The sequence below is a fragment of the Parajatrophihabitans canadensis genome, from assembly GCF_053764775.1.
In genome coordinates this window covers 4,288,636-4,345,025 of sequence record NZ_CM132445.1, presented here as the reverse complement: position 1 = coordinate 4,345,025, position 56,390 = coordinate 4,288,636, and the positions used below count along the sequence as shown (strand labels likewise).

Annotated in this window: 56 protein-coding genes, 1 tRNA gene and 1 pseudogene (2 of these 58 only partly in view); 37 read left to right on the top strand and 21 right to left on the bottom strand. The window is 63.4% G+C overall.

Translation table 11 applies throughout. The annotated features are described in order from the left end of the window. Positions 1–8: the 3' portion of an amidohydrolase family protein gene (locus tag ACSMXN_RS20915; protein WP_022915563.1), read on the top strand. Its footprint begins 1,288 nt before the window's first position; the window shows 8 of its 1,296 coding nt (coding positions 1,289–1,296); its start codon lies beyond the left edge, outside the window; its stop codon occupies positions 6–8. A 31-nt stretch (positions 9–39) separates the two neighbouring features. Here the strand turns inward: ACSMXN_RS20915 and ACSMXN_RS20910 are convergent, their stop codons facing one another. Both ACSMXN_RS20910 and ACSMXN_RS20905 read right to left on the bottom strand, forming a co-directional pair. Beyond that, on the bottom strand, positions 40–540 hold the full coding sequence (locus ACSMXN_RS20910; protein ID WP_022915562.1) for an SRPBCC family protein: 501 nt from the start codon (positions 538–540) through the stop codon (positions 40–42). A gap of 82 nt (positions 541–622) precedes the next feature. Then, entirely contained in the window at positions 623–1,045 is a 423-nt protein-coding gene (locus ACSMXN_RS20905) for a TIGR03668 family PPOX class F420-dependent oxidoreductase (protein ID WP_022915561.1), read from the bottom strand. 133 nt (positions 1,046–1,178) lie between these two features. Between ACSMXN_RS20905 and ACSMXN_RS20900 the strand changes: the two genes are divergently transcribed. Continuing rightward, positions 1,179–1,254: transfer RNA gene (locus ACSMXN_RS20900), tRNA-Thr, on the top strand. 215 nt (positions 1,255–1,469) lie between these two features. On the opposite strand, the pseudogene ACSMXN_RS20895 reads toward ACSMXN_RS20900, so the two are convergent. Together ACSMXN_RS20895 and ACSMXN_RS20890 are read right to left on the bottom strand one after the other, a co-directional pair. Further along, positions 1,470–2,585: pseudogene (locus tag ACSMXN_RS20895) on the bottom strand (site-specific integrase); the annotation flags it as partial. Next, complete coding sequence (locus ACSMXN_RS20890) at positions 2,582–3,034, bottom strand: hypothetical protein (protein ID WP_155958564.1); 453 nt, start codon at positions 3,032–3,034, stop codon at positions 2,582–2,584. The pseudogene ACSMXN_RS20895 and the gene ACSMXN_RS20890, both read right to left, overlap by 4 nt. Before the next feature lie 136 nt (positions 3,035–3,170). Here ACSMXN_RS20890 and ACSMXN_RS20885 point away from each other — a divergent pair, with 136 nt between their 5' ends. From ACSMXN_RS20885 to ACSMXN_RS20830, 12 genes are all read left to right on the top strand, one after another. After that, a complete protein-coding gene (locus ACSMXN_RS20885) occupies positions 3,171–3,401 on the top strand; it encodes a helix-turn-helix domain-containing protein (RefSeq protein ID WP_196811453.1) in 231 nt (76 codons plus the stop codon). Further along, positions 3,398–3,673 carry a helix-turn-helix domain-containing protein gene (locus ACSMXN_RS20880; protein WP_022915558.1) on the top strand — a complete coding sequence of 92 codons (276 nt, stop codon included), beginning with the start codon at positions 3,398–3,400 and terminating at the stop codon, positions 3,671–3,673. The genes ACSMXN_RS20885 and ACSMXN_RS20880 overlap by 4 nt, the downstream gene beginning before the upstream one ends. Continuing rightward, entirely contained in the window at positions 3,673–4,512 is an 840-nt protein-coding gene (locus ACSMXN_RS20875; protein ID WP_155958563.1) for a hypothetical protein, read from the top strand. The genes ACSMXN_RS20880 and ACSMXN_RS20875 overlap by 1 nt, the downstream gene beginning before the upstream one ends. Beyond that, on the top strand, positions 4,509–6,074 hold the full coding sequence (locus tag ACSMXN_RS20870; protein WP_022915556.1) for a phage/plasmid primase, P4 family: 1,566 nt from the start codon (positions 4,509–4,511) through the stop codon (positions 6,072–6,074). The genes ACSMXN_RS20875 and ACSMXN_RS20870 overlap by 4 nt, the downstream gene beginning before the upstream one ends. Before the next feature lie 433 nt (positions 6,075–6,507). Next, positions 6,508–6,798, top strand: coding sequence for a WhiB family transcriptional regulator (locus ACSMXN_RS20865; protein ID WP_022915555.1), 291 nt, complete (start codon positions 6,508–6,510; stop codon positions 6,796–6,798). Continuing rightward, positions 6,788–7,060, top strand: coding sequence for a hypothetical protein (locus ACSMXN_RS20860; RefSeq protein WP_022915554.1), 273 nt, complete (start codon positions 6,788–6,790; stop codon positions 7,058–7,060). The genes ACSMXN_RS20865 and ACSMXN_RS20860 overlap by 11 nt, the downstream gene beginning before the upstream one ends. After that, positions 7,057–7,767, top strand: a complete 711-nt coding sequence (locus ACSMXN_RS20855; RefSeq protein ID WP_022915553.1) for a hypothetical protein — start codon at positions 7,057–7,059, stop codon at positions 7,765–7,767. Before ACSMXN_RS20860 ends, ACSMXN_RS20855 begins: the two co-directional genes overlap by 4 nt. Then, complete coding sequence (locus ACSMXN_RS20850) at positions 7,767–8,183, top strand: helix-turn-helix domain-containing protein (protein ID WP_455407786.1); 417 nt, start codon at positions 7,767–7,769, stop codon at positions 8,181–8,183. Before ACSMXN_RS20855 ends, ACSMXN_RS20850 begins: the two co-directional genes overlap by 1 nt. Continuing rightward, positions 8,183–9,466: an E3 binding domain-containing protein gene (locus ACSMXN_RS20845; RefSeq protein ID WP_022915551.1), complete on the top strand. Its 1,284-nt coding sequence runs from the start codon at positions 8,183–8,185 to the stop codon at positions 9,464–9,466. Before ACSMXN_RS20850 ends, ACSMXN_RS20845 begins: the two co-directional genes overlap by 1 nt. Before the next feature lie 2 nt (positions 9,467–9,468). Next, positions 9,469–9,735: a hypothetical protein gene (locus ACSMXN_RS20840; RefSeq protein WP_022915550.1), complete on the top strand. Its 267-nt coding sequence runs from the start codon at positions 9,469–9,471 to the stop codon at positions 9,733–9,735. Between the two features lie 12 nt (positions 9,736–9,747). Then, complete coding sequence (locus tag ACSMXN_RS20835) at positions 9,748–10,134, top strand: hypothetical protein (RefSeq protein ID WP_022915549.1); 387 nt, start codon at positions 9,748–9,750, stop codon at positions 10,132–10,134. Next, entirely contained in the window at positions 10,134–12,254 is a 2,121-nt protein-coding gene (locus ACSMXN_RS20830) for a hypothetical protein (RefSeq protein ID WP_022915548.1), read from the top strand. Before ACSMXN_RS20835 ends, ACSMXN_RS20830 begins: the two co-directional genes overlap by 1 nt. Before the next feature lie 3 nt (positions 12,255–12,257). Here the strand turns inward: ACSMXN_RS20830 and ACSMXN_RS20825 are convergent, their stop codons facing one another. Together ACSMXN_RS20825 and ACSMXN_RS20820 are read right to left on the bottom strand one after the other, a co-directional pair. Then, positions 12,258–12,797 (bottom strand): hypothetical protein, encoded by a 540-nt coding sequence (locus tag ACSMXN_RS20825; protein ID WP_022915547.1) that lies wholly within the window; start codon positions 12,795–12,797, stop codon positions 12,258–12,260. 205 nt (positions 12,798–13,002) lie between these two features. Continuing rightward, positions 13,003–13,179, bottom strand: a complete 177-nt coding sequence (locus ACSMXN_RS20820) for a hypothetical protein (protein ID WP_196811452.1) — start codon at positions 13,177–13,179, stop codon at positions 13,003–13,005. Between the two features lie 709 nt (positions 13,180–13,888). Between ACSMXN_RS20820 and ACSMXN_RS20815 the strand changes: the two genes are divergently transcribed. Next, positions 13,889–14,098, top strand: coding sequence for a hypothetical protein (locus tag ACSMXN_RS20815; RefSeq protein WP_155958562.1), 210 nt, complete (start codon positions 13,889–13,891; stop codon positions 14,096–14,098). Here the strand turns inward: ACSMXN_RS20815 and ACSMXN_RS20810 are convergent. The 7 genes from ACSMXN_RS20810 to ACSMXN_RS20780 all read right to left on the bottom strand — a co-directional run bounded on the left by ACSMXN_RS20810 (position 14,095) and on the right by ACSMXN_RS20780 (position 19,937). After that, positions 14,095–15,036 (bottom strand): tyrosine-type recombinase/integrase, encoded by a 942-nt coding sequence (locus tag ACSMXN_RS20810; protein WP_455407785.1) that lies wholly within the window; start codon positions 15,034–15,036, stop codon positions 14,095–14,097. The two genes, ACSMXN_RS20815 and ACSMXN_RS20810, sit on opposite strands and share 4 nt — an antisense overlap. Positions 15,037–15,052: 16 nt before the next feature. Beyond that, positions 15,053–15,373: a hypothetical protein gene (locus ACSMXN_RS20805; protein WP_155958561.1), complete on the bottom strand. Its 321-nt coding sequence runs from the start codon at positions 15,371–15,373 to the stop codon at positions 15,053–15,055. A gap of 572 nt (positions 15,374–15,945) precedes the next feature. Then, entirely contained in the window at positions 15,946–17,889 is a 1,944-nt protein-coding gene (locus ACSMXN_RS20800) for a flippase-like domain-containing protein (RefSeq protein WP_051149079.1), read from the bottom strand. After that, the gene (locus ACSMXN_RS20795) at positions 17,886–18,239 is read right to left on the bottom strand and encodes an alcohol dehydrogenase catalytic domain-containing protein (RefSeq protein ID WP_027139995.1); all 354 of its coding nucleotides are present in this window, start codon (positions 18,237–18,239) and stop codon (positions 17,886–17,888) included. Before ACSMXN_RS20795 ends, ACSMXN_RS20800 begins: the two co-directional genes overlap by 4 nt. A gap of 115 nt (positions 18,240–18,354) precedes the next feature. Continuing rightward, entirely contained in the window at positions 18,355–18,606 is a 252-nt protein-coding gene (locus tag ACSMXN_RS20790; protein WP_022914557.1) for a hypothetical protein, read from the bottom strand. Positions 18,607–18,679: 73 nt separating this feature from the next. Beyond that, on the bottom strand, positions 18,680–19,363 hold the full coding sequence (locus tag ACSMXN_RS20785; RefSeq protein WP_022914558.1) for an NAD(P)-binding domain-containing protein: 684 nt from the start codon (positions 19,361–19,363) through the stop codon (positions 18,680–18,682). A 91-nt stretch (positions 19,364–19,454) separates the two neighbouring features. Next, a complete protein-coding gene (locus ACSMXN_RS20780) occupies positions 19,455–19,937 on the bottom strand; it encodes a nuclear transport factor 2 family protein (protein ID WP_022914559.1) in 483 nt (160 codons plus the stop codon). A 151-nt stretch (positions 19,938–20,088) separates the two neighbouring features. On the opposite strand from ACSMXN_RS20780, the gene ACSMXN_RS20775 reads away from it, so the two are divergent. Continuing rightward, entirely contained in the window at positions 20,089–20,565 is a 477-nt protein-coding gene (locus tag ACSMXN_RS20775; RefSeq protein WP_022916126.1) for an RrF2 family transcriptional regulator, read from the top strand. A 244-nt stretch (positions 20,566–20,809) separates the two neighbouring features. Here ACSMXN_RS20775 and ACSMXN_RS20770 read toward each other — a convergent pair whose 3' ends face one another. From ACSMXN_RS20770 to ACSMXN_RS20755, 4 genes are all read right to left on the bottom strand, one after another. Next, a complete protein-coding gene (locus ACSMXN_RS20770) occupies positions 20,810–21,652 on the bottom strand; it encodes a LysR family transcriptional regulator (protein WP_455407633.1) in 843 nt (280 codons plus the stop codon). A gap of 76 nt (positions 21,653–21,728) precedes the next feature. Further along, complete coding sequence (locus ACSMXN_RS20765) at positions 21,729–22,799, bottom strand: oxidoreductase (protein WP_022915872.1); 1,071 nt, start codon at positions 22,797–22,799, stop codon at positions 21,729–21,731. Positions 22,800–23,143: 344 nt separating this feature from the next. Continuing rightward, entirely contained in the window at positions 23,144–23,755 is a 612-nt protein-coding gene (locus ACSMXN_RS20760; protein WP_022915870.1) for a hypothetical protein, read from the bottom strand. An 83-nt stretch (positions 23,756–23,838) separates the two neighbouring features. Beyond that, positions 23,839–24,453 (bottom strand): TetR/AcrR family transcriptional regulator, encoded by a 615-nt coding sequence (locus ACSMXN_RS20755; protein WP_035944978.1) that lies wholly within the window; start codon positions 24,451–24,453, stop codon positions 23,839–23,841. 836 nt (positions 24,454–25,289) lie between these two features. On the opposite strand from ACSMXN_RS20755, the gene ACSMXN_RS20750 reads away from it, so the two are divergent. From ACSMXN_RS20750 to ACSMXN_RS20690, 13 genes are all read left to right on the top strand, one after another. Next, positions 25,290–26,777 carry an MFS transporter gene (locus ACSMXN_RS20750; protein ID WP_196811473.1) on the top strand — a complete coding sequence of 496 codons (1,488 nt, stop codon included), beginning with the start codon at positions 25,290–25,292 and terminating at the stop codon, positions 26,775–26,777. 32 nt (positions 26,778–26,809) lie between these two features. After that, positions 26,810–27,247: a nuclear transport factor 2 family protein gene (locus ACSMXN_RS20745; RefSeq protein WP_022915866.1), complete on the top strand. Its 438-nt coding sequence runs from the start codon at positions 26,810–26,812 to the stop codon at positions 27,245–27,247. Next, positions 27,240–27,713, top strand: coding sequence for a nuclear transport factor 2 family protein (locus ACSMXN_RS20740; RefSeq protein ID WP_022915865.1), 474 nt, complete (start codon positions 27,240–27,242; stop codon positions 27,711–27,713). Before ACSMXN_RS20745 ends, ACSMXN_RS20740 begins: the two co-directional genes overlap by 8 nt. Positions 27,714–27,738: 25 nt before the next feature. Then, positions 27,739–28,959, top strand: coding sequence for an epoxide hydrolase family protein (locus tag ACSMXN_RS20735; RefSeq protein ID WP_022915864.1), 1,221 nt, complete (start codon positions 27,739–27,741; stop codon positions 28,957–28,959). Between the two features lie 60 nt (positions 28,960–29,019). After that, on the top strand, positions 29,020–29,424 hold the full coding sequence (locus tag ACSMXN_RS20730; RefSeq protein ID WP_196811472.1) for an SDR family oxidoreductase: 405 nt from the start codon (positions 29,020–29,022) through the stop codon (positions 29,422–29,424). 204 nt (positions 29,425–29,628) lie between these two features. After that, on the top strand, positions 29,629–30,435 hold the full coding sequence (locus ACSMXN_RS20725; RefSeq protein ID WP_196811471.1) for an enoyl-CoA hydratase/isomerase family protein: 807 nt from the start codon (positions 29,629–29,631) through the stop codon (positions 30,433–30,435). Positions 30,436–30,476: 41 nt separating this feature from the next. Then, on the top strand, positions 30,477–30,728 hold the full coding sequence (locus ACSMXN_RS20720) for a hypothetical protein (protein ID WP_022915862.1): 252 nt from the start codon (positions 30,477–30,479) through the stop codon (positions 30,726–30,728). A gap of 30 nt (positions 30,729–30,758) precedes the next feature. Continuing rightward, positions 30,759–30,971, top strand: a complete 213-nt coding sequence (locus ACSMXN_RS20715; protein ID WP_155958594.1) for a hypothetical protein — start codon at positions 30,759–30,761, stop codon at positions 30,969–30,971. A 340-nt stretch (positions 30,972–31,311) separates the two neighbouring features. Continuing rightward, on the top strand, positions 31,312–32,859 hold the full coding sequence (locus ACSMXN_RS20710; RefSeq protein WP_022915861.1) for an FAD-dependent oxidoreductase: 1,548 nt from the start codon (positions 31,312–31,314) through the stop codon (positions 32,857–32,859). A gap of 750 nt (positions 32,860–33,609) precedes the next feature. Then, positions 33,610–34,395, top strand: coding sequence for an SDR family oxidoreductase (locus tag ACSMXN_RS20705; protein ID WP_022915858.1), 786 nt, complete (start codon positions 33,610–33,612; stop codon positions 34,393–34,395). A gap of 40 nt (positions 34,396–34,435) precedes the next feature. Next, the gene (locus tag ACSMXN_RS20700; RefSeq protein WP_027140058.1) at positions 34,436–35,326 is read left to right on the top strand and encodes an aldo/keto reductase; all 891 of its coding nucleotides are present in this window, start codon (positions 34,436–34,438) and stop codon (positions 35,324–35,326) included. A gap of 94 nt (positions 35,327–35,420) precedes the next feature. Next, a complete protein-coding gene (locus ACSMXN_RS20695; RefSeq protein WP_022915856.1) occupies positions 35,421–36,017 on the top strand; it encodes a TetR/AcrR family transcriptional regulator in 597 nt (198 codons plus the stop codon). 836 nt (positions 36,018–36,853) lie between these two features. After that, entirely contained in the window at positions 36,854–39,133 is a 2,280-nt protein-coding gene (locus ACSMXN_RS20690) for a LuxR C-terminal-related transcriptional regulator (protein ID WP_027140057.1), read from the top strand. A gap of 181 nt (positions 39,134–39,314) precedes the next feature. Here ACSMXN_RS20690 and ACSMXN_RS20685 read toward each other — a convergent pair whose 3' ends face one another. From ACSMXN_RS20685 to ACSMXN_RS20670, 4 genes are all read right to left on the bottom strand, one after another. Further along, positions 39,315–39,950 (bottom strand): Lsr2 family DNA-binding protein, encoded by a 636-nt coding sequence (locus ACSMXN_RS20685; RefSeq protein WP_155958592.1) that lies wholly within the window; start codon positions 39,948–39,950, stop codon positions 39,315–39,317. Between the two features lie 358 nt (positions 39,951–40,308). Continuing rightward, a complete protein-coding gene (locus ACSMXN_RS20680) occupies positions 40,309–40,506 on the bottom strand; it encodes a DUF5999 family protein (protein WP_022915853.1) in 198 nt (65 codons plus the stop codon). Between the two features lie 563 nt (positions 40,507–41,069). Continuing rightward, positions 41,070–43,256 (bottom strand): heterodisulfide reductase-related iron-sulfur binding cluster, encoded by a 2,187-nt coding sequence (locus ACSMXN_RS20675; RefSeq protein WP_455407632.1) that lies wholly within the window; start codon positions 43,254–43,256, stop codon positions 41,070–41,072. A 204-nt stretch (positions 43,257–43,460) separates the two neighbouring features. Next, positions 43,461–45,632: a malate synthase G gene (locus ACSMXN_RS20670; RefSeq protein WP_022915422.1), complete on the bottom strand. Its 2,172-nt coding sequence runs from the start codon at positions 45,630–45,632 to the stop codon at positions 43,461–43,463. Positions 45,633–45,721: 89 nt separating this feature from the next. Here ACSMXN_RS20670 and ACSMXN_RS20665 point away from each other — a divergent pair, with 89 nt between their 5' ends. From ACSMXN_RS20665 to ACSMXN_RS20630, 8 genes are all read left to right on the top strand, one after another. After that, entirely contained in the window at positions 45,722–46,462 is a 741-nt protein-coding gene (locus ACSMXN_RS20665; RefSeq protein ID WP_022915423.1) for an IclR family transcriptional regulator, read from the top strand. 870 nt (positions 46,463–47,332) lie between these two features. Then, the gene (locus ACSMXN_RS20660; protein ID WP_027139959.1) at positions 47,333–48,508 is read left to right on the top strand and encodes an amidohydrolase family protein; all 1,176 of its coding nucleotides are present in this window, start codon (positions 47,333–47,335) and stop codon (positions 48,506–48,508) included. A 913-nt stretch (positions 48,509–49,421) separates the two neighbouring features. Further along, on the top strand, positions 49,422–50,471 hold the full coding sequence (locus ACSMXN_RS20655; protein WP_027139960.1) for an aldo/keto reductase: 1,050 nt from the start codon (positions 49,422–49,424) through the stop codon (positions 50,469–50,471). A gap of 775 nt (positions 50,472–51,246) precedes the next feature. After that, a complete protein-coding gene (locus ACSMXN_RS20650; protein ID WP_022915428.1) occupies positions 51,247–52,248 on the top strand; it encodes a phosphotriesterase family protein in 1,002 nt (333 codons plus the stop codon). 61 nt (positions 52,249–52,309) lie between these two features. After that, positions 52,310–53,341 carry an alpha-hydroxy acid oxidase gene (locus tag ACSMXN_RS20645; RefSeq protein WP_022915429.1) on the top strand — a complete coding sequence of 344 codons (1,032 nt, stop codon included), beginning with the start codon at positions 52,310–52,312 and terminating at the stop codon, positions 53,339–53,341. A gap of 6 nt (positions 53,342–53,347) precedes the next feature. After that, the gene (locus ACSMXN_RS20640; RefSeq protein WP_022915430.1) at positions 53,348–55,039 is read left to right on the top strand and encodes a thiamine pyrophosphate-dependent enzyme; all 1,692 of its coding nucleotides are present in this window, start codon (positions 53,348–53,350) and stop codon (positions 55,037–55,039) included. Between the two features lie 46 nt (positions 55,040–55,085). Further along, entirely contained in the window at positions 55,086–55,820 is a 735-nt protein-coding gene (locus ACSMXN_RS20635) for an SDR family oxidoreductase (RefSeq protein ID WP_027139961.1), read from the top strand. Between the two features lie 20 nt (positions 55,821–55,840). Next, positions 55,841–56,390: the 5' portion of a CoA transferase gene (locus tag ACSMXN_RS20630; protein WP_196811442.1), read on the top strand. Its footprint extends 686 nt past the window's final position; only the first 550 of its 1,236 coding nucleotides appear in the window; its start codon is at positions 55,841–55,843; its stop codon lies off the right edge, out of view.

The window sequence follows — 56,390 nt, the reverse complement described above, 5'->3', positions numbered from 1 at the left end:
CCAGCTGATCCCGTAGGTCGCTATAGCTGGCTGGAGATACTAGCTCGGCGCGCTGTTGGCGCTCAGCTGTATCTCCAGCTTCGCTACGGCCTTTCGCATTGTTGATGCGCCGAGCTTGCCCATCAGCGCTGCCATCGGTTTGGCCGCCGGAGCCATGTCGAGCGCGACCGTCCACGTGAGGAGGGTGCCGCCTTCTTGTGGCTCGAGCCGGTAGTCCTCGGCCATTGCGCGGACGCCGGGCATCGTTGCCCGGCTGATGTAGAAGGCCCAATGGCTGGGTTCGTCCCAGGCGATCACGGTCTCGAGCAGGCTCATACCCCGCATCGTCATCTCGCGTTGCGAGCCGACCGAGTTCGGCGCCGGCGTGACGTAACGCCCGGTTTTGGAGAAACCGGGAAACCAGTTTCCCCAGCCGGCTGGGTCATCGGCGACGGCCGCGAAGACAGCCGCCGGTGGCTGTGAGATGGGAATCTGTACGACGTCCTTGTACTGCGCGGTCTCGAAGAAATCGAGGCCGACCTGCCTAAGGTTCTTTGCCATGGCAGCAACCTAGTGTGGCGACCCGCGGCTCACAAGACACTGGGCTGAGTGGATGCTTCAGGCCTGGTGAGGCTCGACTGCTTCAGAGTTCGTTTGCTGCCCATCCGGACCACCGAGAAACCTCGACGGCCAGGACGGGCCCGGGTGGGCGTTGTTCTCGATGCTGGGGATAGCGCTCGGCCAGACTGTCGATCGCCCGGGTCGCTTCGGCGGAGTCGGGCGGCAGCACCGTGCCGACGCCATCGGCGCGCGCCCACCACAGACGGCTCCAGTTGGCATCGTCGTAGTGGTCGGCGAGCAGGCATACCGCGGGGTTGATGCTCACGTTGGCCAGCCGGCGAAGTTCGGGGCTCCGCTTTGGCTTGGCGTCGACGGCGCTGTAGATGACCTCGCCTATGACGACGAAGACGATCGGAACGAGGTGCGGCACCCCGGAGGCGTCAACGGTGGCCAACCGGGCTACCCGGGCTTCGCTGAAGCGTTGCTTTGCGTCGGTTGGGCGCATCACGCAGCCGCTTCGACGTGTCGGACGAACGGGCAGACCACGCAGATACGGTATCTCGGTGGCAGGCAGCCCCGGATTTAACCGTTGTGTGTCCGACCCGCTAAACTTCCCGGGTCCGTAGCTTGCTGCGAACGCCGCCTTAGCTCAGTCGGCAGAGCGTCTCACTCGTAATGAGAAGGTCTAGGGTTCGATTCCCTAAGGCGGCTCCATCTAGGCCCCGAATGTCGGGGCTTCCGTCGTTTTCGGGGCCGTTTTCTTTATCAAGCTCGTCATTGATGGTCACCGATTGGTCACGCGTGCTGGTTGTCCGGTTGCGCGGCACCAGTGCGGTGGCCCGCTCGGCAGCGTCCTTGCCTACGCCCTCGAGCAGGTGCGAATAGGTGTCGACGGTGACGCCGATCGAGCTGTGACCGAGCAGCTTGGACACGAGTGCGATATCCGTGCCAGATGCCAGCAGCAACGACGCGCGGCTGTGCCGTAGGTCGTGGAGGCGCGCCTCGCGCACCCCGACGTCCTTCACCAAGCGCTTGAATTTGCGCGTCATGCTGTCTGGCGGGATCGGCGAGCCGTCCTCGCGGGCGAACACCAGATCATGATCTACATAGAGCTCGCCCCATTGAGCCTTTTCGAGATCCTGGCTGAGCTTGTGCGCCATCAGCACACCCACCAGGCCGGCGTCCAGGTCTACCCGTCGGTGCTCGCCGCTGCGCGTCTTGATCGGGCCGAATACCGCGCCGCTGTGTGCGCCTCCGCAGTATGGGCACGGCTGCCGGCCAGCTGCGTGTGAAACCTGCTCGCGCAGCACGGCGCGCGCCTTGTCGAAATCGACGTCGGCCCAGCGGAGTCCGAGAATCTCGCCGCGGCGGCCGGCGGTACCGGCAACCGTTTCGAAGTACGCGCCGAGCGTATCTTTCACCGCGGTGTCGAGGAAGGCGCCGAGGTCCTCGACCTCCCATGGCTGAACCTTCGGACGTCTGGCCGAGGGCAGCTCAACATCGACAGCGGGGTTGTACGCGATCAGCCTGCGTTTCTTAGCCGTGCCGAGTGCGCTGCGCAGGGTCGCGTGAATTCGGCGAACGGAAGCCGGCCCGACGCTACGCCGGCCCGCTCGGGGCTTGCTGATCTCGGCCAGCATGGCCTCGACGTGCGCAGGCCGTAGATCCTTGAGCCTGAGGTGCCCGATCGTCGGCACGAAATATTGCTCGATGTGCTGGCGATAGCTGGTGACCGTGGTCGAACGCAGGCCGTTGGCTTCCTTGTCGTCTATCCATTGCGCGAGAAACGTCTTGACGGTCTGTTTTTCGTCGTGCGTCGCCAGGCCTTTTGCCGCCTGATCGACGAGCTCGGCCAGCGCGTCTTCGGCGTCCTTCCTCGTGGCGAAGCCGCTGCGTTTGACCTGCCGGCGCTTGCCGGTGCTCGGATCGCGGCCGGCGTCGGCGACGAACGACCATGAGCCGTGGCGGAGTTTGCAAGCGAGCCTCTCGCCCTTTTGCGAGTAGATGGGTGCGCAGCTGCACCGCTTCACGACACTGCCTTTCATCCCTTGCCACCCTTCTGCCCAAACATGTCTCGCGCGGTGTCCCGCCAGCGGCGCATGGTCGCATCACCTATCGGGGGGTTCCACTGATTTCGCATCCATTTGATCTCGCGACCGGGCGACTCAACGAGGGCCCGCTGCCACAGCTCCCAAACGTGTCTGAAGTGCTCGGGTGAATGGCCCGCGGGGCCTGGTCGCGGTGGTCTTGGGGCCAGAGTGCGCGGATCAACATAACCTTGCAGCGATCGCGCCATATCGACCGCTTCGGACAGCAAGGGTCGGCGCAGATCTCTGGCCCGCAACTCGCCCCCGTCCCGGCGTATGACCTTGATGCCGCTAGCCCAAATGCGCTCGCCAGTTTGCTCGAGGCGCAGCGCCACCTCGAGTTCGGGCGCGTCGTCGATCTCCGCACGGGCCCACCATCCGCCGTCGTCTGAACTTTGCTTCGGCATGCCGTTACCGTAGCCGACCCATGAGCCAAATGCAAGGCCATGCGCACAACCGCGCTCATAACTCGCGCACTCGATCCATCGACACGAGTAATACCTGTCATGCATGCTCAAAACACAAACGATCGAGGAGGTGCACATGGGCGCTCTATTGGCCGAAGTTCGGGCCGCTCGGACTTTTCCAGGGCCGTCGATGGCAAGAGCTATTAGGCAGACAGCAGGCGTCAGTCGCAAGCGGCTCGCCGAGGAGCTGGGCGTACACGAGATGACGGTGGCGCGCTGGGAAACCGGGCAGCGTAGCCCTCGCGGCGAGCTCAAGGCTCGCTACGGCCAATTGTTGGCAGGTCTGCAGAAGGTGACCACGTCATGACTCGCGACGAGCTGCTGCAGCTACCCACCGTTGTCAGTGTGCCGGTCGCCGCGGATGCGTTCGGCATGGGCGTCAACAAGGCCTATGAGCTGATCCGGGACGGGACGTTTCCCGTGGCACCACTACGCGTGGGCCGGCTGATCAAGATCCCAACGGAATCATTGCGCGAGGCGTTGGGCATTAGCCCCAGACACAGCGAGAGCGCGACCACCACAGTCGCGCCCATCGCCACCACGACCTCGCCGGCCACCAAGTCGGAAGGATGCCCTTGATGGTAAGCGAACTTCTCACCTGCGGCACCAAACCGCCGAGACGCCCAAAGCCGATTGACTTATTCGCCAACGACTGGACGTGCCAGATAGTCCGTCAAGCCGTCGATGGCGACTGGGTTCCGTGGGCATCGTGGGTCGAGGCCGCTTTCACCCTGTTGCCGGGCCACCGTGCGCGCCGCGACACAACTGACGCGCTCGCTATGTGGCGGTCGGTTCGCGAGCAGGTACTGCTATCGCTCGACAAACTCGGTCTCGAATCGACCGTTGTGCGAACCGATGAGGCGCTGCCCGTTGCGCTGCAGGACCATTATGGTGATCGAGCCGGGCTCGTGCATGTTCACCGAAACCTTGATGAGAATTACCCCTACGTGCCCAGCATTCCCAGCGCTGTGCTGCTTGCGGACTCGAGGGCCTCACGCCATGAGCTGGCGATGCTCACGACCTATCGCCTTGTCCCCGCACAAGGTCGGATTCCGCTGCAGTTGCGGGAGTTTTGCGGGCAAACGGCCAGCTATCTGAGCGACCGCCTTGCCCACGTGGAGAGTTGGCGCGATCATTTGCGCGTCTGGAGCACCCTCGACGGCGCCCCCGTTCTCAGCGCCGAGCCCTACAACTACACCCGTGAGCCAGCGCGCCTGGTGGCCGACATCCGCGAGGCCGTCGCGGCCAACGCCCTGCCGCTTGCCGTGGATGGCCCTTATCCCGGCGTGTGGTCTGAGTCGGCCGTGCTGGCCTTCATTCACCATGACATCGACGGTCCGCCACTGCCCGCGGTCTATCCGGGCGCCGACACGCAGCTGGGCGCGTTTGGCCCCCTGGCGCTTGGCGGTCCCCGATGACCGCCGACACACATCCCGAATTCTTTACCCAACTCAATCTCGCCGCAGTGCTAGCGAATGATGAATTCCGAGGCCGGTACCGGTGGGCAAAGGGGCTCGCTTGGCTCGCCTGGGACGGCCGGCGCTGGGCAGAATGCCCCGAGGAGGCGGTGGTCGAGGTCGCGAGGATCTGGGCGCTGCGAAACGTCAGTAAGGCTGTCGGCGATCACCGCACGGGCCGGGCGCCAGATAGCGCGGCTGTGGGCCGGTGGCTCAAAACGGCACAGGCAGCGGGCAGCCTGCGCGCGATCGTCGGACTTGCCAAGGGTGTTGCCGGCATCATCACGCCGGCGTCCGCCTTCGATCGGTACCCCGATCTGCTCAACACCCCGACTGGCGTCGTGGACCTCCGCACGGGCACGCTGTCAAAGCACGATCCTGAGCTACTGCTGACAAAGATCACCCGCGCCGACTATGTGCCCCGCAAGGTGCATCCGGACTGGCTCGCCGCGCTGGAGGCAATTCCGCAGGATTGCCGCGCCTACGTACAGCTGCGCTACGGCCAAGCCATCACTGGGCACATGACGCCCGACGACAAGCTGCTGGTGCAGCAGGGCTCTGGCGAAAACGGCAAGACCACGGTCATGGGCGCCATTGCGGCGGCCTTGGGTGAGTACTACACGCATGTGTCCGACCGAGTGATTCTGGGTAATCCGAACGATCACCCAACCGAGATGATGGAATTGCGCGGCGCGCGGCTCGCCGGTGTCGAAGAGACACCCGAGACGAGGCAACTGTCCGTGGCTCGACTGAAAAAGCTCATTGGAACGCCCAAGATCACAGCCCGGCTGATTCGTCGGGACAGCGTGACGTTCGACGCCAGCCACACTCTGGTCGTATCGACGAACTACACGCCCTTGGTGCAGGAAACCGATCACGGAACCTGGCGCCGCCTCATGCTGCTGCGCTATCCATATCGCTTTCGCAAGGAGCAGGAGAAGCTCGAGCATTCGACTGACCGCCGAGGTGATCCAGGCCTGCGAGATCGCGTGTGCCGTGATGACGCCGCAAGCGCCGCCGTGTTGAAGTGGCTCGTTGACGGCGCGGTGGCCTGGTACGCGTTTGACCGAGTCATGCCGCCAGAGCCTGTCCGGATCAAGACCGACACCGACCTATGGCGGCGCGAGGCGGACCTGGTTCTCGCCTATATCGACGAGCGCATGGTCCTGGACCCAGCAGGGCATGTCATGGCCACGGAGCTGTTGGCCGATTTCAACGAATGGTTGCGTTCGCACGGCCATCGCGAATGGGGCGACAAGATGCTGGTTTCGCGGTTCACGGGGCACGACGCTCTCAGCGGGAATGTCGAGAAACAGAAGATCCGTCACCGGCCTGGACTGTCCAGGCCGACGGCCACCTGGAGCATGACGGCGCTTCCCGCTCCCGCGGTGTATGCCGCGTGGCTGGGCCTGCGTTTTGCAGAGGTCGAAGAGCCGCCGCTCGCCTCTCGCAGGCCCCAGAATCTCGAGCTTGTTCCAGCTGTTCCGGGTTCCACCCTTAACGCTATAGAAGGCCTCTCATGAGGGGTAACCGGGGGACCCGGAACATCCGGAACACGAGCACGTCAGGAGCCGGCGAACAACGAGCCGGGTTGCTAGCCCGCGGACCCATGGAGACCCCGATCTACGTCCGACCCATGGATGCCCCCGTGGACGTCCGACCCTGCGCGTCACCTGGCGCGAAACGGGCCCGGTTGCTAGCCGGCCGACCCGTCGGCACCCCTTCCGGCCTGGGACCTATCGGCACTCGGTTGGCTGGGTTCAAATCACTCCACGTTGCCCGCCTTGGCGATAAACCGCGTGACTCCGCCACCTATCGACAGCCGCGCCGGCGGGCAACCTATCGACAGACGCTCGGACCTCCCGCACGTGACCACCGTGTGACCAGGGCGGATGTCGCCCAGCAATTGCGGACGGTCGGTCCGGCACGCCTCATATCGAATGAGAAGGCCGCGACGTGAGGGCCGCTGAGCGCCTCCAGGGGGCGCTGCTCGAGCTGGCCGATACCGGCGGGACCACGCCGTGCCAGGCGGACCCTGAGGCTTGGTTCGAGGGCCATCCCGAACAGTTGGCCAGCGCAGCCGCGAGGTGCGCAGGCTGCCCGATCATGACTGATTGCGCCGCCGCCGCGGATGAGAACAACGAACGGATCGGCGTCTGGGGTGGCCAGGATCGCGCCGTGACCAAGCGGCGGGAAGTCACGGAGTACTACCGCGCCCGGCGCGAGGCGGTGGCCAATGGCAGCTAGTGACGACGGATTGCTGCCCTCGCTTGGGCCCATCGATGTGTCGCGGTTCGTCCTGGACCTTGCCGAGGCCCGCCTGCGAGGCGACCCCGAGCTGATCGCTCTGGTCGACGCGCTATCTCGGCTGGCGGCCTTGCTCATCGAAATGATGCTGCACGGGATCCAGCTCCAGGGTCTTGAAACCAGCTGGTTGATCGATCGCATCCGCGCCCATCAAGACACACGGGCGGATCTCGCCGCCCTCGACAGAGGAGAACGCCCATGACGATAAAGACGTTCGAGGGGCTGCACCAGGATCAGATCTACTCGATCCTGTTCATGCGTCACCTGGATCACGCGCCCGCTGAGATAGCAGCGATCACGCAGGCGAGCACCGCGCAGATTCGCAGGGTGATCGAGTCGTTCGAGTACGACCCGGCCACTAAAACGGCGACGCTGCGAACGACTGCGCAGAAGGCAACCGGCCGGCCGAGACTCTTGAGGCCAGATCAGATCGACACCGTGCTGGAGATGCGCGAGGGTGGCGAGTCGTTCCGTGCGATCGGCGCCGTGCTCGGCGTATCGGGCGACACGGTGCGAAATTCGCTCAAGCGCCTGGAGGATCACGCCGAGGACGAGCCCGAGACCGGGCCGGCGGCTGAAGTGGAGGTACCGGACCCTGTGACCTGGCCGCCGCCCGAGGGCGTCAACCCAGAGTGGCGGTCGGTGCGGGTGAGAGGCGAAGGCGGCGACCCCCGCGATACCGGCATGGTCAAGGTGCGGCCGGCGCGGTTGTGGGGCAAGACGGTCCTGATCACCGCCGAGGGCCGGGTCTATTGCGATTACTGCCATGAGCTGGTCACGCCGGCTGAGCTGGCGACAAAGGGCACACGGCACCGCTCGATCGCGCCGGCGTTCTCCGCGGTACAGCCGGGCGAATTGCTGCCGATGAGCGGCGATTCGCACGCACCTGCGCAGGTTCCGCCGTGGTGATGCTCGGCGACGGTGCGGTGGAGCTGCCCGGCGGCGTAATGGTGTTGTGGGGCCCCGGCGCGATGATCGCGGACCAGGCCATGCGGGCGGCGGTAGCGAGTCAACGACGCAACGGACTGCCGGTTAGGGCCCAGGTGCAGAGTGTCGCCGATCTCGCTTCCCGTTGCGCGCAAATGGCATCTGCTACTTCCGCCCACGGAAGTGCGGAAGTTCCGCACGTGCTCGATCTGCAAGAGTCCCTTTCAGACAACGCGATATCGACCGAGGAGGCCCGCAAGATGCTCGGATGTACGGAGCGAAACGTGCGGGATCTGTGCAAGCGCGGCGTATTGGAATCGGCCCGGTTGATCGATGGTCGCTGGCGGATAGACCGTGCCGAGGTCCACGGGCGCGCAAGAAAACAGGAGGCAGGCTGATGGCCACCCTGCTCGGCGTCGAGCTGGCCAAGGTCGGCACCTGGGACACGTCCACCGGCATCTGGTCACCAACGGCGTCGGACTTCGCCGCGGCCGTCGCCGCACAGCACGAGCCTGACGTACGCGCTCCAGTCGTGAAAATCGGCCACACCGATCCCCGTTTCGATGGTGAGCCGGCGTTGGGTTCGGTCCGCAACCTCCGCACCACCGAAGACGGACAGACGCTGATCGGCGACATACTCGGGATGCCGACGTGGCTGGCTGATTCGGTCCGCGACCGGTGGCCCTCTAGGTCGGTCGAATGTTCGCTGGAGGCCACGACCGCCAGCGGGAACACCTACGCGATGGTGCTCGACGCCGTAGCCCTGCTTGGCGTTACGGCCCCGGGTGTGACCGGCCTGGCGGACCTGCCGGCTCTGATCGCCGCAAGCAAAATGGCCGCGCGCCTGCCGGCCGAACGCAGGATCGCAGCCTCTATGGCTGCGCCAACACCACATTCGATTGCACAAGAAAGCAGGAACACCATGACAGATACCCGGACTTATACGCCGGCCGTGCTCAAGGTGGCGATGACCTACGGCGTTGACCTTGCGACCGTTCAGGCAACCGGTCCCGGCGGACGCGTGAGCCTGAGGGACGTCGAGGCTGCGGCAGCGCCAACGCGCGCTATCGTCGCCCAGAGCAAAACGCATACACGCGCTGAGGGCGTGGCCGCGGCGTCCGGCCAGACGGTCGAGGTGGTTTCGCGCTTCACAGGCAAACGCATCCAGCTCAACCCCCGTGCTGCCAACCCGTTGGTGGACGATCTGCGGATCTCGAGCCCGTCGAACTACGCCCTGGCAAAGACAGAAGCAACTATGCCGACGCTATTCGAAAGTGGCGACACACCGCCGTTCTGCGGGACGGACATTGACCCCAGGATGCTGCTGCAGCTGCCTTGGCAAGCGCGCCACCCGGCCGCTCGTGAGACCAACCGGGCGCGCGCGATGGAGATATTCGAGGCCTGCGCAGGCCCCTACGGCGACGCAGAAGCCGCCACGCGCTACGGCGCTGATCCAGACAACCAGGAATACTTTTCCCGGGTACGTCAATGGGCCTCTGGCCAACTGGCCGCGCGCGATACCTACACCGGCGAGCTAAAGGCCTCGGCAGGCTCATCCACCCGCGCATCGGCCGAGGATGACGCCTACCGGGCGCTTTACCCAGCGGCAGAGGAAGATGCGCGCTCGGCGGCGATCGCCCGCGCCAGTGCCGGGGCCACCGCGCCTGGTCTGAGGTTCTGAGAATGGCGCCGACGAGTAAGCAGCTGCTCGTACAGCTCTCTGGCACAGATACCCAGTTCACGCTGCTGCCCCTCGAGGGCGAGACGACCGATGAGATGGAGATCCGCATCCGCAAAGCGCTCGCAGCTGGCGAGCCGCTCGAATTCGCCGGGCAGTCCGACGAACGTGCGGCACGCGGCGGCCAGATCAAGACCCAGACAAGCTACCGCCACATCGTGCCCGCGGGCGCCGTCGTTGCATTACGCATCTCGACGACGGTCCAGGGCTGAAAGGCCGAACCGATGAGCGTCAACGTCACGCCGCCTGGTCCACGACAGCCAGACTGGCGATCCATGGTCGAGGAGGCGCTTACTCCTTCCCGCGTCAGTGATCCGGCCAGCGCTCCCGGCTCGGCAGCCACTTTGCGCGCGGTGATCGATCACAAATTGCGCGCAGACGGCACCTACGCCAACGGCTTGGAACTAGGTCTCGCCGAGAGTGTCGTGTTGCAGGCGGCGCTGGGTAACGCCGCTGCGCAGAACGCCGTGGTCGCCGCTGTTAAAAACGCACGGGTGCGATACACGCAAGCTAGGGGAATCGTTCGTGCCTTCGGCGGGCCAGTCGATCTTAACGAGGATGTTGCTGCCGCGACGGGGATACGCCCGATCGCCCCATCGGCAGGTGTCTGATGCCCGGCACACCGCTTGCAGCAGCGTTCATCGAGATTCGGCCGGACGTCTCGAGCACAAAGTCGGCAGTCGACGGCGAGTTCAAAAAGATCGACGCGACGCCCACGGGCAGGAAGATCGGCACCGACCTGACCAAGGGCGTCAAGGTCGGCAGCGCTGGCATGGGTGCCGCGGTAAAAACGGCCGTGGCCGGCGCTGCAGGCGCGGTAGCGGCCGCCGGCATATTCAACTTCGCCAAGGATTCCGTGGAGGGCTACCAGGACCACCTCAAGGTGCTGGCGCTCACTGCGCAGGTCGTGAAAACGACCGGCGGTGCCGCCAAGCTCACGACGCAGCAACTCAGCGATCTGTCCGACCAGGTCGAGAAAAACACCGGCGTGGACGGCGACCTGGTCCTGGGTGCCGAGAATCTTCTGTTGACCTTCACCAACGTGCGCAACGAGGTGGGCAAGGGCAACGACATCTTCACCCAGGCCACCGGGATCGTCACCGATATGTCGGTGGCGCTCGGGACTGACGCAAAAGGCTCGGCGATCCAGCTCGGCAAGGCCCTCAACGATCCGATCACGGGCGTTACGGCCCTGCAAAAAGTTGGTGTTTCGTTCACGGCGTCGCAAAAAGACCAGATCAAGACACTGGTCGACACCGGCAACGTGCTCGGCGCGCAAAAGGTAATCTTGGGCGAGCTCAGCAAGGAATTTGGCGGTGCGGCAGCCGCTGCCGAGACGCCCTCACAACGGCTCGAGGTGGCCTATCACGGACTGCAGGACCAAGTGGGCCAACAGCTGATCCCGGTGCTGACCAAGGGCGCCCAAGTGCTCACCGACGACGTGATCCCCGCAACCTCGAGCGCAATCAAATTCGTTACGGATCACGGCACCGCCGCCAAGGCAGCTGGCGTTGCGATCGTCACGCTGTACGGCGCGGTCAAGCTCGCCGAGGGCGCCCAGCGCATCTCGAATGCCACCACCGTAATTGCCACCGGCCTGCAAAAGGCCCTAGGAACGCAGGCGGCCGCGACGGCGGTCCAGACGGCCGTCGCCGGCGAGGCTGCAACAACCGCGGCCGCTGTCGAAACCACGGCGGCGCGTGGCGCAGGGCTGGCCTCGAGCATCGCCCTCGGCCCGGTCGGCATCGCTGTCGGCGCCGTTGGCTTGGGTTTGGCCGTAGCCACGAAAGGATTCGGTCTGTTCGGTGGAGCGGCGAAAAACCAGGTCCAGCCGGTCCAGGCGCTCACTGATGCGATCACGGCCGATGGCGACGCGGTTGGCAAGCTGACGACCGCGCAGCTCAACCAGACCCTGCAATCGAATGGCGCGTATGACGCCGGCTTGAAACTGGGCGTTGCCCAGAACGTCGTGCTGCAAGCGGCGCTGGGTAACGCTGATGCGCAAAGGCAAGTTGCAGCCGCGGTGGACAAGGCGCGCGGTGCATACGCCAATGCAACGACGACCTCGGCTGTGTTCGGAAGCTCAACCAGAGCGGGCGGCGTTGCCACGAAACAAGCGACGCAGGCCCAGCTTGACGCCAAGAATGCGGCCGACAAGTTGGCGGGCTCGACAGGTGCACTCAACGGCCAGCTGGGCGCATCGAAGCACGCCGCGGATAACGTTGCCGCGGCGCTGAGAGGCATACCAGTCAAGGTCAATACGAACGTGACCGTTGCGAGCAAGGCCGCTTTCGACGCGGTATCTGCCCTCAACTCTCAGCTGGATTCGGTCACGCGTGACCGCGTCGTGAACATCTCGATCGGCAACCTGACCGCGGCGAACAACGACAGCCGCCTGGCGGCGTTGATCGGTGCCAGGGCTGAAGGTGGCCCGGTCATCAAGGGCCAGCCATACGTCGTTGGCGAGAAACGTGCCGAGCTGTTCGTGCCGAACGTCAACGGCACGATCGTGCCCAAGGTGCCGGATCTGATCAACAACCGGACCACTTCTCAGCCAGCGGCCGCTGGCGGCGCCGATCTAGCTCCGCTACTGCAGAGCCTCGGCGATCAGATGCGGTCCGCCGTCGAGACCATGGCCGCGTTAGTCGAGCGCCCGGCCCGGGCGTACGTTGACCGCAACGACCTCGAGCGTGCCAATCAGATCAACGCCTTTAAGACTGGCCGGCGGTAGCGCCTACCCGATTCGCGCCCAGTCGCAACCGCCTGAGAACTTGACGGCCTTATCGGAGGGGTCAATCTGGATCGTTGTCGGGCCGTCGATGTTGTCATTGGCCACGATCGCGCCGATACCGCCGCTGAGGCTGTTGTCCCGCTCCCAGTAACAGCCCTCTGAGCCGTCCGTGTGCCACAGCCCGGGCACGATCTCAGTCCCCACCACGTACTGCCCGTCGCTGGTTTTGTTCAGCGGTGGCGGCGTGTAGGTGATCCGGACCTGCACCGTGTGCGTGGCGATCACCTTGGTGATCGTGGGCGTGGCGGTGACCATCTGGAATGACACCGTGGTGCTGACCTGGGTGACGGCCGGCAATGGCGCGGCCGCCTTGGCCTTGTTGCTGCCGGCGGACGCGGCACCGACTCCCAGGCCGACAACGAGCACCACAGCGCCGCCGATCCATAGGAACTTCTTTGACAGCTGCACTTTGTTGGCTGGCTGCTTTGGCGCCCCGGGCGGTATGACCGCCGGCGGCTGCCAGGGCGGGGTGGGTTGATTCATGGCGAGAGCATGGCAGATTTAACACCGGATTAACAGATGCTAGAGAGGTACGGTGCGCGGTCGCTGCCCTACTGTAAGACTCGATCGCCTTGCAATCGGTCCTTGAATTCGGCGAATCTGTTGGTTCACAAGGGTGTGTCTGTCCACACGATGTCAACAGGCGTCATGCACACTTGTGGACGTCGGTGACCGTAGGTGGCAGACATCAGATTGTGGCGATCTGATCGGAAATGAACAGAAACAGGCGGCCTCCCGTGGGGGCCGCCTGTTCGTTTTGCGGCGTGGCGAGCACATGTTGTGGGCCGCGCCTCGTATCTTTTAGTAGCCACAGTTTGAGTTTTGCCAACATACCTACGAACGAAGGAGTTTCTTCGTGAGTCATCGAGAGCCTGCAACGTGCCCCCACCCAATGGCGTACTAAGCCGGCACGTTCAATTCCTTGCCGCACTCTATGCAGTGCGGAGTTCCGCCGTAGCCGGTGATCCGGCCATCACGATCCATGCAGATCGCCGGATAGCTGTCCGGGTCCGTGGGTCGCCGCTCGAGGCGGAACCACGCGGACCCACATTCGCAGGTCGCGTAATCCGGAGTCGGGGACCCCCGATGAGCGTCGAGTTCAACTACGACATTCATTCGAATTCCTAACTCTAGGAGCACCACAATGAGCAATTCGCATCGGCCCAAAGGGCCAAACGGTAGTTGGAAAACCGGACAACGTGTGCCGAGGTCGGGTCAATGGGTTGATCAACTTGGTCAGCTCAACTGGTTTGACGCTGGGTCAACATTTCCGCCCGTAGTTGGGCGGAAGGGCGGCCCTGTCGCGTTTCGCACACTGTTCCAAGCCGTTGCCGCGGCTCAGTAACACCAACTGCATCGTATGAAGATAGGCCGGGAGGGCATCGATTTTGGTGCTCTCCCGGTTTTTCTTGTGCTGCGTGTTGGGCTGCCCCGCCGCTCAACCTCTGTTCCCAGTGGGTCCAGAGGGTCGACCCTACTACGACATTACTTCGTTGTGGAGTCTCCAGAATGATGTCGGCCATCACGTCTACGCCTCGCGCGGCGTTCGATGAAGCGGGTCTAGGGTGCGCAACGTGGCACAACTTGATGCATTGGCGGACTTCCTCGAGGCGCGGGCTTTTGATCGCGATGTCAGGGCCGTCGACCGTGAAAAGACCCTGGGTATTGTCGTTGCTTACCGTGCCGGAGTGACGCCTCCCGAGACGGAATCGGCCATGCGGTCCGTGGCGAACGCGTTCAACGATCATCCAGACTTTCGAGCCGAGTGGGCGCCGGGACTCTAGGCCGACACACGTCGTCGCCAATGCTCATCGCCAGCCATGCGCGGCGAGCCGGTTGTTGTACGCGCGGTGACCCCGGGCAGCGCGTTGAGTGCCTCGGAGAGCTGCGTTCCATCGACCTGGGTATAGAGCGCTGTTGTGGCTGGCGACGAGTGGCGCAAGAGCTCCTGGGCCACGCGCAGATTGCCCTTCGCCGAGCGGAGCGCCTGGGTGCCGTACCAATGGCGCAGCTGGTGACAGGTGGCCTGGACGCCGGCCTTTCGCATCGCTTGTGACACTGCCCGGCCGGCGCTGGAGCGCGTGATGGGCATGCCGGGATTGCTGGGCGACGGAAACCAGAAGCCGCGCTCGGGGTACTTGGCCGCCTCGGCCGCGATCACCGGGTGCAGCGGCAGCAGCGCGGGTTTGCTGCCCTTGCCGAACACATAGAGGGTGTCACCACGGATGTCCTCGCCTCGGATCTTGGCGATCTCGTGCGCCCTGAGGCCCTGGTACGCCGCGAGCAAGATCATGGTGCGCGTGCGGGCGTAGAACCTGCCGGCGTCAAGGATCGCCTGCAGCTCGTCCGTCGTGATTGGCCGCGGCACGGCCTTGTGGGTCTTGATGCGGCCCAGTTTTGCGGTGGGGTCATCGGTGCGGATGTCCATCGTCAGCAGCCAGCGATAGAACACCCTGAGGTGGGAGTACCAGCAATGGCGGGTCTTGGGCGTGTACCGCTCATTGGAGATGAACGCCGCCAGCGGCTCCCAGCTGCACGTGATCGGGTCGCAATTCTGCCGCATCGCCAGACGACGGATCAGCATCTGGCGTTCCTGGATTACCCGGCTGTTGAGATTCGCGGCTCTCATCCAACCGGCCCACATGTCGAGTGTCTGGTCCAGGCGGACGTTCTCACCGCGGGGCAGTGCGGTACAGCCCTTGGTGCCGAACTTCGGGTGCATCACCACGGCCGACGCCTCAGGCCTTATCGAGCTGATCGGCGGCCGCGGCGAGCTCCGTGGCGAGTGCACGAGCGTCGGTCGCTGTAAGTTTGTCGCCGCCGGTCGAGTAGAGCACCAGCGCCGGCGTCGAGAGATTGGCGGTGCCGTCCGCGAGCACGACGTTGGCGGCCTCCATCACGATGCTGATTCGGCCGAGCATAAACAGTGTGGCGCTGTGTTGAATGGCCACGCTGCCGTCGGCGTCGTGCATCGGCTGGTGGTCGATCGGGATCTGAGCGCACCACGGCGGGCAGATCGGAAGTGCTACAAGGGCTCGATTCGTAGAGTTACGGGTCATGGTCGGATTCCTATCTCAGGTAGGGGTTCGGTCTAGGCCTCGGCCTGGTGTTTGCGCGCCGGCCGGGGCCGCTTGATCTGGTCACGCGGTGGTCACACACGAGCCGGTGGGGCTCGTGATGAAGGGTGACGAGACGTTAGTTGCGGGCGCCGAATCCGCTGCGAGGTAAGGCCAACCGTGATCACTCAGGATCACCCGTGACGGAATCGTTGGAACTCGTAATGAGAAGGTCTAGGGTTCGATTCCCTAAGGCGGCTCCATCTAGGGCCGGCCTTACGAGGCTGTATGCCAAATTCTAGAGATTGAAGCCCGAGAGTGTCACGAGGGTGCAAATGCACTTCCGCCGGTCCGCCCAATAGCTAGCATTCCACCCTGCACTGCGGTGAGGCTTTGGCCGCCTGTAGTACGAGTCCGACCACCTCGCCGACGGTGTGCCTGGTGGCATTCAGGACCTGCGCGCTCCTTGGTGGAGGCCTGAGCGTGACCTGTCCAACGGAGGTACGGGGAGCAGCGCGCAGAGAACGCCAACGACTGGAACGAGGAAACCGATCTGGGTGGTCGGGCTAGTTCCGTTACGGGTATTCGTAGCCATGGTGAGGTCCTTGACTTGTGGGCCTAAACGGAGTTGGGGTTGAGAGGTAGGCGGGCAGAGAAGTCGCAAGGGCTGGTTTCCCCCTTGTGATGCGGACACCCTGAGTGCCGTTTGCCTGGGAGGGTTCGCGGTGGTCGTGCCGCCACGTGAGCAGCCATACGCCCCAGCCGATGGCGACGATGAAGGCGAGGCTGACGAGCCGGTATAGGAGCACGACGGCCGCCGCGGTCGCGACGGGTACGCCGCCACGGTCTAGGACGAGCACCATCGCGGCGTCGACCATTCCCAGGCCGGCGGGTACAAGTGAGAGTCCAGACACGCTCATCCCGGCGAGGTAACTGCTCACTATGAGAGCGGGCGTAACGCCAGTGAGACCGATGGCTTTCGCGCAGGCGACGAGGCAGAGCAGGTCGGTCGACCAGTTGGCGATGGCCAGGCCAAGTCCCAGCGCCCAGTCCCGCGTTCGCGGTCTGATCGCGGCAAGCTCGCCGACGAATTTGTAGATGCCCTCGATCCCGGTGGTGGCCGGCCTCTGCCGCAACCGATTCACCGCCGAGATCAGCCACGACCCAATCCGAACTGATGGTTCGGGTCGATGGCTCACCGCGTGCAGCGCAGTGAGGACAGCCGCCATGATGAGTACCGAGACGACCAACAGAGCGGGGCTGCCGTGGGCGGCACCGAATGTAAGCGCAGCGGCTAAGGCGATCAGCGCGAACGATGAGGTACTGAGGACTGCCGACGATATGAGCGTGAAGCTAGCCGAGGCCGTGCTCACCCCCCACGCGCGAAGCCTACGGAAGGTGTAACCGGAGGAGATCGCCGTGCCCGCGGGCAGCGACATGCTTACCGCATTGGCTGCGTAGGTCATCGCCGCGATCTTGCGCACCGAGATCCGGCCGCCCGAAGCGCGAAGCATCCGGTGCTGCATTTGCGCGAAGGTCGCCATGGATGCCAGTTCCACTGCGATTGCTGTGGCCAGCCACCAGAGATTCGGATGCCGGAGCCACCTGCCAGTACGGTCGACGTAGGGCTCGACGGCCACCAATTCGCTCACCAAGATGGCGGCGAGGGCCGCGAGGAACACGCGACGACGAATCCGATGCCCGGCGGGTCCTGCGGCCCGATGCTGCTGACGGGGGCGGTTGGGTCGGCTCGCGGCCGTGACGGTGAGCGTCGCGAGCGCGAGCACCGCGGCTGCCGCTATGACGTCGAGGAGGTAGTGATTGCCGGTGGCGATGACGACGAACGCGGTGAGCAGCGGGTAGCTGGCGCCAGCGATGCGGATCAGGCGATGGTGAGCGTGACGCATGATGAGCCAGCCGGCCCACAGTGCCCAGGCCACGTGCAGCGAGGGTATGGCGGCATACTCGTTGGCCAGACCGCCGAGACCGCGGGGCGCGCTGCTCGGGCCGGACCACCATCCCCATTGGTGGACGTCCGCCAGGGTGTTGCGGATTCCCGAGCCGGGTAGCAGGCGTGGCGGTGCGGTGGGGAACAACCAGAAGCCGACGAGGCAGGCCGCGGTGGCGAGCATCAGGACCCGGCGCGCCGGCCGGTAGGAGTTGGGGTGTTGGCGGTAGAGCCAGACGAGCACGCCGGGTGTGACGATGAAATGCAGCGTTGCGTAGAAGTAGGCCGAGGGCACGGCCAGCCCGGGCAGGTGCCACAGGAGTTGGTTGAGTCCATGCTCCGGCGCGACGTGCAGCTGCCGTTCGGCGTGCAGCAGCAACGAGCCGTGGTGGTTCGCCGTGCTGACGGTGCCGTGCCGCAAGGCGCGGGTCGCGTCATAGGCCGCGTAGAACAGTGCGACGAGGGGTAGCTCTGTCTGCCAGCGCGGGAGCCGGCGTGGATGAGGCGGAGGCGGCGCAGCGGCCGCCTCCGCCTCGATGAGCCCGTGGGGACGGGCAGGACAGAGCGTCATGAGCAAGACGGCGGTGGAACATCGGCGTTGCTGGGGACGATGGCGTATTCGCCCTGGGCTCGCACCACGCCGGTCGCGCCTTGCACGATCGCGACTACGGGGGTTCCGGGTTCCCACCCCGCATACGGCCCGACGGCGTCGACCGTGCCGGCGACGTCCCAGCCGAGCCCGAAATGAGTCCCTGGCGGGGGCGCCGGGAACAGGCCGCTCCACGCGGCCACATCGGCCGGGTTGAGGGTCGCGGCGTCGACCTTGATCCGGATCTCGAAGATTCCCGGCTCCGGTAATTCAACCTGGGCAACCTCGATGACCTCAGGGCCCCCGACAGACCTATACACAACTGCTCGCATGATTCGTTCTCTTCTCATTTCGCTGACGACATATAACGGGCGCTGACTGTCGTAAGGGCAGATCCTGTCGTGGTGTGAGGCGTCCTGCGTCTGCGCCGCAGTCACGCGTCCGCGGTTATCGGTGAGCCAGAACTCGCTTCTGGGATTGGGGGATCACACGTAGGACGATGCGGCCTTTTCCGTGGCGGGTGGCGGCGAGTTCGTGTGAGGCGTAGCGGGTGGCGTTGTCTCCGATGGCGGGGTTGACGGCCGCGGCGTGCACGCGGACGAGGACAGAGTCGACGTGCACCTTGGGCGGTGCCACCTCGGCGAGTTCGAGGATTCCCGGCTCCGGGCCGCGGTAGGGGTGGTAGACGACCGCTTTCATCGTGCTCCGCCGGGGGCGGACATCGCCTGTTTGAGGGCGATGTTGTGGTGTAGGTGGAAGACCATGGTGGGGCTCAGCGTCGGGCCGAGGCCAGTGCCGTGCGGACCTCGTCGGCGGAGGCGGGGGCGGCTGGCTGGCCTAGGTAGTGGTTGTCCTTGGTCACCGCGTATGGCGCGCAGAAGGCTGGAGTGCCGACCTGTGAGCGCCAGCTTTCGGTGAGCGGCCCCATGTCCAGGAAGTCGAACCCAAGCAGTGAGAGCAACTCGGCGGCGTGCTTGTTGGCGCCCGGGTCGTTGCCGGCGATCGGCAGGGTGGTGCGGTCGGCGGAGTCCACGGGCCGCGGCAGGGCCGCAAGGTGTTTGTGGTTGATGTTGTTGAACGCTTTCACGACGTGCGCCTGGGCCAGGTGGCGCTGGAGTATTTCGCTGTCGGTGAGCGTCTTCGCGTCGAGTTCCGGGATGGCGCCGTCACGCGGGGCCCAGTAGTTGCCGGTGTCGATGACTGTTTTGCCGACGAGGGGTTCCCGGGGCATTGCCCCGACAGCGCTGAGCGGGATCGTCACGACGACCCAGTCACCTGCGGCGGCTGCCTGCGCGGGAGTGCCAGCACGGGCCCGCGACCCCAGTTCGGCCGCGAGCCCGGACAGCGTCGCCGGTCCCCGGGAGTTGCTGAGCACGACGTCCAAGCCGGCGTCGACCGCCAGCCGAGCGAGGGCGCTGCCGATGTTTCCACTGCCGATCAGTCCAAGTGTTGCCATGCCTGCGATGACCTCCTGTTTGAGGGTTGGATGGCCTGAAGAACCGGGGCCCTCCACAGCCCGCCGTAGGGGCTGCGGAGGCCCCGGATGCTCAGAAGGCGTAGGGGATGTCGTGGATGACTTCCTGGTGGCGGATCTTCCACGTGCCGTCGGTCCGGCGGAGGTTAAAGCGGTAGTACCCGGACTCGATGGGCGTGATGCTGCCCTGGGCGCCGAAGGTACCGGCCGGCCACCCGCCCTCGGGCTTGGCGGCTCCGACGACGTTGTAGGTGATGAACTGGGTTTCGATGCTGGCCTCGTCGCCGTCGATGCTGACCAGGTGGTCGTAGGTGGTGTGGTGGCTCCAGCCCAGGGGCGGGTGCGGCGCCATGGCGTTGGTTACCGCCGCCTCGATCTGATCTGCTCCGGTGAGTTTCCCCAACGGTTGCCTATCGTCTGGTCCACCAGGTCCGTGAAGATAGATCTCGGAGACTCCGTCAGCCTCGAAGAGCGCGGCCATCGCCGCGCCGTCGCGCCGGTCCGCGGCCCGGGTGTAAAGGGACACGACCTGTTTGATCTCGTTCTCAATACTCATGATGTTCTCCGGTTCTCGTCGACGTGCCTGCTAAGCACCTAATCTGCACTAGTGAAAAGTACATATCCCTCGACGGAAATGCAACCGTAAAAGTTGCTATATTGGGTGACAGCAACCACCCAGCCACGCGCGAGAAGAGACGGGTACGAGCATGTTGGACGTGAGGTTCTCCAGCGCGCTGAAGGCGATGCTCCTGCTGGGCCACGCCGACGAAAAGGGCAGTCCCATCCTCAGCTCGACCCAGATCGCGAGGAGCCTGAACACGAACCCGAGCCTGGTACGCAAGCTGATGGTTCCGCTGGTGCAGGACGGTCTCGTGGCATCCGTCAAGGGCCGCAGTGGGGGTGTCCGCATAGGCCGGCCCGCCGACCAAATCGCCCTGCGAGAGATCTACCGCTCCGCCATCGGCGACAAGCCGCTATGGGCTCCACGCCCGGACGGGCCCCTGGAGTGCCTGGTCACGAACCACTCCGCGCAGTACTTCGCCAACCTCACCAACGAAACCGAAACCGCCGTCCTCGGCGTATTGGCCGGCCGCACCCTCGCCGACAGCCTCGACGAGTTGCGCGCCATCGACAGGGTAGGCAGCAATCCCGGTTCCGGGATCCCGGACTGGCAACCGGTCTGAGTTCGCCCGACGGAGCCCTCTGGGAAGTTCGCTCTCGGGGAAATCATCACCTGCTGTCCGCCTGGCCGGCTGCCTGCACACATAGCGCTCGCGGACCAGCGTCGCTGCTCTTTAGGTGTCCATCCGATCCGTCTTTAGCGTAACCAACCTGAACGACGACCTGCGGGGTAGAGCGATGACACGCGGCAGTCATCGTTACCCCGCGGGTATGGATCGCGTCGGGGTCGGTCAGTTTTTCGGCGGATCAGCCGGTGGCAGCGCGGGGCATCGCGAGGGACGACGCCGGAGCCGGGCCGACGCCGGGGCGGCGCGCCAGATCGAGCAGGTCGGCTATCCGCGGATCGTGGGAATCCACTGACCACGCCAGCAGGAGCTCCGACGGAGCAAGCCCTGTGACCGGAATCGCAGTGACCGCGGACCCCAACCGCTCGACGACACTGTCCCCGACCACCACCACGAGCTTGCCGAGCGCCACCCGCTCGACCAGCTCGTCCACCCCGACGCGCGGGCACTCCGCCCGGTAGGACGGATCGCGGCGGAGCAACTGAGGCGTGAGCCGGCCGCGTGTGGCCCACCGGTGCGACTCTGGGAGTAACGCGACGGGGTTCTCCACGCCGACGTCGGCCGAATCCAACCGGTCGATGTCCTCGCTCGCGCACAGCAGCGCGACATCGGCCTTGCCCTCCCGCACGGCCGCGGCCTGCCGACGGGTGAACACCACATCGATGCTCCCTGGGCCGTGACGTCCCTCGTAGCGACGATGCAGCTCGCGCAGCAGCCCGGACCCCGTGCCCGGGGCCGCCGCCACTCGCAAGACAGCTTGCGCTGCCCGCACCCGCTCCACCGCTCGGTCGACCGCTCGCAGCGCGGTGTAGGCATCCGGGAGAAACCGCGCGCCGGCGGCCGTGAGCTCGACCCGTCGGCTGGTGCGCTCGAAGAGCGTGACCCCCAGCTGCCGTTCCACCCGGCTGATGGCGCGCGACAGCGGGGGCGACGCGATGCCCAGACGCTCCGCCGCGCGAGCGAAGTGCAGCTCCTCCGCCACGGTCACCACGTACTCGAGCTGCCGAACCTCAAGCCGATCCATACCCACAGGGTAACGACGACGTGCCCGACTGCGTCAGGCCCCCTCCTGGCCCGTCGTCCCCGGCGCGCGGACTCGCTCAGGCCTCGGCCGCTTGTTCCCAGGTGGCCGGATAGTCGACGAGCCCGGCCGGCCCTGGACTGTAGAAGGTCTTCGGGTCGGCAACTGCCAAGGACCGCCCGGTGGCTAGTCGATGAGGAAGGTCGGGATTGGCTATGAACAGGCGTCCGAATGCCACGACGTCGGCATCCTCTCGTTCGATCAGCGCCTCGCCCTCTTCTGGAGTCAACTCACCGGTGACGATCAGGTTTCCGGCGTAGAGCTCTCGGAGTCGGGCGACACTCAGTCCGTCACCCGCGCCCTTGTCTCGATCAGGTTCAGTCACTCTCGTGACGTGCACGTAGGCCAGGGATCGGGCCGACAGCTGCCTCAGCAGGTGGGCGAACACGTCGTCACCGTTCGGGTCCGGAGCCCCGTTGACCGCTGCACTCGGCGACAGCCGAATTCCCACGTGTTCCGCACCGACCGCGGATACCACCGAATCGATGACCTCAAGGGTCAGACGAGCCCGATTCTCGACACCACCGCCATAGTGGTCGGTCCGCGCGTTGGCCTCGCTTCGCAAGAAGCGGTCCATCAGGAAGCCGTTTCCGTTGTGAATCTCGACGGCGTTGAAGCCGATCGCGCGGGCGGTGCGTGCGGCCGCCGTCAACGCCTCGATGAGTGCCTGAATGTCGTCCCCGCCGAGATCCGCGGGCTTCACCTCGGCGAGTGCCGCCCAGCCGGGTCGGTAGCTCTGCCCTTCGTGCTCGAAGCGCGGCCGACCGACGTGCCACAACTGCGCGACAATCTGGCCGCCTTCGCCGTGAACGGATTGGACGACACCGGTCCATGCTTCGATCTGTGGCTCGGTGAACATCCCCGGCAGGTTCGGGTATCCGTCGCCGTACGCCGCGGCAGCGATCGTCTCACTGATGATCAGGCCCGCACTCGCTCGCTGCCGGTAGTACTCCCCGACGATCTGCGGGACGACGCCAGCAGCGTCCGCCCTTAATCGCGACATCGGAGCCATCACGATCCGATTCCGGAGGCTGAGAGCTCCCATCTGTATCGGCGTGAAAAGTATCGACGCGGCTTTACTGATCGGCATGAGCGACCTCGCTTACAGGAGCACGACACCCATCGAACGTGGGCTTTGCCGGCGACAGAACCACTACTCGATCACGTGAGCCATGACGTCTTCGGTATCGATCGTTACCTTCACGGCAACGGATGACCGACGGGTCGCGTGTACCTGAGGCTGGCCGAGAGGATGGCGTCTCGCCGGTCCAGGAAGTCAGAATTCGCAGGGCATCCTCGGAAGCGGCGTGCGGTTCGGCGGCGCGGGTGCTGAGGATTTCTCGCCGCGCAGAAGTTGGGCCGCGTGAGTAAAGTCGGCGTCGTCGCGCCAGGCCGAGATCCGACCCTCGCGAAGGTCGTACAACGCCAGGTGCTTCACCGCCGCGACCGGGCCGCCGGGACGCTGAGCGGTTGTGTCGCGGTGGCTTCGTCACCTCTGGGGAGCATGCGAACGGGAATGATCGACAGGTACCGACGGGCTGCCCGTTCCGCGGCGGTGACACACGCGCTCCAAGCGCCACCCGCCCGCTGATGCCGGTCGGCGGCGCGCAGAATGACAAGTGCACCGAGTGTCAGGACGGGCGCCCGATCTGATCTGAGCAGCGAGTCAGACCTCTCTGGTACGAGGGGGGCGGCTTCGAACTCCGCGATTGTCATACCGAGGTAGTCGAGAGCCGAACGGAGAAGGTTGCCGGGCGCTGCGTCTTGTTGGGCGTCTCCCCACGGACCGTTGAAGCGGTCAGCGGTGCACCGATCAAGCGCGGTCAGTGCCTGCCCTGCGTCCACACGTTTGCTGCGGGGCGTGTGCACGCCCCGGTCGACAATGTGCTGCCGCGTCCAGTTGTCCGGCGTGATCATTTCTGGCTGTTCTCGGCTGTGCAGGTCGGATCGGATGTCCGATAGGTGGCTGACATGTCGAGCGTCGTCGGGTTGCGGAGCGGACGATCCGTCAATCGGGTGATGCGATGCCGAAGAAATGGATGTCATAGTCCAATTATGTTCAAGCAATATGGACTGTCAAGTTCATAACAGTAAGTGTGACCGGGCAGACCCGGCCAAGCCGGGTCGCGTTAGCGCCGGGCCTGACGAGCGGGTGGTTGCATCGGCCGCAAGGCAAGGTTCACGCCGGCGTCGAGGTAGTCGACCCGCCCGGTCGACTGGAGCATCACCACGCCGCCCTGGATGGCAGCGAGGATTCCTCGGGCGGTCTGGGTAGCGTTCACGTCTGGCGCGAGCTCGCCGCGGTCCGCCATAGCCTGCGCACCGGTCCTCAGCAGCGTCTCCCACTCCTCGTAGAGATTGGAGACAATTTCCCGAGTCTGCGGGGATGACTTGCCTAGCTGTGATGTGAGGGCGCCCAGGGGGCATCGGCTACCCAGCTCGGTGTAGTGAGCGATCACGGCCCGCCGCCAGGCCTGCCATTTGCGCCAGGAGGTGAGATCAGCCAGGAACGGCTGCTGCGCGGCGATGACTTGACCGGCCTCGTGCCGGGCGACCGCGCGGAACAGTTCGTCTCGGCCGTCCGGAAAATAGTGAAACAGCTGACTCTTGCTGGTCGACGTGGCCGCCATGATGTCGTCCAGACTCGTCGCCGTGGGCCCGCTTCCTCTGATTAGCGCCGCTGCGCCGTCCACGATCCGCTGGCGCGTCGCCGCGCCCTTCGCTGTCAGCCTGTGTTGCGTCATCCGTGTGCCTTCCTCGGCATAGCCCCTTCTCTCGTCCGTGTCACTCGCCCGGATCGGCCAGCAGGCCTCCACCGGATCTGGTGCAATCCTTCCGAGCCGTGCTCAAACCGTCTTGAGCTCGTGATGGATCCGCTCGGCCTTTACAACATTGCTCTCGACAACTTGATGAGCCGTCTCGACCCGCACCACCCCAAACCGGGCGAACGTCCAGCGCCCAACACGACGGGCGCGTCTCGACCAGTACCTCGTCGCCGCCGTCGTTCCGAATCGGAGGTCAACCTGGACTCGCAAGTACAAAATACCTGAAGTTGAGCCGCGGTGGCGATAGCCACACGGGCTGCGCGTTACGAAGCGAAATCCAAGCTTCCTGGGCCTGCGGAGCGGCGGAGTTCTACGAAGTGAGTGTCGCCTCGGGGCCACCCTGGATCACGCGGCGTTTGGTTCCGTCGCTCGAGTCGCAACGTATTGCGGTGCAGCGCTCGACGTCTTCGAGGAAGAGCCGCTCCCTGGGGGCACCTTCCTCGACTGCTTCCGAATGTCACGCTCTCTGCTCATCCGGTGGCGCTCACGGAAGGCCATGTATCTGCCTGGTTCGAGGATGTGGCATACCTCGCATCATGGCATTGTTGGCTCACGTATTCGCGTTTTGATCGCCTGATCATGGGCATCGAGTTTCGGTCGCGAGCCGTGGAAGCAGAACGTGCGGCGTTGTTCTGCCATGTCACTCTCATCGGCGGACTCCACGTGCCGTCGCGCGGGATGTCAGCTCTCGAAACGAGGCTTCGCTAATTGAAGATGGACTTGACAGTCCAATCTATCTAAGTCATTATTGGACTGTGACAACCAATCTGGTACTGGTCGGAGCCTCGAGCCCTCGTCCACCTAATCCCAAAGGTGTCGTAGGGATCGTCCTGGTGATGCTGTCGGTGACCTCGGCGTCGTACTCGTTGGTGCTGTCGCTGGTCAATCCAGCCCTGGAGACGTTGCGCTCGACGCTGCATACCAGTCAGCTGGGAGTCAGCTGGGTCCTTACGGCCTACTTGCTATCGAGCGCCTTGCTGACGCCCGTCCTCGGGAAGCTCGGTGATCAGCAAGGAAAGAAGAGGCTGCTACTCGTCGCGCTGGGGCTGCTCGTAGTGGGCAGCGTCGTCGCCGCGAGCACGTGGGCCCTGCCTGTCGTTATCGTCGGCCGTGTCCTGCAAGGGGCCGGCGGCGCGGTTCTGCCGCTGGCTTTCGGGCTGATTCGTGACTTGGCCCCGACTCATCGGGTGGGCTCAGCCGTGGGCATCGTCGCTGCAATGAGTTCTGTCGGTGGTGGGCTCGGAGTGCTGCTGGCCGGTCCCATCGTCGATAGTCTGGGTGTGCGGTGGCTGTTCTGGTTTCCCGCCATCGCCAATGGCGCCATCGCGCTCCTATTGGTCAAGACGATCCCACGTGATGGTCACCGATCACGTGCCGGCGTGAACTGGCGAGCGGCGCTGTTGCTGTCGGCTGCCCTGGTGTGCCTGTTGATACCGCTGTCGCTAGGACCAGAATCAGGCTGGTTGACCGTCAGCACGTTGTTGCTGCTCGTCAGTGCCGTTGTGTTCGCGATAGCTTGGGTCTGGGTGGAGTTGCGTGCTGAAACTCCCCTGATTGACATGACGGTGTTCCGCCTGAAGCCGGTGTGGACGGCCAATCTCGCGTCGCTGATGTTCGGTGTCGTCTTGTACTCGGCGATGGGGTATATCCCCTCGTTCCTGCAAGTTCCGACGAGCACCGGCTACGGCCTCGGTGCGTCCGTCACGGTCTCTGGGTTGTTGTTCGTGCCGATTACGATCGTCATGCTCATCGCCGGTCTCGCTGCCGGTCCCTTGACCCGGCTGCTGAATCCAAAGACGGTATTGATCCTTGGGGCTATCCCGCCGGTGGTGAGCTTCACACTTCTCGCGTTTATGCACGCCCGCGCATGGGAGGTCGTTCTCGCCACCGCCGTAGGCGGACTCGGGTTCGGGGTTGCGCTCTCGGCACTGTCGGGTGTGGTCGTGCACGCCGTGCCTGCAAACCAGACAGGTGCGGCCGCCGGCATGAACGCCAACATTCGAACCATCGGCGGCGCAGTTGGCGCCGCTGTGGTCTCCAGCATGCTCGGCAGCCACCTCGGCCGATTCGGCGTGCCGACCGAGGCCGGCTACCGACTCGTGTTCCTGACCCTTGCTGGTGCCGGCCTGCTGAGTCTCATCGCATGCCTACTCATCCCCGCTCCGGTCACTGACGCCGTTCCACAGCAGGAACCGCCGGATCAGTACGTGACCGAGTTGCTCGACCAACACAACTCCTTCTGACACCTCAATCAGCAACTACGAAGGGAAGCGCAATGACTGACTATCCAACCGAACGCGAGACGCTGAACGACAGCCTGGTTCGAGCCTTCGTCGACAGCTTCGCCAGCCGTGACGCAGAACTACTCGGGCCGTACTTCACCGACGATATCTCCTTCGAGAACTACGGCGACTCACCGGTCCACGGCCGTAGCGCAGTAGTGAACGTGTGGGCCGGGGTGTTCGCGACCTTTGCCGAGGTCCGTTTCGAAACCCTTAGCCAGGCCGTGAACGGCGACGTCGTGTTCGCCGAGCAGGTCCATGGGCTCGCCTTCTCCGGCGGTTCTCTCGCCCCGATCAAGAATATGGCCGTCTACGAGTTGCGCGATGGCCGCATCGCAGCCTGGCGCGACTACACCAATCCCAATCGCGCCAGGGCGCTGCTCAAGGCTGCGACCTCACCGACACCCGAACGGAGCAACGCAGATGTATGACCTGGCGATGTTGACCGCGATCGAAGACATCCGTCGTCTTGAGGCGCAGTATGCGCGCTTCGCGGATGAAAAGCGGTGGGACGACCTGGCGGGGCTGTTCACCGATGACGGCTGGTTCCGGCCTCAAGACGTTGACGGGAAGACGATCGCGAACATGGTCGGGCGCGAGGACATCAGCACATCGCTTGGTTCGCGCATGTCCGGCGATGTGCAACCGATCCACCAACTTTTCACCCACGAGATCACCGTCGAGTCGCCGACGAGTGCGTCCGCTGTCTGGGCCATGGCGGACCTGATCTTCCGCGGTGACAGCGCGATACCCGAACAGAAACCTGGCGACGTACTCCCACCGTTTCGCACTATGCGCGGTTGGGGCCATTACCACGTCACCTACCGCAAGGTCGACGGCCGCTGGCTGATCGCCAGCCGGCTGCAGACCCGCACCCGCCTCGACTTCACCTACTGATCCTGCGCACAAGGAGAACATCGTCATGACCGACTTCGAAGCGAACCGCTTCCACATCTCGATTCCTCAACAGCAGATCGACGACCTCAAGACCCGGCTGCGAGCCACGCGCTGGCCCGCCGACATCGAGGCTAACGACGATTACTACGGCACGAGCCTGAAGTACATGCAAGAACTCGTCGACTACTGGATCAACGACTTCGATTGGCGACAGGCCGAAGTAAAGCTGAACGAGGCCGACAACTACCGAGTCACGATCGACGGCACACCCATCCACTTTGTCCGCAAGGCAGGCGTCGGGCCCGCTCCGATTCCGCTCGTCATGACGCATGGCTGGCCGTGGAGCTACCGCGAATGGGGCAAGGTTATCGATCCGCTCACCGACCCCGCTGCACACGGCGGCGACGACGCCGACGCCTTCGACGTGCTCGTGCCGTCACTGGCCGGGTTCGCCTTCTCGACACCAACTGGCCGGCCCGACATGAACTTCTGGAAGATGGCCGAGCTGTGGCACAAGCTCATGACCGAATACTTCGGCTACGACAAGTACGCCGCCGCAGGATCGGACTACGGCGCGTTGGTCACCAGCCAGCTAGGTCACAAGTACGCGTCGTCGTTGTATGGAATCTGGCTCAGCCACCGGATCCACCTCGACATCTTCCAAGGCGACCGGCCCTGGGACATCACCGGGGGCGCTCAGATACCGGCCGGGTTGTCAGACTCGTTCCGAACTGAAATCCTCGGCATGCAACAGCGCTTCGCCTCACACGTGGCGGTGCACATGCTCGATAACCAGAACCTCGCGTACGGCCTGGCCGACTCGCCGGTAGGGATGCTGTCGTGGATTCTGCGGCGTTGGACCAAGTGGAGCGAGTCCCACGGGGACGTGGAGTCGGTCTTTCCCCGTGACCACCTCATCACGAACGCAACAATATGGTGGCTGACCAACTCGATCACGTCGTCGATCCGGTCCTACGTCAACGCCAACCGCTACCCTTGGACTCCCTCCCACGACCGCACCCCGATCATCGAGGCACCCACCGGCATCACCTTTCTCGGTTACGAGAACCCACCCGGGGTCAGCGCCGAGCAGCGCGTCCAACACTTCCGCGACGACCCACGCGAGAAGCCCTGGTACAACCCGATCTACCTCAAGGCTCACGAGCACGGTGGCCATTTCACCGCTTGGGAGAATCCCGGCGCCGTCATCGAAGACATCCGAGCCACCTTCCGGAACCTGCGTTGAACACACCGGAAACCGTTGTGGCAGCGACACCGGCCCGAGCATCAGAACGCAAGACCGCTCTTGTCACGGGCGGCCGAACTGGCATCGGACGGTCTGCCGCCCTCGCACTGGCCGCGGAGGGTTACGCGGCAAGCGTGGCGGGCCGCTGCCACGCTTGAGCAGACCGTCAAGCTCATCACACATGCTGGCGGCAGCGCGAAGTATGTCGTCGCCGACGTCCACGACGCGGACGCTGTCCGGCACGCCGTCGAGGTCGCGGGCGGCGACGCTGGACGGCTGGACGTTGCGGTGAATAGTGCTGGTGTTGACGGGGGCAACGACTCGCACCCGCTGATCGACTATCCGGTCGAGACCCTCGATTTGATGCTCGCCACCAACGTGCGCGGCATGTTCCTGTCCATGAAGTACGAACTGGAGATCATGGCGATGCTAATGGACCCACTGGTGCAACTGTGTGCGCAGTGACTGGACTATAAAGTCCAATTAACTCGCATTGGGCTCATGCAAGGAACGAACGCCAGATCGCCGTGCAAGGCCGAGATCCTCTGGATCGCGGCACCCGAAACAGCAGACGATGTAAGGGAAACGGGTTTGACCGTCGGATATGGCGCACGGTCGTCAGGGATGACGCCAGGCGGCATGTTCGCGGAACTACAGGAGAGGATCACCATGCCAGCTCTGCGTAACTATGAGGACAAGTACCCCTCGATCCGCTTTCAGCGGCGAGGAGGCGTATTGCAGATGACCCTGCACCATGACGGTGGCGAGTTCATCGTCAGCGAGTCAGCGCTGCGCGACCTGGGGCGGGCCTTCCGTGATGTCGGTGAGGACACTGAGAACAAGGTTGTCATCCTGACCGGCACGGGTGAGCGGTTCGCAACCCGGTTCGACTACGGCAGCTTCGCGGCCACCATGCGCCCGGACATCTTCGACTTCTGGCTCCGTACCCGGACCGACGGCGTCCGGCTGTTGCAGGCGTTCCTGGATATCGAGGTACCGGTTATCTCTGCGATCAACGGCCCCGTCGTCACCCACTCCGAGACACCGCTACTGGCCGACATCGTGCTGGCCACGGAGAACACTGTGTTCCAGGACGCCACGCACTTTCTCAATGGCCTGCCGCCCGCCGACGGCGTGCACACGATCTGGACCACCCTGCTTGGGCTCAACCGCGGGCGGCACTTCCTGCTCACCGGCCGAGTCCTCACCGCCCAGGAAGCCCTCGCTTACGGCGTAGTCGGCGAGGTGATCCCACAGGAGGAGCTGCTGCCGCGAGCGTGGGAACTGGCCACTGCATGGGCGAGCTTCTCCCCGGCGACACTGCGCGGCACCCGCACGGCTCTCACCTTCGAGTGGCGCCGGCTACTGCAAGAGCAGCTGCACACCGGACTGACCCACGAGGCATTCGCCGGCGCCTTCAACGGAGCCCTCGAGGGGCCCGAGGTCCCGGTCGTCGACCTCGATCCGCGGCGCTAAGGGCGGCCCTTATCACGTCCGACACCGCCAAGCGTGCGGCGATGCGGACTCGGATCAAGGGCACCGCGAGCCTGATTCGAGCCAACGGGGTCGGCCGGCCGAATTTTGACGACGTGATGACAGCTACCGCGACGAGCAAGAGCCAGCTGTTCCACTACGTCCCCCAGATGGACGTGACGATCTGCTGCTTGCCGTCGCTCAACACGAAACCGACCAGGTTCTGGCCGAACAGCACTCATACCTTTCCGATCTCACCTCGGTCCTTTCCGATCTCACCTCGGTGCGGCGCATAGCAAAGGGCAGTCACATCACACCATGCGGAGTTGGGCGAGCGTTGCCCGTTAGGGACGCTCGCCGCCCGACCCGGCAAGACCTCTTCCGCCACGAGACAGATCCTTACCGAGCTCTACGCCACCGGGCAGGCTCATCTGCTCGCCGGGGCGGGCCCCATTACCGACCAAGGACACCTCGCCGAACGAGCCTGGTTGCGGATATCGATCGCGGCATTCTCACTGCTATCAACGGTTCTGTGCTAACGCTGCACGCCACCGGCCGTATCGGTTGCCTCGTAACGGCGTTGGCCGGCGGGCTGGCTCCGGTTTGTGCGAGCACCCCTCGGCGGCAGTCTGAGGGTTCGGTCACAAAGCAGAGTTTGAACTAGACAGTCCAAATGTAGGGAATATGATTGGACTGTGACGTCCAAACTCCTAGTGTTGCGACTTGACCGCCGCATCCTGGACAACGTGGTGTCGGTTTCCCATCGCTTGTGCAGTCGACGGTGAATCCAGCGTTGGAGCCACTGCGGGTCTCCCCACGCTTCGTCACTCTTCCTCAAGCCTCTCCTCATCTGAGGCCTTCCCATGATCGGAGTCACCGATGCGACACACGACCACCAACCGACCTGCCACCGAGCAGACGAATTCCAGACGGGAGGGCTCGACCGCCGACGTCATCATTCTCGGAGGCGGCGGCGCTGGTCTGTCCGCCGCAGTGTCCGCCGCCGAAAACGGCGCGAGCGTCATCCTTCTGCAGAAGGCGCCCACCGTTGGTGGCACCACGGCCATGTCGGTCGGTGCATTCACAGCAGCGGGGACGTCTCTGCAGAAGAAGGCCGGAGTCGCCGATTCGGTCGACGAGTTCATCGCCGACATCCAGACCGCGAACGGACCTCTCGACTCGCGCGAGAATCGCCAGTTGCGGCAGCTTTTCGCCGAGCAGGCCGCGCCCACGATGGAGTGGCTGATCGGTATGGGAGTCCGTTTCCTTGGCCCGTTCTCGGTAGCCCCGAACCGTCATCCGCGCATGCACAATGTCTTGCCGAACTCGCGGTCCTTCACGGCGGCGCTCGCTGTTCGCGCGCGAAAGCTCGGGGTGCGGATCGAAACGGACCGCCGGGCGGAGGAACTCCTGACCGATGACAACGACGGTGTGATCGGAGTGCGGGCGGGTTCCGAGTGCTACTACGCCGCCAAGGGTGTCGTGATCGCCACCGGCGACTACACGGCGGCTACGGATCTCGTTAGCGCAGAGCTTGGCGGATCCGCGGGCACGGCCACCGCCGCCAACCCGGACAACACCGGCGACGGCCACCTTCTCGGCCGCAGCGTCGGCGGCGTCACGCTCGGAATGGACTCCGCGGCGGAGTCACTGCGGTATCTCCCGCGCAAGCGTCGCGACATCATCAAGGGAATGCCTTCATTTCCGTGGTTCTCCCGGCTGGCGGCTCCGTTCGCCCGACACGTGCCTCGACCCCTGTTTGAATTCATGGCCAAAGGCGCACTCGTGGGGTGGTTTGCACCGTCAGCCGCGATGTACGAGGCCGGCGCCATCCAGATCGACGCTGCGACCGGGCGCCGGATGACTGACGAGACGAAGCGCGCCGAACTATCGCGCAGCGTCGGGAAGCACGGCGATCGCTCCTATCTCGTGCTCGATGCGAAGATCGCGCGGGAGTTCTCGCGCGGCGGCCAGCCCGTCGCGGCGTTTCCCGGCATCGCACGCGCCTACCTCGAAGACGTGCGCCGCCGCCGCCGTGATGTCATCACCGAAGCGGCAACGATCGAGGAGCTGGCACGCAAGCTGGGCGTCTCAAACCTTCCTGAGACCGTCGGTCGCTGGAACTTCGCGGTCACGAAAGGCTCGGATGACGAGTTCGGTCGTGAGGCCCTGGGCGCCGGCATCAAGGAAGGACCGTTTGCGGCCCTGGGACCGATGGCTTCGGTCGCAATGCTTACCAACGGCGGGCTCGCGATCGACGTGCAGTTCCGCGTGCTCGATGCCGACGGCAAACCAATCGGCGGTCTGTATGCAGCGGGTTCAGCGGGCCAGGGCGGATTGCTGTTGCAACTCGAGGGTCTGCACATCGCATGGGCGCACACGTCCGGGCGCCTCGCCGGCCGATCCGCGGCGCTTGCGAAGGGCTGAGCCGCAAACGGCCAAGGAAAGAGAAAGGGGGTGGGCGACTGATGGCTTTCCCGTTTCGGTCGCTCTTTCGCTGGTCAGCACATCGCCCTCGACGCAGGGGGATGAGCAACGACGCGAGCGGCCGCCCTCGTCCGCTGTGCGGTCGAAAGGTGGTGCCACGGCTTCACTGCTCGCGAGTTTTTGCTGCCTTATGCGACTGCCTCGCGACACACTGTCTCGCGTTCCTCGCCGGCCTACGGCCCCCGGCAGCCGAGGCGACTCGGCTTTGTAGCGGCGGGACGACGGACTGGCGATCGTCAGCCGCCGACGACCACAGCGTTCACGCCGCGCGGACCCGATCCGCGGGCTCTGACCGGCGGCATCGGCAAGTTCTGAGCACAATCTTCCTTGATCACTGTGGAGACGAGCCGAAGGACTTCTCGATGACTCGGACTTCAAGGAAGAGCCGAGGACACTCGAGGAGATTCTCGACGCGGAACATGAGTCTTCGGTCGGCTCTATATCACCGATCGCGTGAGGACGAAATTGCGTGTCGAACGTTAAGCGAATCCCGAGGGCGTCGAGGACCTGCCGCATGTCGCCGGGCACCAGGGCATCAGCCGTCCGCCCATGTTTAACATTCGCACTCGAAATGAGAGTGATCCTCCGATAAACTGATAGTAGTCCTCCATTTAGAGGACCGCTGGCGATGGCTTGCTCCTCGAAGCCGCCTCACCCGAACACTTATCAACCCAAATTGGAGACCACACCATGACCCAGGCAGCGACACAGACCCAATCATCAGAACGCAAGACGGCTCTCGTCACCGGCGGCGGAACCGGCATCGGACGGTCAGCTGCCCTCGCACTGGCTGCCGAGGGTTACGAGGTGACGGTGGCGGGCCGCACCTCCGCAACGCTTGAGCAGACCGTCAAGCTGGTCACCCATGCTGGCGGCAGCGCGAAGTACGTCATCGCCGACGTCCACGACGCGGACGCTGTCCGGCACGCCGTCGAGGTCGCTGTTGGCGACTCGGGACGGCTGGACGTCGCGGTGAACAGCGCCGGTGTCGACGGGGGCAACGACTCGCACCCCCTGATCGACTACCCGGTCGAGACCCTCGATTTGATGCTCGCCACCAACGTGCGCGGCATGTTCCTGTCTATGAAGTACGAGCTGGAATCAATGGCGAGGCAAGGCTTCGGCTCCATCGTCAACATCTCCTCCGGCGCCGGTCTGACCGGCGTTTCAGGCTACTCGGGCTACGTTGCTTCCAAGCACGCCGAGATCGGCCTGACCAAGGCTGCAGCCCTGGACTACGCCGACCGCAACGTCCGGGTGAACGCCGTCTGCCCCGGCCTGGTCAACACACCGCTCATCGCCGACATGGTGTCTGAGAATCCGGCGATGCACGAGCAACTCGTCGCCTCGCACCCGCTGGGACGCATCGCTGAGCCCGAAGAGGTCGCCGACGCGATCATGTACCTGGCGACCAGCACGTCCAGCTACGTCACGGGAATCGCGCTACCAGTCGACGGCGGCTACCTCGCCCGCTAGGGCGAACCACCTCAAGTAAGTGACGAAAGCGAGCAACGACATGTATAAACCATCCCAAGAACTCCCAGCGACGGTCACAATTAGCGACGGCCTCACCGTCGGGGTCATCGGCTACGGCGCGATGCAACTGACCGGACCGAAGGTCTGGGGCGAGTACCCCGACCACGATAAGGCGATCCCACTGCTGCGCGAGGTCCTCGCACAAGGTGTTACCTACATCGACACCGCCGACGTCTACGGCCCGCACTCCAACGAGGAGCTGATCCGTGAAGCGCTGCACCCGTATCCGGAGAACCTGGTGATCGCCACCAAGGGCGGCTTCGTGCGCGGCGGGCCTGAGTACAGCGACATGAGCGCGGTCGGCAACAAGCAGTACTTGCGCCAAGCCGCGTACATGAGCATGCGGCGGCTCGGTCTGGATCAGATCGACCTGTACTACCTGCACACGCCGGCCATGACCGATGCGCCGTTCGAGGAGATCATTGAGACCCTGGGCGGCATGCGGCAGGCGGGACTCATCGCCAACATCGGCCTGTCCAACGTCAGCGCCGACCAGCTACGGACCGCCCTGACAATCACTGACATCGCGGCGGTCACCGTCCAGTACAACGTCGCCGTCCGTGTCGGAGCCGCCGTCCGACAGGTCGCCGAGGACAAGGGCATCGTCTTCTCCCCTTGGCACCCCGGCACCGTGCCCGTCGGTCCAGACGGCGACCCGTTCCACGCCGTGATCGACCCCATCGCCCAGAGACTCAATGCAACACCACAACAGATTGCGCTGGCCTGGCAGCTACATCGCACACCCGGCTGTCTGCCGATCCCCGGCACCACCAGTGTCGAGCACCTGAAAGAGAATATGGCAGCAGCTGCCATCCAACTAACCCAGGCCGAGGTCGACGCCATCACCGGGCTGAGCCCCGAGAACAACTAGCTCGGCGCGGCCGAAAGTCGAGCACCGCGGAGCCAGCGCACGCCGAGACAACACCACCAATAGAATCAGGCATCAAGACGAGGAGGTCGCCGAGGTGGCGTTGAGTGATCTGCTGGACCAGCGACGGCCGCACCGCGCCGACGCGGCCCGCAACTTCGACGCGATCATCACAGCAGCGCGAGACGGATTCACCGACAGCGGCACCGAGGCATCCCTAGAGGACATCGCACGTCGGGCCGGAGTTGGGCCAGCAACCCTGTATCGCAACTTCCCGACTCGCGAAGACCTCATCGAGGCCGTGTACGTCGCCGAGGTTGACTCACTGTGCCAACACGCCCTCCAGCTGAGCGAGACCGAGGAGCCGTGGCCAGCACTAGTCGCCTGGATACGACACTTCGTCACCTACATGGCCACTAAGCGCGTTCTGCTCGACGCGTTGGACCGAGAATCAGGCGCGTTCCGGGCCTGCCGTGAGGCTCTCTACGACTTTGGTGGTCCACTGCTGACCCGAGCGCAAGAATCGGGAGACGCCAACCCTGACATGAGCATCGATGACGTGATGAGGTTCGTCATCGGCGTCACCAGCTCGCCGTTCGGCTCCGATGAACAACGCGAGCGAATCCTCGACATGGCCCTCGCCGGCATCGCTGCAAGACCGGCCGCTAAACCTGGCCGAGGGCGTAGGTCCTAGCGACTTCCTGACCGCCGCTAGCGCCCGGCACCAGTCTCACGTCGGACGCCATGGTCAACGTCCTCGCTTGACCAACCAGGCGCGGATCTAGCAGTGCGAAGCCCATCGAGTGTGAGCACTCCGCGTCGCGCGAACGCCGTCAGAACCTTATTCGCCGTTTCCCGGGTGCAACCTGTGGCTGTCCGAGATCCGATTGGCGAAGCCCGTCTTCGCTGTAGGTCAGACCCGGAATGACGCCCGAAACGCCGCTCGAGGTCCAGCAACAACATAGCGACACGACTGCGGGCATCCTTGAACGCGAGATTCGTAGCAGCTTCGTGAGCTGCAACCTCAGCGCCGGACAGTCTGCGGAGAAACGCAGAGGCCGCAGATGAGCGTGAACCATTCGTTCGTCGCCTGCGCGGGCACAGACGCGGATCGGGTGTCTCGCACTGCGACTACGCGGACCTCCTGGATGAGCGTCGACGCGTTCCAGGGCAACCGGTCCCAACGAGTTGCACTGGGTCGAAGGAGTCAGCCATGTCGACCTTTACGACTAGCCCCGGTACGTCCGGCCCACAGTCGACTGGCTCACGTTCGCCCACTCGAACATCGCGCCCGTGACCAGGTACTTCAGGGTGTGGGGTTCCAAAACCCGGTGCATGCTCGCGGCAACCAGCTGGGCGCGGTTGCCAGATTGTTCCCGCCGCAGTCCCTTTGCTTCCAGGCACGGTAGGAGGCGAGTTGATGGGGAGCTTGCGTTGCCCCGCGGGGTGTTCTGGGTGTTACATGCAGTCATGGCAGCTGTGGCGCTGCGGCAATCGGAGGGCAACCTACCCTCTGAGTTGACTAGTTTCGTGGGTCGACGCAGGGAAGTTGCTGAGGTGAGGGCGTTGCTCTCGGCAAGTCGGCTGGTCACTCTGACCGGAATGGGAGGAGTTGGTAAGACGCGCCTCGGCCGAAGGGTCGCAGCCGACGTCCATCGGGCCTTCGCCGACGGAGTGTGGCAGGTCGAGCTGGCGGATCTCCACGAGTCGGCACTGCTGGTGCACACGATTGCGGGTGCGCTTGGGTTGCATGAGCTGAATGAGCGCTGGGCGGTTGCCTCGCTTCAGCATTACCTGCGGGACCGCCAGCTTCTTCTCCTATTGGACAATTGCGAGCACCTTCTGGATGCGTGCGCTGTCACCGTGGATGCGATGTTGCGGGAGTGCCCGAAACTGCGTGTGCTCGCCACCAGTCGAGCGCCGCTTGGCGTCGATGGCGAATATACCTATTCGGTCGGAGCGTTGTCGGTGCCGGATTCGTCGCACGCGGGCGATACCCGCGGCCTCACCCTCTATGAGGGGGTGAGTTTGTTTGTCGAACGGGCCGGTGCGGTGCTGCCGGGGTTCGTGGTCGATGATGCTAATCGGTACGCGGTGGTCGCGTTATGCAGGCGCTTGGATGGCGTGCCCTTGGCGCTCGAACTTGCGGCTCTTCGGCTCCGGGCCCTGGCTCCGGCTCAGATCGTGGCGGAGCTGGACGACCGCTACCTGCAACATAAGGGTAACCGGAGCGCACCACGGCGCCAGCAGACGCTGTATGCATTGGTGGATTGGAGCTATCAACTATGTTCGGAACCGGAGCGGTCACTATGGCGGCTCGTGTCTGTGTTCCGCGGTGGATTCCAGCTTGATGCCATTCGAGAGGTGTGTGATGTCCCGGCGTTCGATGGCCACGACTTGATGGAGCTTACGATCGGTTTGGTCGAAAAGTCTGTCCTTCTCCGAGAGGAGCACGGAGGGTCGGCACGCTACCGAATGCCGACGCTAATCCGCGACTATGGTCTAGAACGGCTCCGCATGTCGAATGAGGAGCATTCAGCACGGCGTTCGCATCGGGACTGGTTCGAGGGCATGGCAGCTCGGGTTTATGCAGACTGGGCAGGACCCGATCAACTTTCGTGGTTTCATCGTCTGCGCCATGAGCAAGCAAACTTTCGTGCTGCGCTGGAATTCTCTCTCACAGAACCTGGGGAAGCCACGCACGCCGTCGACACGATTGTGACGCTGGTCCACCCCCTGCTGGCATTCGGACTCCTGAGCGAGGGGAGGCTGTGGTTGGACCGGTCGCTCCATGAACTCGCGGAGCCCAGTTTGCACCGGTTGAAGGCATTGCGTGCTGGAAGTCAACTCGCCGCGCTGCAGGGAGATTACCCGGTGGCGATCGCGATGCTGGCGGAGAGCAAAGCGATCGCCCAACAGGTTACCGATGGGGTTGAACTAGCTTGGGTTGCCCACGCCGGTGGGCTGTTGGCAATGGGCAGCGATGCCGACTTCGAGAAAGCCTCCAAGTTGTTTGAGGAGGCGCGCGCTGGATTTCAGGCCGCGGGAGATACGCGTGGGCTCATCCAGGCTCTGTCCGCTCTTGCAGTCACCGCTGTGCTGGCCGGACAGGCGGATCTAGCCTCATACCGGGTGGATGAGTTCATGGCGCGAGTGGACCGGGGAGAGCGTTGGCTTACCGGATGGGTGCTCTGGGCCTTGGGAATCTCAGAGTGGCGGAAAGGTGACAACCGTCGTGCTGCGGAACTTGAGGTGGCGAGTCTGATGCTGCACCGACCCTTCGACGACGAAATAGGGTTCGGCGCGTGTGTCGAGGTGCTGGCCTGGACCGCGGCTTCGGACGATCATTGGCAAACGGCGGCCGAGCTATTTGGCGCCTCCGTGCCGGCCCTCGCAGCTGTCGGATCCCCGATTGCACTATTCGAGTCCGTCATCGAGGACGATCAGCGGTGCCAGGCCAAAACGCGGGCGAGGTTGGGCAACGTGCGGTTCGAGGCCGCGATGCGCCGAGGCAGTACTCTGGGATTTGACCAGATCGTCGAACTAGTAACCGGCCAAAGAGCGTCGCGGTCATCGACGGCACTGGCCCGCGTAAAGGTACCCTCGGCCTTGACCCCGAGGGAGAGCGAAATCGCCGACCTGATATCGCAGGGCTTGAGTAATAGGCAAATCGCGTTGGCCCTTGTCATCTCTCAGAGGACTGCCGAAGGTCACGTGGAGCGCATTCTCGCCAAGCTCGGGTTCACCTCGCGAGCGCAGGTTGCTGTCTGGGCGGCTGGGCAGCGTGCTGACGATGGCAGCGATGGCTAAATCGCATGCATAGACCGCTCGCGGAGCTCGTCACTCTCGTTGACTAGCGGGCATAACGTTGGATGGTTCGACCGGTCGGGTTCTGATCGGACATTCAGGTCGCCGTGTCGTGGGGGAGGCGTCGGTGCGGTCGGGGTCACTGGGTTGCCCGGTGCGGATGACGATCATCGGCGCGGGGCTGTCATGCAGCTGCTGCGGTGTGCGCGGCGAGGTAGGCGTCGCGAGCACGCTGTTCGACGCGACCGCGGGTCGAGCAGCGCACTGCGTTTTGGGCTGCCCAAGCGCGGATCATCTTCGCGGTCGGTTCAGCCGTTGAGGCTACTGCTGGAGATTTGCCATTGAGGACTGCTCTGACTTCGGCTAGCTTGGCCTCAAGCTGGGCGATCTGGGCTCGGGCCTTCTCCTTCTGCAGTTCGCGGGCTACCGCTTCCTCGGCTACTGCTGCTTCGTCATGAAGGCGTCGCATGAGGTCGGCGAGCATGAGGTCAATTCTCGCCGCGAGTTTTCGGGTGTTGGCTTTCGGGGACCGCATTGCCTTGTCGAGGATTCGTCGGTTCACCGTGGCAGGGTCGCCGAGGTCTTCTAGTGCCGGGGTGTCTGCGGGCACCAGCGCTTCCTTGATCAACTTCTCACCGTTTGTCAGTTCTTCGATGGACCGGCCGACTTGGCCCATATCCGGATAGCCGTTTTCGCGAGCGATCCGGCGAACTGTGTCGAGATCAACGCCGGAGAGCGTCGCTGTTTCGAAGGCTCGCTTTCCATTCGCAATGCAACGGAGGACGAGGACGGTCGTTTTGCTGTCGATAATGGCGGTCATGCTGCACGCTCCTCGGCGAGTCGTGGGTGGCGGTTCATGTTGTGGGCGCTTGTTCGGCGAGATGGTCCGCGGATCGGGCGCAAATCGGTGAGCAAGCAGATGCTGTGCATGCTGGGCGAGTCGGAATGTGATGGCGTCGCCGTCCACGGAGCGCTCCCAGTTGGAGGTCGTCGACGAGCGCGTCGTCCGGTGTGGACAACGTCAGGACTGTCCTCTGACCTAATTTTTCGTCCATACACGCGGCGGGGGCCGACCTCAGACTTGGTGTGGTCAGCACCCTCGGTGTTGCAAGTGTTGCCGTTTTGGGCTTACGTATCTGGACATTGCGCACGTCAGACTCCTAATGACTTTGCTTGGACTACGCCGCGCGCCCGCCACTCGACGAGGGGCGCGGCGCGATCGCACGCCCGTCCGGGAGAAGCTCGCCGGCGTCGTCAAACAGAAGCACCCCGTTGCAGAGCAGGCTCCAGCCCTGCTCAGGGTGGGCGACCAACACGCGAGCGGCATCACGATCGAGAGCGTTGGAGGCTGGACACGGCGGTTGATGCTGGCACATATCGCACCTCCGGTGCGTCGTTGAGATCGGTGGTTAGCCGAACTGATGGATCGATCCTGGCCCGTGCTCGCGAGGCACAGTAGGGGGTAAATCCGTGTAGGTGTACCTGGACTCGAAAGTTTCACGCCACGTGCGCCCCCCACCCCCCGCACCGCAGGCTGCTCACCGGGCCAGGACGCTCGGTGACCCAATGCCGCGAATGGGGCGAAAGTGACCTTCCTCGCAACCCTCTTAACCCCGCGGCGGGAAAGACTGCCCTGCCCGAGCTGAGCGATGAAGCGCGACTAGACCGCAAGTCCGAGACTCTCGAAGGCGAACGCGAAGAAGACTGAGAAGCAGAACAGACCGAGCTCGCGAGGCTCTGTGTCGCTGCAGCCAGCATCCCCGGACGTGCCTAATCCGCGTACGCGGTCGTTCCGACTCTCTGACCTGTGGTGCCGGAAGTTCGGCATGTGCACCGCAGCCTCTCGGTCGACACACCCCACGCACATCCTGAGTCGAGCCGCCAGGAGGTTGATCCGATCTCCTCAGATATTGGGCCGGGCCGTGGCTGGTGGTGATGGTCAGCTGCCTTTGACGGATCGCAGGAGCAGTTGAGCCACGTCGCGGACTTCGACATTGTCGGGATCGATGGCATTGACACCGTCGGTAACCATCACGCGGCAGAACGGGCAGGCCACAGCAACGGTTTCGGCCTTCGTTGCGACCAATTCCTCGGCACGGTTGGCGTTGATCCGGGTACCGATCTTCTCTTCCATCCACATACGGGCACCGCCGGCCCCGCAGCAGAACGATCGTTCCTTCGAGCGTGGCGCCTCGGTGAGCGTCATCCCTGGCACGGACTCGATCAGCTCACGGGGCGGTTCGTACACCTGGTTGTGGCGACCGAGATAACACGGGTCGTGATAGGTGATCTTCTGCTCGATGCGCTCGACCGGCACCAGTCGCTTGTCGCGCACCAAGCGATTCAGCAACTGGGTGTGATGCACGACCTCGTACTCGCCGCCCAGCTGTGGATATTCGCGGCTCAAGGTGTTGAAGCAGTGCGGGCAGGTGACAACGATCCGCTTCGCGCCGGCCTCGTTGAGGACTTCGACGTTCTGCTGGGCGAGCATCTGGAACACGAACTCGTTACCCGAGCGGCGGGCGGAGTCGCCCGTACACGTTTCGCCTTCGCCCAGAACGGCGAAACTCACACCGGCGTGATGCAGTAGCTCGGCGACAGCTTGGGTCGTCTTCTTGGCCCGATCCTCGAACGCACCGGCACAACCGACCCAGAACAGGTAGTCGAACTCGGCAAGGTTCTCAGCCTGGACGCCGACCACGGGAACCTCGAAATCCAGGCCCTTCGCCCAGTCCATCCGGCCGGATTGCGCCATACCCCACGGGTTGCCCGGACCTTCAAGGTTTCGGAACAGGCCGTTGAGCTCGGACGGGAACTGAGATTCGATCAGCACCTGATAACGCCGCATGTCAACGATGTGATCGACATGTTCGATGTCAACAGGGCATTGCTCGACGCAGGCGCCGCACGTCGTACACGACCAGAGAACATCGGGGTCGATGACACCACCCGAGATCGAGTGACCGCCCTCGTTGAACTCCGCGACTCCGACCAGCGAGCGCTCGGCCTCCTTGCGGGCGTCGTCGCCAACTGCCGCCAACGCCGTCTCATCGGCCGTCTCTCCACCGGCGAGCAGATACGGCGCCTTGTTGTAGAGATGCTGACGCAGATCCATGATGACGAGCTTGGGAGAAAGGGGCTTTCCGGTGTTCCAAGCAGGGCACTGAGACTGGCAGCGTCCGCATTCGGTGCAGGTGGTGAAATCGAGCAGGCCCTTCCAGGTGAAATGCTCGACCTGCCCGACCCCGAACAGATCGTCCTCGCCCGGGTCTTCGAAGTTCACCAGCGCGCCGCGGCTGTACATCGGTTGCAGCGGGCCCAGGCTGGTAGCGCTGCTGCCCTCGGCAGCCTTGCGGGTCAAGGTGGTCACGCCCGGGTTGCGCTTGAAGAAGATGTTGGGGAAGGCGGCGAACCGGTGCCACGCAACCCCCATCGTGAGGTTCGAGGCAATGACGATGACCCAGGTGAACGAGATCACGATCTTGATCGCCGCGATCGCGTAGATCCAGTTATGCAGGGTCGATTCCGACGCGCCGCGGAAGGCGGCAACCAACGGATACGTCACCAGGTAGTGCGCCGAATAGCCCGACACCCGGTCCTCGGCACCCTCAAGCCCGCGAAGCAACGTGATGCAGATCGACACACCCAGGATGACCGCCTCGACGAAGTAGGCCTGCCAGAACGTCGAACCCATGAACCGCGACTTACGCCCGAGACGACGCGGATGATTCTTCTGCCGGACGATGATCAGGAAGAGGATTCCGAGAAAGGTCAAGGCCGAAAGCAGCTCGGTAAGGACGTCGAAGACGATCCAGTGGCCGATCCACGGCAGCGCGAACGTCGCATCGAACAACTGGCCGAAGGCGGTGACCAACGTCAGGAAAAGGAAGCCGAACCCGGTGAAGACGAACCAGTGCGCCACGCCGATATGCGACCACTTGAGCATCCGGGTGTGACCGAGTGACTCAGTGAGCATGGTGCGGGTTCGCGCGGGATAGTTGTTCTGCCGAGTCGCGCTGGGCTGGCCCAGCTTGAGCACTCGAATGAAACTCCGGATCGCCCGCGCGACCAGAGCTATGGCAACGGCGGTGATGCCGAGAGCCACAACGATCGCAACGTACTGCATGAAAACTCCAGGGGTCGGGGCATGACGATGTGACCTCTACTTGCTATGCGCAGGCCATGAGCTGGGGCGCCCTCGGGAGGTCCCCCAACGTTGGCACCCTTCCCGGTGACCGGAGCTCGACGCCGACGGTCATCGGCTTGAGGCAGATCGTGGCGGCCGCACTACACCGCCACCACGATCTGCTGGGAGCCGTTAAAGTCAGGATCAGCTGGCGCCATCCATTTTCAGGCGGCGGTAGCGGTGCAGTATCGGCTCGGTATAGCCGTTGGGCTGTTGGATGCCGAGCAGGATCAGGTCCCGAGCGGCGCAAAACGCCAACGACTGCTCTCCCACTGCCAGTGGCTCGTAGTTCGGGTCGTCGTCGTTCTGCCTGTCGACGACAGCAGCTAGACGGTGCAGGCTTTCCAGCACCTGCTCACGGGTGATCACGCCGTGCAGCAACCAGTTCGCGAGCAGCTGACTGGAGATCCTCAGCGTCGCCCGGTCCTCCATCAATGCGACGTCGTGGATGTCAGGAACCTTCGAGCAGCCGATGCCCTGGTCGATCCAGCGGACCACGTAGCCGAGGATCGATTGGACGTTGTTATCGATTTCCTGCTGCTTGTCGGCCTCGCTCCATTGTGGACCGATCGCTACCGGCAAATGCAGGATCGGCCTGATGCCGACCGGTTCGCGCCTGGCTAGCTCTCGAAGGGTTTGCGCGACGTCGACCTCGTGGTAGTGGATGGAATGCAGCGTGGCCGCCGTCGGTGAGGGGACCCAGGCGGTGGTCGCGCCGGCTCGGAGTTGCGCTGCCTTCTGCGCGAGCATGTCGGCCATCAGGTCGGGCATGGCCCACATGCCCTTGCCGATCTGTGCAGTACCCGCGAAACCCGCCGCCAGACCGACGTCCACATTGTGGGCCTCGTACGCGCCGAGCCACTCCTGATGGCGCATATCGGCCTTACGCACGAAGGCCCCGGCCTGCATCGAGGTGTGGATCTCGTCCCCGGTGCGGTCGAGGAAACCGGTGTTGATGAACGCAATGCGGTCACGCGCCACGTACACACAGGCCTTGAGGTTGACGCTCGTGCGTCGCTCCTCGTCCATGATCCCGAGCTTCACCGTGCCGGGATCTAGTCCATATGCCTCCTCGACGCGTTGGAACAGCTCGACTGTCAACGCCACCTCGTCCGGGCCGTGCATCTTCGGCTTCACGAAGTACATCGAACCGGCGCGGGAGTTCGAGAGGTCGGTATCGCCGCGCAGGTCATGCGCCGAGCACAGCGTAGTGACGATCGCGTCCAGGATGCCTTCGGGGATCTCGGCGCCACTGGCGTCGAGGATTGCATCCGTGGTCATGAGGTGCCCGACGTGGCGCACGAATAGTAGGGAACGGCCGTGGAGCGTGACCGTGGAGCCGTCAGCAGCCGTGCAGGTGCGGTCCGGGGCCATGGTGCGCCGGAAGGTGGTGCCGTTCTTCGTGACGTTCGCGCCGAGCCGCCCCTGCATGAGCTGCAGCCAGTTGCGGTAGCCAAGAACCTTGTCCGCGGGGTCGACGGCGGCGACCGAATCCTCGAGATCCATGATTGTGGTGACAGCGGACTCCAGCACGACGTCATTGACGCCAGCCGGGTCGGACGCGCCGATGCGGTCTGTGCGGTCGATGAGGATCTCCAGGCGCAGGCCGTGGTGCGTCAGCACGACGGCCTCCAGCTCGCTGCCACCGCGGTGCCCCACATAACAGTGTGCATCGGCCAGGCCGGTGACCGTGCCGTCGGCCAGAGTGGCGGTGAGGCCGTCCGGGCCAACGCCGTAGCTGATGACATCCGCGTGGGACCCGCCCGCCAGCGGCGCCGCCTTATCGAGCAGCGCGCGCCCGCGGGCGATCACCGCGGCGCCACGTACCGGGTTGTAAGACGATCCGCCCGCCAGTTCGGCAGTCTGGTCGATCGCGTCGCTGCCGTAGAGCGCGTCGTAGAGCGAGCCCCAGCGCGCATTCGCAGCGTTGACGGCAAAGCGAGCGTTGAGCAGCGGCACGACCAGCTGCGGGCCCGGCTGCCGGGTGATCTCGGTGTCGACCCGGGTCGTGCCGATCGTGAAGTCTGCCGGCTCGGGGACGAGGTAACCGATCTCGTGCAGCAGAGCGTCATAGGCCGCAACGTCGGTGACGGGGCCCTGATGAGCCCTATGCCATTCGTCGAGGCGGACCTGGATCCTGTCGCGAACGCGCAACAGCTCGCGGTTACGTGGCGCCAGTTCGGTGATGATCGCCTCGGCAGCTGCCCAGAACGCGTCCGGCTCGACACCGGAGCCAGGCAGGGCCTCGTCGGTGAGGAACCGGTGCAGGTCGGTGGCGACGTGAAGTTGGCCTACTTGGATTCGATCCCTGGTCATGGCTACCTTCCGCGCGGCATTGAAGCGTCAAACTTCCGCTCTATGGAATACTGATTCTGTATTACGGGTCAGGCTAGCAGGAGGTTGGAATGATCGAAAGTGCTGGCGAGCCGGGAGTCCAGTCGGTGCACCGGGCGCTGGGACTCATCGAGACGGTCGCGGACGCCGGCGGGAATATGTCTATCCGCGAGCTCGCTGATGCCACAGAACTCCCGCAGCCGACCGTGCACCGACTGCTGCGAACGCTGGTCGAGCGCGGCTACATGCGGCAGCTGCCCGACCGCAGCTACGCGCTGGGGTTCCACCTCGTGCCGCTCGGTGCCGCGGCGAATGCGCAGGTTGGTGCGGGGGTTGAGCGGGTGCTGACCGATCTGGTCCGGGAGCTCGGTGAGACCGCCAATCTCGCGATCCTCACGGGCGACAAAGCCGAGTACGTCGCGCAGGCCCCGTCGAGCCACGCCATGCGAATGTTCACGGAGGTCGGCCGTCGGGTCGATCTCCACGCCACTGGAGTCGGCAAGGCCCTGCTCGCGCAGCTGGACGACGAGGAGGTTATCGCCATTGTGCGCCGGACCGGGCTTGCCGCCCGCACCGCGCACACGATCGCCACCGAGCTCGCGCTGCACGCCGCGCTCGCCGAGATCCGCGCACGCGGATACGCGATCGATGAACAGGAGCAGGAACTGGGCGTGCGCTGCGTCGCCGTTGCCATCCCGTCGCTGCGGACGGCGCTTTCGGTATCCGGTCCGCTCACCCGGATGGACGACGAGCTGGTCGCGCGCGCGGTCCCGCTGCTTCTAGCAGCGTCCCGGCGGCTGGCGACAGGTTGAAGATGTCACTGCCGTACGAATACTTCGGATTACTTCTTCCGAATGCTGAAAGCGGGAGTTCGCTGCGGCCCCTCTGACGGAGGAATTTGCCACGCGCTGCTATGGCAACGATTGCCGGCACCCAAAGCGACTGACCGACGCCGACGCCGCAGGATGGCTGCCTGAGGACACTCGCCGCTTCTGTGCTGGCCTTTGCTTGACAAAGCGAAAGTTCGGGTGCTCGCCTTCGCGCAACACTTGAAACCAAGTCGTCGGAGGTGCAGGGTCACACGATCGACGTCACGACAGCGACGCGGCCGAGCGAGTCGGCGGGGCAACTACACGGCCACCCATGAGCGCACCGCCCGCCGCCCGCGGCCGGACGCCTGATGCCGGCGCCGCAGCGCGACGCCTTGCATCAGTCACTTTCATTTTCCAGCCCGCAAGCGCGGGCGAACAAAGCCCCGCTTATCTCGACGACCGCGACGCGAACCGCCAGCCCATCTGCCGAGCGCTGGGCGAGCTCGTCTCCGAACACGAGAAGCACCTAGGCCCTCTTCTTGCGAGGCGGCGAAGTATCGATCTGCTTTCTAGGCGGCGAAGTATCGATGGAGGAGATCGCCGCGGCGCAGGGTGGGCTGATGCGTATATAGGCGGGATGCGTCCTGCGGCCTTGTTTCAGACGCTTCGGGTGGCGCGGAGGTACCAAATCCGCGCTTGCGGGATCCCTGTCGGGTCTCGGCCGGTCTATTTGGGACACAAGTATTCGGCCAAAAGAATGATGAATGAAGCTTTACACTATCGTGCGCTGCGCGTACGGTCCTACAAGCTTAGCCGAAGGCAATGGTATTCGGTGGACCGATAGTTTTTGAAATGCATGGAGAGGCCATCATGAGTACATTTTTGGACGAGGTGCGTGTCATCGACACCGATACACATCTCGTTGAGCCACCTGATCTGTGGACATCGCGAATGTCGACGAAGAAGTACGGCGATCTCGTGCCACATGTGAAGTGGGACGACAAAGGTCAGGATGAGGCTTGGTTCATGGGGGACCAGCGCGTGCTCGGTGTGTCCGAAGCTGGCACAGCCGGGTGGAGCGAGTACCCGCCGTTGCATCCGACGAGATTTTCAGATGCCGATCCTGCGATGTGGAATCCGACGAAGCGGCTAGAGCGAATGGACAGCGACGGAATTTGGGCGCAAGTTCTGTACCCGAACGTCGGGCTCTTCAAGGCTGCGTCCATCAGATCAGTGTCCGATGCTGGTTTTCAGCTCGAGGTCGTGCGCGCATATAACGACCATCAGACTGAGTTTGCAAGTGCCGATCCGCGGCGTCTCGTACCGGTTACCTCACTGCCGTTCTGGGATCTCGACGAAACGCTCGCAGAGATAGAGCGCTGCGCGGCGATGGAGCACAAAGGCATCGTCTTCACACAGAATCCGGCGTCTTTCGGCCTGCCCGAATTGGTCGACCCGCACTGGGATCGAATGTGGGCATCGGCGCAAGAGAAGGGTCTGTCCGTGAACTTCCACATCGCGTCGAGTTCCAATGAGCTCAGTGAGGAGGTGCCGAGACTAATCGGCAAACACGCGAACTACGCCGCGATAAGCTTGTCCTTCTTCATGGGTAACGGGCAGACGATCTCTCACTTGATCTGTGGAGGCATCTGCCACCGCTTCCCCGACCTGAAGTTCGTGTCCGTCGAAAGTGGCATCGGTTGGCTTCCGTTCCTTCTGGAGGGCCTCGACTGGCAGTGGAAGAACTGCGGAGTCCCGTCCGAGCACCCGGAGTACGACTTGCTGCCGAGCGAGTACTTCAGGCGCCAGATCTATGGCTGCTTCTGGTTCGAAGAGGCCTCTGCTGAGGCCGCGATCAAACTTATCGGAGCGGACAATATTCTGTACGAGACCGACTTCCCTCATCCGTCCAGTATGTCGCCGGGGCCTGCATCCAGCGCGGTGCCACCGCGGTCTTACATCAGCAAGATGTTCGCTAATCTAGACGAAGCGTCTGCGCAAAAGATACTTCATGACAATGCCGCATCCCTGTATCACCTAGACTAGCGCTCCTCCAGGCCGATGGGCGAGCGCTGGTTTGGAGTTCGATCAAGGGCGCTCACAGCATGCCTCCTCGCCGTTCAACTCGGCACATCCGATGAACCAACGGACCGATGGATCTACTTAGGACGGCCCTCAAACCTGATCCGACTCGCGTTGGCTGCGGCGTTACGAAACCGGGCCAACGTCGGCGCGGTTTCGCTTGTAAATCAGTGTCGTTCTCTGCTGCGAGCGGACGGCTTTCCCTTGCGCGGAGCGTCCATCCGTGAGCACGAATGGTGCATACGGCCACGAGCCGTGTCTCGCGAGCCAACTGGGCGCGACGCTTCCAGTTGACGCTGGGGCCCTTCTGAGGTGAAGATATTTGGTAGCCCGAATCCAGTTCTTTATGCCGAAGACTGTGATTCGAACGGCTACTGTGTCTCGGCCGAGTATAGCTTCTAGATAGGGATAAAGTCAGATACCATAGAATGGACGAGGTTCGGCTGATACTCGGTCCAGCGAATACGGGCAGAAAATGAAGTCTCAACATGGGAGGAGGCTTTTGACTTGTTGCCTGGTCGAAATTCGAGGAGTAGGTCGGACGCCCCAGGAACCCAGAGGAAACTTCGATCGGGACGAGCTAATCACGAACGTTGTGCCCTAGGGGGTGCCTGGCTGCGGCGGCTCGTCATCGCATTTCTACTAGGACGAGGCGCATCGTAGGCGGTGGGATGCGCGTCCGAAGACCTTTCCCACGGCTGTTGCCGTGCACCACAAAGACGTTGTGATCCCGCGTGTGGCGGTGGGCGGAGGAGTAGCGAACGTTTCAGGTGGACCGCGTTCGACGCCGGCGACTATTTCCCCATCAACGGAGATGCCCGACACGCTCGTCGTGGACATCAGATCCCTCTTTCTTACTTTCAGGCAGGAGATCCGCATGGAGTACCGCACCTTGGGCCCCACCGGAATGCAGGTGAGCCAGCTATGCCTGGGAACCATGATGTTCGGTCAGTGGGGCGAGCCCGATGAAGACAAGGCGATCGCAATTATTCACCGAGCCCTCGATGCTGGCATCAATTTCATCGACACTGCGGACGTCTACTCCCAGGGCCAGTCCGAAAGCATCGTTGGCAAAGCCCTTTCGGGAGGTCTGCGGCACAAGGTCGTCTTGGCCACGAAGTTTCGCAACCCGATGGATGTGCCGATCGGCCAGCCGGGTGGTGACCCGAACTTCCGCGGCAGCTCTCGGCGATGGATCGTGCAGGAGGTCGAAAATAGCCTACGGCGACTCGGCACCGACTGGATCGATCTGTACCAGACTCACCGGCCCGATCCAGCTACCGACATCGAAGAGACTTTGTCAGCGCTGACCGATCTACGCCAACAAGGGAAGATCCGGGCCTTCGGCTCGTCCACCTTTCCGGCGCATCAGATGATCGAGGCGCAGTGGGTGTCGGAACGTCGTCACGTAGCTCGCTTCACGACCGAGCAGCCGCCGTACTCGATGATGGTACGCAGCGTAGAGGCCGACGTGCTGCCAGTTGCTCAGCAGTATGGTCTCGGAGTCCTGCCGTGGAGCCCTCTGGCTGGCGGGTGGCTGACGGGGCGCTATCGGAAGGGCCAGCCCGTCGCGCAGTCGCCTCGATTCGCTGCCCTACGCAAGGACACGAGCTCTTCGCCGGCACCCGTCGACCCGGAACGACTCGAGGTTGCCGAAGCGTTGGCGCAATTGGCCGATAGGGCGGGCATGACACTCATCCACATGGCGCTAGGGTTCGTCATGCAGCACCCGGCCGTTACCGCGCCCATCATCGGTCCGCGCACTATGGAGCAGCTCGAGAGTCAGCTCGGTGCCGTTGCCGTATCGCTCAGCGATGAAATCCTCGATCAAATCGATGAGATCGTCCCGCCCGGCACAAGCGTCACCCGCGGAGACAGTCTCTGGGTGCCTCCTAGCGTCACGACGAAGAGCTTGCGACGCCGCTGAAATCGACCGGCCAGGCCAGAGCTTGCCAGCGTTCCAGAGCATTTCTCCTGCGCGGCGGTGGGCGGGCGAGTCGACCAGATTGCACGGTCAATCCGCGGACGTGGTTCGAAGTCAGACGTATCTGTAGCTGTCGCCCGTGCGCGACAGGCGATATCCGCGATTCTGTGGCAGTGAGGTAGCGGCAAACGAGGCGCTGGACGCCGCTCCTGACGGAATGGGTCCATCGTTCTCCCCGTTGATCGAAACTCCGATCGTGACCTCTGGCTGCGTTCGCAAACTGGGCGGCAGTACCGTGGCGCAGATTCGATGGCAAGACCGCGAGACACCGCGGGTTGGTGCGGGCACGCAGCTCTCAGCGGGAACTTTAAGGTGGCCACGGCCACAAGTCGGCACCTCTGTGGAGCGATCCGCTTCGTTGACACGGGACGACCCTCAGGTTACCGTTCATATATCTAATCAGCCATTCATATATAAGGACGGATGGTAGCTATGACTGCGCGCAGCATTGCCAAGCGAGACCACGCGCATGCAAGCGTCTTAGCCGGGGACCGCGGCTGCACAGTCCAAGGGACGGTTCCAATCCACATCCTGACGGTTCAACCTCGGCATCCATGGACCTGAGGCAACACGACAGCTGCAGGGCGTACTGAAGCTCGGTGAGATCACGTGATCTACGGAGTCGCACCAGCGGAAGACCAGGTCATCACCTTTAGCTGCAGCTGAGTGCTTGAGTGCGACGAATCCTCATTGACCGACGAACCTGAAGGACCACAACATGAAATCAGTACAGACCGTGCGTGGACCGATTGATCTGGCCGACATCGGCACGACTTTAATGCATGAGCACCTATTCATCTTTACGACGGAAGTGAAGCAGGACTTTCCGGAGCTGAGCTGGCGGGGAACGCAGGAGCAGCGCTATCAGCAGGCCCTACAGGCGCTTACGGCCGCTAAGAACCGTGGCGTTCGTACAATGGTCGATCTCACCGTCTTAGGGCTCGGCCGTAGCGTGGAAGACGTGATTCAAGTCAATCGGGAGATTGACCTCAACATCATCATGTCGACGGGCTTCTACACGTACGATGCCTTACCTGCTTTCTATGCGAACCGCCCTACGGAATCGGATACGACCAGCAAATATGGGGATATTCTTACGGATATGTTTGTTAAGGATATAACGGAGGGCATTGGGGATTCCGGCGTCAAAGCCGCAATGCTGAAGTGCTGCACAGAAGAAGCCGGCATCACCCCGAACATTCAGCGAATATTTAAGGCGGTGTCTCGCGCCCACCGCCTGACCGGTGCTCCGATCACAACCCACAGCAATCCGCTGCTGCGCAATGGGCTAGACCAGCAGGAAGCGTTCTCCGAACATGGAGTGGATCTGTCGAGAGTCACCATCGGACACTCCGGCGACACTACCGATCTGGACTATCTCCGACGAATCATGGATGCCGGCTCATACGTCGGCATGGATCGCTTCGGTGGAGTACGTCCAGGGACGGCCTCGGACGAGGAGCGCATCGAAGTGGTTGCGCGGCTGTGCGAACTTGGTTACGCCAATCGGATGATTCTATCGCACGATGCCATCTGTCATATGGATATTCGGGCTGACTGGTACGAAGAGCGGGAAATCACGGACCCGTCCACAATCTATTCGTTCATCCCGGAGGTCGTGCTTCCTGCGCTGCGCTCCCGTGGCGTAAGTGATGATCATATTACACAGATGACTGAACGTAACCCGCAGGACATTTTCGCGAACACAGAGGCGTATTAACGCGGTTAGTGCCGTACGAATTGGATCCCTCATTCATGGTAATTTGGCCTAGGAGGACTGCATGAGCTTGTGGATAAGAGATCTTGAGGAATCTGCGAAGTCAGTCCTCGGCAATTCTGAATTCGATTTTGTGGGCGGTGCGGCCGGCCGCGAATACGCTCAAGTGGAAAACGTCGAAGCCTGGCGGCGAATTAGGCTTCTACCGCATGTCTTGCGTGACGTCGACCGAATTTCGACAGCAACGACCGTCTTGGGATCCGATGTCTCAATGCCGATCCTGATCGCGCCCATGGGATGCCACACCGTGGTTCACGAGGAAGGCGAAGTCGCGACTGCCGTCGGAGCTAGTCGGGTCGGTACGCTTTTCGCGGTGCCAGAACGTGGTGCACACCCGCTCGAAAAGGTCCGGAAGGCAGCTGGCTCGGCAGCTTGGTTCCAGATATACATGCAGCGCGATCGTGATTACAGCTTAAATTTGGTGCGCCGTGCTGAAGCGGCCGGATATACAGGTGTCATCCTCACCGTTGATGTGTCAAGGCAGGCGGATCGCTACCGTGATTCGGCCAACGGCTACAAGCGGCCGGTGGATCACCAGCTGGGGAATGTCTCCGGCGACTTGGCCGGTTCATTCAGCACGACGCCGAATCCGACGCTCACGCCGAAAGATATTGAACGGCTGGCAGCTGCCACCTCGCTTCCCATTATCGTCAAGGGAATTCTACGACCCGATGATGCGCGGGTGTGTCGCGATTCCGGAGCTCGGGGCGTGATCGTTTCAAATCACGGTGGGCGACAGTTAGAGTCCGCGGTCCCGACGGCGCAGGTCCTGCGCTCAGTCGTTGAAGCGGTCGACCCTGACGTCGAGGTATACGTCGATGGCGGGATACGTAGTGCAGAGGATGTCGTTAAGGCTATTGCCGTTGGCGCGAGGGCCGTATTCGTCGGGCGGCCGGTCCTTTGGGCCCTCGCGGTTGAGGGTGCCGCCGGCGTGGAACGGCTGTTCACTGACTTGCGGGCTGATTTGGAACGGGCGATGGCTCAGTGTGGAGCCACGTCAGTCTCCGACCTGACGTACGATTTGATCGCGGGCTGAGCGGCGATGCATGTCTATGAGTACATGTCGCGGACGATTGTTGCGGCTGGCGTGTCCTCGGTCTTTGCACTCCTGAGTGAGGACACTGCCCTTCTCGTCTCTGAGTTGGGTCAGTCTGAGGTTGAGGTCTACGGCGCGCGCCACGAAGCCGCAGCGGTAGGAATGGCCGATGGCTATTCACGCTCGACTCGATCGCTCGGCATTGCAATTATCGGACGGGGACCAGGTTTCACGAACGCCCTCACGGCAATTGTGTCAGCGGCCAAGGGGCGCTCAAGCCTGCTTGTGATCGTCGGCGATGCTGGGGGCAGCGGCGCACCGACCTCCGCGAAGGCCCGCGGTCCTAAGTATCTGGATCAGTCCGGGGTGCTTGCGGCGTGCGGCGTGCCGTTCAGGCGACTTGATGCCGCTCGGCCCGAGGAGAGCTTCGCGGAGGCGGTGGAGGATGCCCGCCGTGGTGCAGCGACGGTGTTATTGGTTCCGTCGAAAGCGTTTGATCTGGAGGTGGAAGGCGATGTTGCTCGCACCCCACAGACCGATGCTCCCATGGGCGTCGCAATTAGTGTGCAACTTCCTGATGTCGACACTGTCGCGGCGTACTTTCAGGAAGGTTGGACGGCTCGCCGACCGATCATTCTGGCTGGAAAGGGTGTACTCGAAAGTGATGCACGAGCAGAGCTGATCCGGTTGGCCGATCGGACCGGCGCATTGCTGTCGACGACACTTCTCGCGAACTCGCTTTTTGCCGGTGATGATTACGATATCGGTATCGTCGGCACCTTCTCCACGGATGCGGCGGCCGAGGTGCTTGCGGACTGTGACCTGTTGCTCGCGTTCGGAACGTCGTTGAACCCTTTCACCACCTATGCCCGCGAGATAATCCCAAAGGCGATGATCATTCAGGTCGACAGCGATCCTCAGGCCTTTGGTCGATACGTCAAGCCAGAGCTCGAGATCCAGGCAGATGCGAAAGCATGGGCGGGGGCCTTGGCTGATGAGTTGGAGGCCCGCGGTTACGCCTCAGCCGGGTATCGCACGGTCGAAGTCAGCGAGATGATCAAACGCTCGACGAAGCCATCGGCTTCAACGTTTGGTTTGAGTACGAAGGGACTCGACCCGCGCGTCGCGATGATCGAGCTAGAACAGGTCATCCCTAAACAACGCACACTCGTGATGGACCCAGGTCAGCACATCACGTTCTCCTGTCCCTACCTGTCAGTTCCAACGCCCCAAGACTTTATCTTCCCCGTAGATTTCGGCTCTGTTGGAAGCGCGGCCGCGCTCGCGTACGGTGCTGCAGTCGCCCAGCCATCACGGCTGACAGTCCTGTGCATCGGTGACGGCGGGATGATGATGTCGCTCTCTGATCTAGAGACAGCCGTGCGGTATGGGCTCAATCTGCTCATCGTCATCAGTAATGATTCGGGCTTTGGCGCCGAGATGCAATTTCTCAGGCTTCTGGGTAAACCGGACGACGTCGCAAAGTACCCGAGTCCGGACTTTGCAGCCTTAGCCCGGGCCCTAGGGGCGCGTGGATTGACGGTGCAGTCGCTGGAAGACATCGGAGTGCTGAAGGACGAGCTTCAGGTTATGAACGGCCCCGTCGTCGTCGATTTGAAGGTGCGCGACGACGTACGTCCCGATTGGGCGGATTTTCTCTGGCGTAGAAAAGTACAGACGTATCGCGCCAACGCATGACCGTGCCCGCGCGGCCGTCAAAGATCCAAGGAGACACATTCATAAAATGAGCGAATCGCCCGACTTTAGCGTGGCTGGTAAGAAGGTCTTAGTAACCGGCGGTATCGGAGGACTGGGATGGGCAATCACAGAGGCGTTCGCGGGCTTGGGCGCCGAGGTTATTGCCACAGACCTTGCGCCACTTGAGCGCGATCTTCCCCCCAGGGTTCAGTTTGAACAGGTAGACGTTCGGTCCGATGCTCAGGTAGCCGACCTAGCCGCTCGATATCCCGTCGTTGATGTCTTGATCCACTGTGCAGCCGGTGCGTCTCCGGCAGACCGCGAGCGAGAGTTCGAAGCGGACGTCTTCCTGGATGTTGTCGATGTACATCTGGTGGGTGCTGCTCGCCTGGTTCAACACTTTCGACCGGCGCTCCGTCAGACAAAGGGATCGATCATCTTGATCGCTTCCATGTACAGCTACTTCGGGTCGGCGCATGGAGGCGTCGCGTATTCGGCCGCGAAGACCGGAATCCTAGGGTTGACACGGTCGTACGCGGTGTATCTCGCCAAGGAGGGGATCCGAGCGAATGCCATCGCGCCGGGGTGGTTCGTCACAGAACGCAGCAGGGTTGTGGCCGAAGATCCTGTCTGGAGCGCGAAGTTGTTTGAGCGCTTGCCTATTGGTCGATGGGGCAATCCGTCAGAGTTGGCTGGGGTGGCGGTCTTCCTGGCTTCAGACGCCGCGAGGATGATCACTGGCGTGACTCTGCCAGTCGACGGCGGATATACGTCGGCATGATGAGCGAGGAGACAGACCCCATGACGTCAAAGAAGGAAAAGGCAGGATCGCCGGGGCCGTTGGCGGGAGTCACGGTTATCGAACACGCAACCGTCCTACTCGGTCCGCTCATTGGTCAGATCCTGGGCGACCTTGGCGCAGACGTCATCAAGGTAGAGGGGGACGTTGTAGACGCAGGCCGACTCATGGGGTCAGGACCACATCCAGAACTTTCTGGCATCGCCCTCAACCTGTTGCGAAATAAACGGTCGATCCGAGTTGACCTGAAATCTGACGCAGGCCGCCAGGTTCTGATGGATCTCATCGGCAGGGCAGATGTCTTTCTGACCAACGCGCGTCCGAGCTCGCTCGAGAACCTTCGGCTGTCCTACGACGATGTCGGGTCGACGAATCCTCAACTGGTCTACCTAGAAGCGCACGGGTACCGGTCGGACACAAGTGAGGCTAACCGTGCCGCATTCGATGACGTCATCCAGGGAGAGGTTGGCCTCCCAATGTTGCAGGCCGCGGTCGGCCTCGGCGTCACGTACTTTCCGATGGTTCTAGCCGACATGGTGTCTGGACTGACGG

Bases quoted from the DNA above. Each gene is read 5' to 3' on its own strand.
- ACSMXN_RS20890 (WP_155958564.1), bottom strand. From the start codon at position 3,034: ATGCCGAAGCAAAGTTCAGACGACGGCGGATGGTGGGCCCGTGCGGAG.
- ACSMXN_RS20780 (WP_022914559.1), bottom strand. From the start codon at position 19,937: ATGAGTATTGAGAACGAGATCAAACAGGTCGTGTCCCTTTACACCCGG.
- ACSMXN_RS20660 (WP_027139959.1), top strand. From the start codon at position 47,333: ATGAGTACATTTTTGGACGAGGTGCGTGTCATCGACACCGATACACAT.
- ACSMXN_RS20775 (WP_022916126.1), top strand. From the start codon at position 20,089: ATGTTGGACGTGAGGTTCTCCAGCGCGCTGAAGGCGATGCTCCTGCTG.
- ACSMXN_RS20855 (WP_022915553.1), top strand. From the start codon at position 7,057: ATGACGATAAAGACGTTCGAGGGGCTGCACCAGGATCAGATCTACTCG.
- ACSMXN_RS20665 (WP_022915423.1), top strand. From the start codon at position 45,722: ATGATCGAAAGTGCTGGCGAGCCGGGAGTCCAGTCGGTGCACCGGGCG.
- ACSMXN_RS20800 (WP_051149079.1), bottom strand. From the start codon at position 17,889: ATGACGCTCTGTCCTGCCCGTCCCCACGGGCTCATCGAGGCGGAGGCG.
- ACSMXN_RS20860 (WP_022915554.1), top strand. From the start codon at position 6,788: ATGGCAGCTAGTGACGACGGATTGCTGCCCTCGCTTGGGCCCATCGAT.
- ACSMXN_RS20675 (WP_455407632.1), bottom strand. From the start codon at position 43,256: ATGCAGTACGTTGCGATCGTTGTGGCTCTCGGCATCACCGCCGTTGCC.
- ACSMXN_RS20835 (WP_022915549.1), top strand. From the start codon at position 9,748: ATGAGCGTCAACGTCACGCCGCCTGGTCCACGACAGCCAGACTGGCGA.
- ACSMXN_RS20735 (WP_022915864.1), top strand. From the start codon at position 27,739: ATGACCGACTTCGAAGCGAACCGCTTCCACATCTCGATTCCTCAACAG.
- ACSMXN_RS20785 (WP_022914558.1), bottom strand. From the start codon at position 19,363: ATGGCAACACTTGGACTGATCGGCAGTGGAAACATCGGCAGCGCCCTC.
- ACSMXN_RS20680 (WP_022915853.1), bottom strand. From the start codon at position 40,506: ATGTGCCAGCATCAACCGCCGTGTCCAGCCTCCAACGCTCTCGATCGT.
- ACSMXN_RS20875 (WP_155958563.1), top strand. From the start codon at position 3,673: ATGGTAAGCGAACTTCTCACCTGCGGCACCAAACCGCCGAGACGCCCA.
- ACSMXN_RS20640 (WP_022915430.1), top strand. From the start codon at position 53,348: ATGCATGTCTATGAGTACATGTCGCGGACGATTGTTGCGGCTGGCGTG.
- ACSMXN_RS20765 (WP_022915872.1), bottom strand. From the start codon at position 22,799: ATGCCGATCAGTAAAGCCGCGTCGATACTTTTCACGCCGATACAGATG.
- ACSMXN_RS20645 (WP_022915429.1), top strand. From the start codon at position 52,310: ATGAGCTTGTGGATAAGAGATCTTGAGGAATCTGCGAAGTCAGTCCTC.
- ACSMXN_RS20810 (WP_455407785.1), bottom strand. From the start codon at position 15,036: ATGCACCCGAAGTTCGGCACCAAGGGCTGTACCGCACTGCCCCGCGGT.
- ACSMXN_RS20830 (WP_022915548.1), top strand. From the start codon at position 10,134: ATGCCCGGCACACCGCTTGCAGCAGCGTTCATCGAGATTCGGCCGGAC.
- ACSMXN_RS20880 (WP_022915558.1), top strand. From the start codon at position 3,398: ATGACTCGCGACGAGCTGCTGCAGCTACCCACCGTTGTCAGTGTGCCG.
- ACSMXN_RS20755 (WP_035944978.1), bottom strand. From the start codon at position 24,453: ATGACGCAACACAGGCTGACAGCGAAGGGCGCGGCGACGCGCCAGCGG.
- ACSMXN_RS20635 (WP_027139961.1), top strand. From the start codon at position 55,086: ATGAGCGAATCGCCCGACTTTAGCGTGGCTGGTAAGAAGGTCTTAGTA.
- ACSMXN_RS20725 (WP_196811471.1), top strand. From the start codon at position 29,629: ATGCCAGCTCTGCGTAACTATGAGGACAAGTACCCCTCGATCCGCTTT.
- ACSMXN_RS20840 (WP_022915550.1), top strand. From the start codon at position 9,469: ATGGCGCCGACGAGTAAGCAGCTGCTCGTACAGCTCTCTGGCACAGAT.
- ACSMXN_RS20795 (WP_027139995.1), bottom strand. From the start codon at position 18,239: ATGCGAGCAGTTGTGTATAGGTCTGTCGGGGGCCCTGAGGTCATCGAG.
- ACSMXN_RS20845 (WP_022915551.1), top strand. From the start codon at position 8,183: ATGGCCACCCTGCTCGGCGTCGAGCTGGCCAAGGTCGGCACCTGGGAC.
- ACSMXN_RS20850 (WP_455407786.1), top strand. From the start codon at position 7,767: ATGCTCGGCGACGGTGCGGTGGAGCTGCCCGGCGGCGTAATGGTGTTG.
- ACSMXN_RS20790 (WP_022914557.1), bottom strand. From the start codon at position 18,606: ATGAAAGCGGTCGTCTACCACCCCTACCGCGGCCCGGAGCCGGGAATC.
- ACSMXN_RS20885 (WP_196811453.1), top strand. From the start codon at position 3,171: ATGGGCGCTCTATTGGCCGAAGTTCGGGCCGCTCGGACTTTTCCAGGG.
- ACSMXN_RS20710 (WP_022915861.1), top strand. From the start codon at position 31,312: ATGCGACACACGACCACCAACCGACCTGCCACCGAGCAGACGAATTCC.
- ACSMXN_RS20770 (WP_455407633.1), bottom strand. From the start codon at position 21,652: ATGGATCGGCTTGAGGTTCGGCAGCTCGAGTACGTGGTGACCGTGGCG.
- ACSMXN_RS20740 (WP_022915865.1), top strand. From the start codon at position 27,240: ATGTATGACCTGGCGATGTTGACCGCGATCGAAGACATCCGTCGTCTT.
- ACSMXN_RS20705 (WP_022915858.1), top strand. From the start codon at position 33,610: ATGACCCAGGCAGCGACACAGACCCAATCATCAGAACGCAAGACGGCT.
- ACSMXN_RS20825 (WP_022915547.1), bottom strand. From the start codon at position 12,797: ATGAATCAACCCACCCCGCCCTGGCAGCCGCCGGCGGTCATACCGCCC.
- ACSMXN_RS20910 (WP_022915562.1), bottom strand. From the start codon at position 540: ATGGCAAAGAACCTTAGGCAGGTCGGCCTCGATTTCTTCGAGACCGCG.
- ACSMXN_RS20870 (WP_022915556.1), top strand. From the start codon at position 4,509: ATGACCGCCGACACACATCCCGAATTCTTTACCCAACTCAATCTCGCC.
- ACSMXN_RS20905 (WP_022915561.1), bottom strand. From the start codon at position 1,045: ATGCGCCCAACCGACGCAAAGCAACGCTTCAGCGAAGCCCGGGTAGCC.
- ACSMXN_RS20805 (WP_155958561.1), bottom strand. From the start codon at position 15,373: ATGACCCGTAACTCTACGAATCGAGCCCTTGTAGCACTTCCGATCTGC.
- ACSMXN_RS20760 (WP_022915870.1), bottom strand. From the start codon at position 23,755: ATGACATCCATTTCTTCGGCATCGCATCACCCGATTGACGGATCGTCC.
- ACSMXN_RS20685 (WP_155958592.1), bottom strand. From the start codon at position 39,950: ATGACCGCCATTATCGACAGCAAAACGACCGTCCTCGTCCTCCGTTGC.
- ACSMXN_RS20720 (WP_022915862.1), top strand. From the start codon at position 30,477: ATGCGGACTCGGATCAAGGGCACCGCGAGCCTGATTCGAGCCAACGGG.
- ACSMXN_RS20655 (WP_027139960.1), top strand. From the start codon at position 49,422: ATGGAGTACCGCACCTTGGGCCCCACCGGAATGCAGGTGAGCCAGCTA.
- ACSMXN_RS20820 (WP_196811452.1), bottom strand. From the start codon at position 13,179: ATGACTCACGAAGAAACTCCTTCGTTCGTAGGTATGTTGGCAAAACTC.
- ACSMXN_RS20650 (WP_022915428.1), top strand. From the start codon at position 51,247: ATGAAATCAGTACAGACCGTGCGTGGACCGATTGATCTGGCCGACATC.
- ACSMXN_RS20745 (WP_022915866.1), top strand. From the start codon at position 26,810: ATGACTGACTATCCAACCGAACGCGAGACGCTGAACGACAGCCTGGTT.
- ACSMXN_RS20700 (WP_027140058.1), top strand. From the start codon at position 34,436: ATGTATAAACCATCCCAAGAACTCCCAGCGACGGTCACAATTAGCGAC.
- ACSMXN_RS20670 (WP_022915422.1), bottom strand. From the start codon at position 45,632: ATGACCAGGGATCGAATCCAAGTAGGCCAACTTCACGTCGCCACCGAC.